Below are 57,671 nucleotides of genomic sequence, written 5' to 3'. Positions count from 1 at the left end.
CAGGTGAACCTATTTCTTGAACGGGAAACCAAAGGCGTCCAGAAGGGCCTTGGCCTCCTCATCGGTGTTGGCGGTGGTCACGAAAGTGATGTCCATACCACGCTGGTGATCGACGGAGTCAAAGTCGATCTCGGGGAAGATGAGCTGCTCGGTGACGCCCATGGAGAAGTTACCACGGCCGTCGAAGCTCTTGGCGGAGATGCCGCGGAAGTCGCGGATACGGGGGATAGCGACGGAGGTCAGACGATCGAAGAACTCCCACATACGGTCGCCACGCAGGGTAACCTTGCAGCCGATCGGCATACCAGCGCGCAGGCGGAAGGTAGCGATGGACTTGCGGGCACGGGTGATCATCGGCTGCTGGCCGGTGATGGCGCGCAGGTCGCGCACGGCACCGTCGATGGCCTTGGAATCGGTAGCGGCCTCGCCGACACCCATGTTCACGACGATCTTCTCAAACTTGGGGATCATCATGACGTTCTCGTACTGGAACTTGTCCTGAAGCTGCTGCTTGACCTCGTTGTTGTACTTGGCCTTCAGACGCGGCACATACTTCTCTTCTGCCATTGTTCACTCCTTCTTGGGGTTTTAAGCACGGGGCGTGGCCACGGTGGGTTGTCCTCGTGCCTCCTGACTGCATCCGCGCCGCTCATGGCATTTCGCGGTTTGGACTCGACGCAGCAGGAGCCGACAAAACAATCGGTACTATACGCGCATTGGGTGCGTATTTCCAGAAAAACATCGTCTGCCTGCACAACTCCACAACTCCCTCGCACAAATGGGTCCCAAAAAACAGTTGCGGTGAAATAGGGACTGTTTGACGGCTTAACCGGCTTAAACAATCCGTATTTCACCGCAACTCATCGGCTTCCTCTTGAGGCGTGAAGCCGCAGACCGACGCGATGATGATAGCGGGCGTGACGATACCCGCGAATGCCGCCAGTACATGCTGCAGTGCATGGGGCAATACCTGCACAAACGAAACTTTTCCCGTACGCTCGAACAGGGCGTCCCCTGCCACCGACTCTGCCATTTGCGCCTCCCATACCCTAGGCAGCGGCCCTATGCCGCCCAACGGGCGGACATTATAGGGCATATGGCACAGGTAGCATTTTGACCCGCATACGGCAGAGGGCTGGGGTAGCTAATTTGGGACGGGGCTCTTTTAGCTACCCAACAGTGAGCGAACGCCTCGAGATGATTTTTCTGGGACGGGGATTTAAAAATCATTGCGTACCTAATGATTTTTTAGTCCCCGTCCCAGAAAAATCATCGAGCAGGCAGGGTAGCTAAAAGAGCCCCGTCCCAAATTAGCTACCCTGGCGGCACCCCCTGCTAGCGAGGCGCGTAGCAGGCCGCAACGTGTTCTGAGACGCGGCGCTGGCCCTTGGCGGTGTCGACATCCCACAGCTCGTAGGCACGTGCCTCGACCAACTGGATATCGGCACGGCCGCGCAGCAGCGACGATCCGCCGTCCTTGCCCTTAAGCCCCATAAGGTTAGGAAAGAAGCTCGCGGGGAACAGCACCGGAGAGGCCGGCTCGCCGTTCAGGGCAAGACGCACGGGCGCGACACCGCCGTTGGCCTTAAAAGCACCGGCGAGTGCCTCAAAGGAATCCGAACTCACGAGCGGCTGGTCGCCCGGCAAAAAGAGGCAACCTTTCCAGTTGTGATCGACTCCCCACGAAAGGCCCGCACGGACGCTTTCGCTGCGCAGCTCGCCCTCGTGCAGCGCGCACGGGCAATGCTTGTCCTCGCAAATCTGAGCAACCTCGGGCCAGCGCGTCGTAACAACAATGTCAAATCCCCCGGGCACCGATTCAATCGTCCGCTGAATCAGCGGCTCGCCATAGATATCGGCAAGCATCTTGTTAGAGCCAAACCGCTTGCCCTCGCCCGAAGCCATAATGACGCATCCAAGTTTCATGGCGATACCTCCCCTGAAGCCATCGTACCCATAACGCGCGCCGCGGGGCACCTACATCGAAAGCGCCTATCCCGCACGCCCACGATGCAAAAAGGGGGCACCCCGCCGGTTGGCAGAGCGCCCCCTTTACATGGCTTACCTCAACCCGGCTTTAGGCCTGAAACCAACGGACGGCGTTGCGCTCATAACGCAGCGACACTTTCGTTATTTGCGAACAAGTGGGGTTTATGGCAAAGTGTGCCCAAACTAATTTTTAGGAAGGCACCCATGACCCCCGCACAGATTGAGTTTTATAAGCGCCTTGCACACGGCCTGGCGCTCCAGTTTGGCCCCAACTGCGAAGTCGTCGTCCACGACCTGGAGACCGAGGACGTGGATCACTCTATCGTGGTGATCGAAAACGGCCATGTAAGCGGGCGCAAACTGGGTGACGGTCCCAGCCATATTGTGTTTGAGTCCATGCACGAGGACACCACCGACGTGCACGACCGCGAGCCATACCTCACCAAAACCGCCGATGGCAAGCTGCTTAAGTCCTCGACCATCTTTATCCGCAACGACGAGGGCAAGCCTGTCGGCATTTTGGGCATTAACTTTGACATTACGCTCATGAAAGCTTTTGAGCGCTCGCTCGATGCCTTTACCGGCACCGACGGCACGGGCTACACCGAGCCCGAGCCCATTACCAAAACCATCGGCGACTTGCTCGAAGATCTGCTGCGCGAGTGCGAGCAATACGTGGGCAAGCCCGCAGCCCTTATGACCAAGGATGAGCGCATTCGCGCCATTGGCTACCTCGACCGTCGCGGCGCCTTCCTCATTTCCAAGTCGAGCGAGCGTGCCTGCGAGTTCTTTGGCATCTCTAAGTACAGCTTCTATAGCTACCTCAACGAGGCAAAGGCTGCCGCCGGCGACAAATAGTCAGTGCGCCTGCGCCCCTCCCCTTTTGGGCGTGAGTTCTGGAATGCACGAATCCAAGACTCGGCCGCAAGGCAAGTTCCATATAATCGAAGGACGAGACAGTTCGAAAGGATGGAACAAGATGGGGTCGAGCAACGCATCGCGCAACGGCCACGGAGGCTTCGCTTCTGCCGCCAGGCATGCGAAACGCGCGTTTGACGAGGGCGAAGACGATCTGTTTGCGTTGAGCCTCGACGACGTGATGAGCGACCGCCCCTGGACCGCCGACGAGCTCATGGGCGACGGAACCCATTCGGCAGGCGATCCTTCCGAGACGGCATCGTTTATCGCCGCGGCGCAGCATCTTGCGCCCGAACCGCCCATTGCAGATCTCGACGACTTTGCGACCCGTCAGTTTGCCTTCGATTCCTGGGCTGATGCCGATCTGGACGAAACATCTGCCGGCGCGCCGACACTCGGCGAGCCGGTAAATCCACTTGTCGCCGCGTCCACTTCCGAATACGAGCCGGACGACCATGCGCAAGCTATACCCACATCCTCATACACCGATAGCCACACTGACAACGACGATTATTATGGCGACTACTACGCCGCGGAAGAGGCGCCGCGCTTTTTGGATTTCAATCCGGTAGCAAAGATTATCTTTATAGCGATCGTCGTGGTGCTGCTTGGGGTCATTGCGTTTGAGGGATTCCAGCTGTTCCGCAGCCCTGTCGAGTCCGAATCGGCAACGCAGCAAAAAGAGAACGAGAGCAACGACTACCTCGACGTCAACAACCTCAAGGGCGACCCCAACGACGGGGACGAGTAGCGAGGGTTGGGGGCGACCACATAGTCAGCGGTGCGCTACGGCTCCAAAAGCCCTGCCATAAAGATGGGCAGATACAGCACGTCACCATCGCGGTGAAGATTACATTCCGCAAGCACCAGGGCGCGATCGATTCCGTAGCCCTTCGTTGCCAGTGCGTTATCGAGCGCCGCATGGGACTTAAAGCTCTTGCCCGACTTGACCTCGATGGCGAGCACTTCCCCATCGAGCGTCTCTTCCACAAAATCGAGCTCGCCGACCTTTTTGGACGTAAAGTAGCGCAATCTAAATCCATGAGCTTTGAGCTCTTGCGCGACAAAGCCCTCAAACGCCGCCCCCATATTCATGCCAAAGGGGCCTTCTGCCTCTCCATCAAATACCCCTTGGGCAACCTTCTTGGAATACGACGACATGAGCATTCCGGTGTCCAAGTAAAACAGCTTAAACAGATTTCGTTGCTCCCCCAATAAAAGGGGTGCCACGGGCGCCGTTACGTTATACACAGGAAGCGCAACGCCTGCCTCCGACAACCAGAGAAAATGATCTGTCACCTGCGAAAAACGTTTGACGCCGTTAATCGACGACAGCTTGAATCGCTTGTTTTTGGAGCCAGCCTCGCTGGGAATCAGATCGTAGATATCGCGAATAACCAAGCGTAGCTCGGGCGGAGCGTACTTTGCGATGTCATCGCGATACAGGGCGTGAAGATCGCGGTGGATGTTTCGAACCTCGTCGACATTGCGCGTCGCCAAGAAGGAATTGACCGCGTCGGGCATGCCTCCCACCACCACATACTGATGGAACAGATCGAGCAAGCGGTCATACAGGTAGCCGGGGAGCTCCTCCTCATCCTTAAGACAGCCCCTGAGCATGTCAAACACGCTGGCACCAACGCCATTTGCCCAGCAAAACTCCTCAAAGTCGAGGGGATACATCTGGACCTGCTCGACATAGCCCACCGGCAGGGAATCGATGCCCTCGAGCTCAACGCCAAGGAGCGATCCGGTAAGGATGTATCGAAAGTCGCCGCGCTGGACCAGGTATTTGATAAACATCACTACGTTGGGGCATCGCTGCACCTCGTCGATAACCACGACGGTCTTGTTCGCAACCATCGGCTGCGTCGCAGCGATAGACATGCGCATAAGCAGGTCGTCCGCACTTTTCGCCGCCAAAAACGAATCGCGCACGGACGCGTCGGCGATAAGGTCGAACGTCACGACATTTTCGAACGATTCGTTTGCAAAGACGTTGACCAGATATGACTTTCCTACCTGTCGGGCGCCCTTGACCAAAAGAGCCTTGTTAGGCGACGAGGCAAGCCAAGATTCAAACTGTGCTTTCGCTTTTCTCTGCAGCATAAGCGCACCCCTTATTACGTGCTGTTTTAGCACTAGGATACACTTTTCCGTAGTTGAATGACGGTCGAATCGACACTTTTCCGTAATTTGGGCGGCTCGAATTTGACACTTTTCCGTACTATTATAAGGCCGATTTCGACACTTTTCCGAATGTTGGCTGAATAATTGCCGCGTAATCAAGCGCCGTCTGCACATCATTTCGCAGGCGGCGCTTGATTTCTGTCCGCGCGTGCTGATAGACTCCATCGTGCCCGCAAGGAGCGGGCGCGTTTTATCCAGAGTCGGGGTAGAGAGTTGGCTCCACGATCCCGACGCCAACCGGCCAAGAGGCACGGTGGCCCTGCCAACATCGATGAAAGGAGTCCGTATGGACAATTTCTCCGTGCGCAGCGAGCGCAATTTCCACAACCTGGCAGCCAAGCCAAAACGAATGCATCTTCTAGACGAGCCGAACGGCTATGCCTCGGCCATGGTCAAGAACAGCCTCTCCCACCAGATGCGCTTTACGGTACAGAAGCTCGAGGAAGAGCTCTGCGCCGCCGGCAATCCGCACGTGCTGCAGATCAAGCTGCTCGGAGACGACTCGCGCGAGCCGTCGAGTTGGAAGCTGTTTGCCGACGGCGCGTGCGTTGCGGACGGATCCGGCGCCTTTGCCCGCGAGTGTTTCTGCGAGGGAGCCGAGGTGTTTTTGGACCTGTGTCGCGATGCCGTGCGCGCGGCCGAACTGCACCAGTGGAGCCAGAGGGAGTACGAGCTGCTGAGTGCCGCGCGCGGGATCGCGGGGATGTAGACAGGCGGAAATAGACTTGCGCACCCCAATGTCGCCAAAACGACAATACCGTAGCCCTTAGCCACCGTCGCGCGCGGCCACATAGGCCACACGGTGTCAAAAAACTGACACTTGTGTATGCCTTTTGACATACACAAGTGTCAGTAATCTAAACTGGGCAACCACAACGGCATATGCAACGGCCGATAGCTCGCCAATCACGACATGCCCGCCTTCCGCGACCTGATTGCCGAAGTACCGGCACCCAGCAACGATTGCGTCGACATTTCGAGCGACATGCGGCTTGGAAGGGCTGATGAGAGATGGTTGAATGCTTGGTACGAGAGAGTGTAGTTCAGCAAAATCAGCCTAGACAGTGTGCCCCTCTGGTTCGAAGAACCTTGTCGAGATACTCGATAACCATACGCGCGGTTTCTTCGTTCACCTCATCCGCCGCGATGCAAAGTTTCGCATGGACCAGATTCCTCTTCTTGCGAATCTGGTGAGCCATGTCCGCCTCCTTCATCCAACGAGGCCTCTCCAGATACTTAATCTCGTTGATGTAGTCGATAAGGGCCGCGGGTTTCATCCTGCCGCTCTTCCTGTCCCGCACCATATACTTTTCCGCAAAGTAGTTAACGTGCTTGATTTCGGAAATCCAGTCGATAAGAACCGCCTCAAGAATGGAACCGGCAAGAATGATTGCCGCCTTATAAGCGCCGTGCGAAAAACAAGTATTTAGCTCACGGATGTCCGAGGAAAGGAAAGTGCGTAACTGTTCCTCGTTATATGCCTGAATCCTATCGGCGATTTCGGCGTTAAGGATCTCTTCCGCCGCAGACGGTTCCGCACCCTTTAGGCCTTCGAGGTCTTGGTAGTTCCTCGGAGCACGTCCGGACAGGATGGCATATTCGGTGAGATAGTACTGCTCGTCCATCGATGGTTCGACAACGGGAAAAACACTGAGGTCGCGAAGCGCTAGACGCTTCATGATGACGCCACCTGCCAACGATGACAGGGCCTGCTTTGCGATATCGCTGGAAAGGTAGAAGCAGAGGTACTCCGGAGATATCCCGTTGGCACGAATAACAGCCATGCTCGTGCCCGCATAAACGGGCTCTTGCCCATCGCGGTCAAAGACGATGGCGTGATTCTCCTCGCCAATGAGGCACATGACAATATCACCCTTGCGCAGGGGCACCGTTGTTGCCTCGCCCCGCTCCAATGAGTCAAGATCAACTGGGAATCTAATATTTCTTGGCCTGAGAACCAAGACATTTCTGGCGGCGTCAGTAACCTTTCGCGGCATAAGAATGTTGGCGACTTCCGAAAGCTCTACGGTCTTTGAACTCGCAAGCGTGCTACGTATCTTACGATTTCGAGGAGAATAGAACGCGGGGGTAAATCTTCCTTCTATAAGTTCGCTTGGAGGCATACCGAAAAAAGCTCCACACTTGGATGGACAGTCAGGAGCCCCTCCATTTGCATAGTCTTCGACCGCCCGAAGATATGCGAGGAAATCGTCGCTGAAGCGATCGACCGGAATCTTGCAGAGACCGTCAGTCTTACGCGAGCCACGTGCCTTGGCGACAAGCGGTTTCTTGAGCTTGAGCGTCGAAAATCGACACTCTCCGAAGCCGGGTCGTGCGAAAACATAAAGCATGAGGAAAAGCGAAGTCCCAGACAGGATGTCCCCGAGCTCAAAGGCGCCGCGCAGGATGTAACCATCCGGAATAAGACTGCGCTTCTTACCGGTGTCAAAGAAACCGCGAGCGCCCACAAAAGCGTACTCATCCGACTCATCTGAGAATACGAGCTCGGCCAGTTCGTCATGAGTTCCCGTAACGAGAAAGCCTTCGCGGTTATCTAAACACTTTTGCAAGTCGATCGTCATTGCATCCTCCAACAACTATGCCGCGCGGTCCATGCCATAGAAGTAGTTGTATATCCCCTCGATGCACTTGCGTAATACTTCATCAGGGCAATTGAATTCGGGAAGTTTGCAGACCCCGTTACATACAGTAAGCCTTGTGGCGACGCAAGTCTCGGTGTTTTAGGCCAAAGAGTCTAGAAACTCTTGAGCCCTTCTTCGCCCCAAAACTTGTCGCAGTATAATGTTGCGAACGCATTTGTATTGCATTTCGAGCGATGGGAGCGCAGATGCCCGATAGCTACAAGCAGCTCATCAAGAGCAACCCCGACGAGACCGAGATCAGAAGCTTCCTGGTGGACGGTGACCAGGTCTCCGTGACCCTTCGCATCCCCGACACCCTGCGCGACGCTGCGAAGGAGGCGGCGGCCCTGCGGGGCATGAGCTTCTCCGCCTTCGTGCGCACGTGCATGATCGAAGAGCTCGCGAAGAAAGGGGCGTGAGCATGATCCGGGTCAAGACTCTCACCGTCCAGCTCATAGACGCGCAGCCGAACCGCATCCGCATCTGCCGCATCGACGGCGAGTCGCTTGTGACCGTCGTCGTTCCGAGGGAAGACCTCGCCGAGGCGAAGTCGCTGCCGAACATCCCGCAGTGCGGCATCTACTACCTGCTCGACGAGGACCACGGCAACGTGAGCCGCGTCTACGCCGGACAGACGACCCAGGGCATCGCCCGGCTCGACGCACACAAGGCAAAGAAGGAGTTCTGGAACAAGGCCATCATGTTCCTCGATGACGACCAGAACATCAGCAGGGATGCGCTGGACGTCCTCGAAGCGAAGGCCATCGACTACGTGCGCACCCACGGCTCGTACGAGACCGACAACTCGGCGACGCCCAAGCCCTACGTCGACCCGTACAAGGAAGAGGCCGTCGAGCGCCTGCACGAGAGGATCCTCTTCAGGATGGCGGCTCTGGGGTACGACCTCGACGGGGTCGACCAGGGTCCCGCGGGTGCGCCGGCAATCTTCCACACGAAGCAGAATGGCATACGCGGAGCGGGGCGCTACGACAAGGCCACCGGGCGCTTCACCGTGCTCGCCGGCTCGAAAGTTAATCTCTCGAGGCCCGTGCTGAAAAACGCGGGCGTCGCGGCCGTGCGCAGGGCAATCTTCGGCGATTCGGGCGGCATCGCAGAACTCGTCGAGGACCTCGAGTTCCCGACGCCCAGCGCCGCAGCGGTGTTCGTGCTCGGCGGCAGCCAGAACGGCTGGATCGAATGGGTAAACGACGACGGAGAAACGCTCAACCAAGTCTATAGAAGTGAGGAAAACTAGATGAACAAGCAGCAGCTGGCCTCCAAGATATGGGAGTCCGCCAACAAGATGCGATCCAAGATCGAGGCTAACGAGTACAAGGACTACATTCTGGGATTCATCTTCTACAAGTTCCTGTCCGAGACCGAGGTTGCCCGCCTGAAGGCGCGCGACTTCGCCGAGGAGAACCTGCCCAGCCTGGTGGAAGACGACGAGGAGACAGTCGAGTTCGTCAAGGGCGAGTGCGGCTACTTCATCGCCTACGACAACCTCTTCTCCACCTGGGTGGCAAAGGGCGGCGACTTCGAGATTTCGAACGTTCGCAACGCGCTTTCCGCTTTCAGCCGCAATATCGATCCTGCACGCCGCGCACGGACGCGTCGGCGATAAGGTCGAACGTCACGACATTTTCGAACGATTCGTTTGCAAAGACGTTGACCAGATATGACTTTCCTACCTGTCGGGCGCCCTTGACCAAAAGAGCCTTGTTAGGCGACGAGGCAAGCCAAGATTCAAACTGCGCTTTCGCTTTTCTCTGCAGCATAAGCGCACCCCTTATTACATGCTGTTTTAGCACTAGGATACACTTTTCCGTAGTTGAATGACGGTCGATTCGACACTTTTCCGTAATTTGGGCGGCTCGAATTTGACACTTTTCCGTACTATTATAAGGCTGATTTCGACACTTTTCCGAATGTTGGCCGAATAATTGCCGCGTAATCAAGCGCCGTCTGCACATCATTTCGCAGGCGCGCTTGATTTGTGTCCGCGCGCGCTGATAGACTCCATCGTGCCCGCAAGGAGCGGGCGCGTTTTATCCAGAGTCGGGGTAGAGAGTTGGCTCCACGATCCCGACGCCAACCGGCCAAGAGGCACGGTGGCCCTGCCAACATCGATGAAAGGAGTCCGTATGGACAATTTCTCCGTGCGCAGCGAGCGCAATTTCCACAACCTGGCAGCCAAGCCAAAACGAATGCATCTTCTGGACGCACCGAGCGGCTATGCCTCGGCCATGGTCAAGAGCAGCCTCTCCCACCAGATGCGCTTTACGGTACAGAAGCTCGAGGAAGAGCTCTGCGCCGCCGGCGACCCGCACGTACTACAGATCAAGCTGCTCGGAGATGACTCGTGCGAGCCGTCGAGTTGGAAGTTGTTTGCAGACGGCATGTGCGTTGCGGACGGATCTGGCGCCTTTGCCCGCGAGTGCTTCTACGAGGAAGCCGAGGTATTCCTGGACCTGTGCCGCGACGCCGTGCGCGCGGCCGGGCTGCACCAGTGGAGCCAGAGGGAGTACGAGCTGCTGAGTGCCGCGCGCGGGATCGCGGGGGTTTAGAGACAGAGCGGTGGCGTTATCGAACTGTCGGCGCCGCCGCCTCACCAATTAAGCTGAAAGCAATCCACTCCACGTGAGCTCTGCAAGTATATCCAAACCGCCGAACACTCACCGATCGCCATCGATCGCCCCCAATGAGCCGGCAACTGAGTCAGTGGCACAGGGTTCAAGGTAAAATGTGTAAACGGATTCAGTCATTGCCAGGGAGCGAGTCGATGGGATCATTTTTCAATAAAGCACTCCAGTTCCTGAGCAAGAACTGGAAGAGGATCGTCACACCACTTGGCACCCTTGCTGCGGGCCTCTTCCTCGGAAAAAGCCTAGAGAAGCACGAAGCAGAGAAAGAGTTTTCGAAGCTTCAAAAAATAATCAGGAAGCAAGAAGCCAAACTCATAGCGCTTGAGTCAATACAGAAGAAAAGTTTCAGAGATAAAAGAAAGATACGAGAACTCGAAACAAAAATCAGAAAGCTCGAGATACAGAAGGAATCGCTTTCGAAAAACGCCGAGGAACTAGATTGAGAGATCTCCCATGTTTAGGAAAAAGAAGGGCCCGCATAGGGAAATCGAAGAGATCCTCCTAGATCATGAGAATCGCATCGCTACACTCGTGGCAAATGCTGAGCTTCTCGAAGAGACAAATGTGGAAGATAGCCTCACTCCCGAGGATGAAACTGGGGCCGAGGAATACACATCGTCACTCATTGTCGTTCCAACCTGGAATGATATGGCAACACAAGCGAACAAATCCGTTTCGGAAGACGATAGACTCGACAGCCTCCTGACACAGTCAGACTGTGACGAAGTTGACAGCAAACTCGCCGCTCTAAATGAGGAATTCGCCGCACAGCATCGCCTTGACAAGTTTGACATCGGCATTGCAGTGATGTCGGGAATTCTAGCTGCCGCAGTGGACATGTTCCTAGTCGGCGTTCCCGCTAGAACTCATGAACAGGGCTTACGAGCACAGCCCCTTGAGAACTACGTCCGCGACCAGTTTAAGAAATGGCTTCCCGAAGACGAAATGAAGAAGCTCTCCGCAACGCCCGTAGCAAAGGTCCCGTATGACGCACAATATAATGCCGGCTTTACCGAAACGTGGGTTGAAGGACTATACCCTACGATGCACAGGCTCTACTCGCTAGGCCATGACCCGCTGCTGGGTTTTGTAGTGGGCGTGGGAGACATCCTCAACGGAACCATTACCACCGTCGACAAGACCGGCAACGTAGTAGTTCAACAAATTGGCAGATACACAGATCGCAAGGCATCGACCGTTGCCGAAGCCCTCATCAGGCAGTTCATCCATCTCAAAACCGATGTGAACACCGCCATGGGTCTCCCGGCGCCCCTCATGGGGCTGTTCAATATTATGCAGTTTGGCGAACTTGGGACAGAGAAGCAAACAGTCGCTGAGATTGTCCAAGGCATGTACTACGAAGGCTACGACTTCGAACACTTCTGCGCACAGAGCATCCCCACCATGCTCGCCGAGATCGCGGTGCGAGCCTCATACTTCTCCAAACGAATCCATGAGGGGCATAGCGTGAAGGAGTCCATCCCGTTCTCCAAGAACAGGGAGAAACATCCTAAGCTCGCCACCATGCTGTTCCTGGCACATTCAGTTGCCGCGGGTATCGATGCTGGCAGGATATACTTCTCGAAGAATCCAATGGAGCTCAGCTACCCTGAGATGGCTACCTTCGCCGTTTACGCCATGGGGCAGCTGAAGTGGTCTTTGGTGAAGAAGCCCAATCTCAGACACAAGCACATCATGCAAGCACTTGATCTCGAGCTGCAGGAGATTGCGAAATCATCCGAAGAGAGGCTTGAGGATATGGAGGATTTTGAGTTCATCTTCGCTTAAAACTAGAAGTTGAACCCTCCCGTCCCATTCATGCCGAAAGCCCTTCCAGCCCATTAGCCGCATAAGACCGATGCCCCTCGCAGTCTAGCCTTCTTCCTGATACTACGCACACAAGATTGCAATGGTGCGAGCGAAACTTGAAATCACAACCGAACGTCCACGATAGGGGGGGGCGTTGAAGATGGTTCTTCAGCGCCCCCTCAATACTTACGAGCGATATGTCGTCTTTACGTTGTAGAAGAAGTCAGGTTCCCAAATGGCTTCGAAGTGCTTCTCGGCACAATTGATCTTACCCTGCTCGGTCGGGCGCGTATGGATATCGTTGTTTCCGCCGCCCTTAGTCTCGGTAACAAAATACACGCGATGTTCGCCCTCGATCTCTTGCACGTAGGCCCAATCGGGGTTGTAGGCTCCTAACGGCGTATCGATCTTAAAGCTGCTCGGCAGCTTGGCAAACACCTTGATCTCCTCGGCCTGATCAAGTTCAACGGCAAACGGCTTCTCAACCGACGACGAGTCGTAGACAACGTAGTTGTATAGACTCTTGTGGTGCGCGGACTCCCAAGCGTTCTGGCCAACATAGGCCTTAAGATCACCAGGGTCCAAATCTTTCATCGTGTACCAATCTTCCTCGGGCAGCTTGGTGTACTTAATGCCCTTGGCAATTGCCACGGCCTTAACCTTGTTCACCTTAGAAGCCACCTGGGCTAGGAACAACGCGGGATTGAGAGCAAACTCGTCATAGCGGCCACAACCCTCAAGAATGCGCTTGATGGTAGCACGGGTAAGACCGACGGCATCCTGCAGCTCCGCGATAGGATCGGGCAAGTCATACACTGCGCGACCCGCCGTTCGCACGAGCGCGGTCGAGCGCGCCTCGGCATTCACTCCAGCTGTATCTACGGTCAGATCCGCACGCGTGCTCAGGATTTCAGGCGCCTTCACCTCAGGCATCTTGGCAATCTCCTCGCACGCGTCCTCGACCAGCTTGTCGGAGTCCACATCGACCTCAAAGCGTGTGCGTTTGCGAATGCGCTCCCAAAGCTCCTGGAAAGCAGGGTTGGCAGTCACATCCTTGCAGAGCTTAACCTCAACCTCTTTGGCCTTGTCGCGAATCTGCAGCTTCTGAGCCTTCTTGAGGATAATGCGCTCAACCTCGGTCTTAACGTTTTCCAGACCCTCGGGAACAGGGACACTACCCTGCTCGGCCGCCTGCTTGAGCTCGGGTGTAATCTTGCCCTTATCATCGATGAGCCCCTGGTCCTTAAACGAGTCGAAGACGGCCTTAGACTTCTGGAAGCCCAAGAGCTCCTCGGTTCCGTCCTCGCGTTCCACCACGACATTCGAGAAAGACTCAGCGGTGAGAATGCCAAACTTGTAGCCATCCTCCTCAAACTCAGACTGCAAGCCATTGGCAAACGAGTCATAGCTCTCGTTTGCGATGACAGTCAGTACGTTCACGCCTTCGTCATAGCAGCGCTCACCATTCTGATCTACGCACAAACGAAGACCGCGACCGATCTTTTGGCGCTTAGTCAGCTTGTCCTTGGTCTCCACCAGCGTGCAGATCTGGAACACGTTAGGGTTATCCCAGCCCTCCTTAAGGGCGGAGTGGCTCCAGATAAACTGGATACGTTTCTTTGCGCGCGTCTCGTCGTCATCGCCGTCCGCAGGGAAGGAAAGTAGCGTCTCCTTATCACGCATGATAGTCTCGAAGGTCGAGATGTCAGCAGCCGAGGACGCCGCGTCGGACGTATTCTTAAGATGCCCCTTGCCGTCCTGCGAGAAGTAGCCCGAATGTACCGCAGTAGCATCCGTATCCAATTTCACGCCAGCTTCGGCATAGCGCTTGCGCCACTTGGGCGAATTCACCGCTGCGGTATATTCCTCCTCGAACATCTGCGCATACTCGCCGTTTCGCACCGGATCATACAGGCGGTACTTCTCAACCTTGTCGATAAAGAACAGCGAAAGTACCTTGATGCCGCGCGGGGCAAGCTCGAGCTGACGCTGCAGATGGTCCTCGATGGTGCTCTTGATTTGCGCGCGCTTGATAGCTTCGGCCGCAACATCACCAACGGCCTGACCAAGCTCGATGTGTTCGCCGTTCTGGAACTCGACCCATTCGTCGCCAGCAGCGGCGGAGATGTTATTCACAATCCAGCCGGCCTCATAGTCGGCATTCTCGCCGCTCTTGTTAAACAGGTTGTCACCCGTCTTGACGTTTACCTTTTTGCGCTTCTGAGAACCATCCTTCTGGCGCACATCAATTGTCAGCTTAGCCGTAATGGGCGAGGCAATCTTTGTAGACTCAAGCCTCACATACGAGCCATTCAGGTCCTCCTGCGAGAGCACCGAATCGACGGTGATGCCCTTGACCAGTCCGCGTTGAAAGGCGTCGACAGGCGTCAAGCGATAAACCTTGTTATATGCCTCCTTGTGGGTTGCCGAATAACGCAACACGAACAGCGGATTCAGGCTTCGGATAGCCTTTTTGCGTTTAGCTGTAGAGTCAACGCTCTGCGGCTCGTCGATTATGACGATAGGATTGCATGAGCTTACAAGCTCGCGCGGACTTTGTCCACCGATGAGCCTTTCGCTCGGACGGTGGAACAGGTTACGCTTATCCCGACCACCGGTGGGCCCGGCGATCTCATCGTCATCGAAGTCGTTATCTTTGTCGAAGGCACCGATATTAATGATCATCACTTGGATGGAGCTCGAGGTGGCAAAGCTACCCACCGGCCCCATGTCTTTGGAGTCATAGACGAAGCACTCGAGCGGTGCCTTGTCATAGAGCATGTCGAAGTGCTTCTTGGTGCTCTCGAAGCTCTTCTTAACGCCCTCGCGAATGGCGACACTCGGCACCACGATAATGAACTTGGTCAGCCCATAGCGACGATTGAGCTCGTAGATAGTGCGAATATAGACATAGGTCTTGCCCGTACCGGTTTCCATTTCGACGGTAAAATCGCGCAGATGCCCGTCAGTAGCAACGCTCGACGGAGCGAGCGCGTTACCTTCTTGGATCACATGCAGGTTACGCTCGAGCTGGGCCGCCGAGAGCCGAAGGCCGTTGGCATGGCCCACCTGAGTAACCTGTCCCTCCAGAATGCCGGTACCCATCTCCGCAACGAAGTCAGAGTCCATAAACTCCTGGCCTCGAAACAAATCACAGACGGCGTTGACGGCCTCGACCTGGTGCTCCTGATCAGCGGAATATTTTATTTCCAAAGCCATGCGTTACACCGTCCTCAGCTGTACCTCGTAACCGGCCCGTTCCTCCACACGCCTAAACGCCTGGACGGCATTGAGCTTGAGCGTATCGGTAAGGATCGAGTCGCGCATGAGCACACGGCGCGGCTCCATGTCGGCAATAGCATCGAGCGCTTCCATGGTAAGGCCGTCCGCCAGACAGCACACAAGCTCGCCACAAGCGACAGAATATACGGGATAGCCGGCAACTTCCTCCTTCTCGACGGGAAGCGTGAGTTCGAGTCCCCATTTGAGCATCATCTCAAAGACGATATCCATATCGGAACGGTCGGGCTTGACCACGTCAAGGACAAGCTGCCCGGGTTGGGGCTTTTCGATGCCAGAATTATCGAGCGAAAACACGCGGAAACCGATGTCAGGCAGCTTCTTAGACTCCTCGCCAAGTTTAAGCTGAACGTTGGCATCTTCAATCTCGGCCTTGATCTTATCGCCTGCACGACGGATGCGCTCTTCACCGATATCGCAAAGGGTGGCATAGCCGTCCTTGAAGGCATCGCGGCTTGAGCAATTTGGTTCAGGAAGCTGAACCATGATGTACTTACGATTACCGCCATCTTTAGTATTTAAATTCATAGCTGCATGTGCAGTAGTCGCAGAACCCGAGAAAAAGTCAACAACGATGCAATCTTGGGTCGTATACAGTTCAAGACATCTTTCTAGCAGCTTAACCGGCTTTGGGTAGTCAAAGTATTTCTTACCGTCAAACATCTTTGCTAGTTTTTGAGTGGCGGCCTGAGAATGATCGACTTCCTCGTATTTCCAAATCGTCATCGGAGTAACGCCGGTCTTGCGCAATTCAGAGAGAAAGCGTTTCATAGCGGGAACGTTATCCCCTTTTGGACCAAACCATATTCGATTGTCCTGGAGCCTTTCCCGAAACGCAGTTCGGGAAAGCCTCCAGCTGCGCCCAGCTGGAGGCTTTACAAGACGCCCAGAGGGCGTCTTAATCTCGTAAATGTTCTCTTCAACTGCGGGGCCAACTGACAAATCGCTCGCTTTCCAAACACCCCGCGGATCGTTGTCTGGGTTTGCATATCGATTATTCGCTTCATCGCTTCTTGCGATACCGTTGCAAATCGCAATTTCTACGTTCTTTGCATAGCAAAGAACGTAGTCATGAGACGGAGAAAAATGCTTCATTAAATTGATAGGAGAATAAGCTCTTTCCCATACAACCTGAGCTAGGAAATTAGTCTCCCCGAATACCTCATCGCAAATGATGCGTAAATTGCGGTCCTCATTGTCATCGATGCTAATAAAGATGACACCATCTTCGGTTAGAAGTTCACGGGCGAGTCTCAGCCGGGGATACATCATCGAGCACCAGTCGCTGTGGTAGCGACCGCTCGTATCGGCGTTGGACTGGTTGGCCAACCCTGCCTGCTTCTTGTAGTTTTCGATCGTGTCGCCGAACTTGTCTTTGTAGACGAAATCCTTACCAGTGTTATAGGGTGGATCGATATAGATCATCTTGACCTTGCCGTGATAGCCGCTCTGCAGCAGTTTCAGCACCTCAAGATTATCGCCTTCGATATAGATGTTGTCAGAGTCAAAGCTGCCGTCCTCGCCATCGCGGCCACGGCTCTTCTCAACGCAAGGGCGCAACGTGGCAGTGCTCGGCGTTTGCGACTGACGAATGGCGTCCATCTTGCCAGGCCAGGTAAAGGCGTAGCGCTCCTGGCCCTCGTCGACCTCGTCACCAAGCTCCAAGCGCAGCTTGTCAAAGTCGATACCGCTCTCAGTGAATACCTCGGGCATCAACTCCTTAAGACGCGCAAGGCGGTCTTCCACGAGGTCTTCGGACTCGAGACTCATCTTCTCGATCTTAGCCATTGCAGATCTCCTTTATCTCGTCGGTCGTCTGACCGAGCTCCTTTTCCAGCTTTTTGAGCTCCATACGCAGATGCGCAGATTCATTCAGGGTCAATTCCCGATCGCGGCGTCGTCGCTTGGTGTCCTCTACTTGGGAGGCAAGCGCATCTCTCCGCGCCACCAACCCCTCCAGACGCTCATAATCCTGTTCCGCGCACGTCGGAAAGAATCCTAGAGACGGAACCGCGCGTGAAAGTCGCACTGCCCAGGCAATGCTGCGCAGATAGACCAGAAGATTCACCTGTGGCAATTGCTCAAACGCGAGTGCATCCAAAAACGGTGCATACCGTGTGTCACCAGGATCGAATGCCCCCGTTGACTCAACGTCATCAATCACCATGGCACCCTGCTCAGCAAGGCTCTTACGCGTCGTTGCCAGCGAAATGCAAGCCTCGTCCTCGCCGCCAAACAGAATCACCGTCGGATTGGGGAAACACTTGTGGACGAGCCTTGCCACTTCGGCATAAGCCGCCCCACGAGACAGCTCGCACCGAAGGATGAGCACGCTTTGAATATCGTGTTCATCATCTTGAACGGGTGCGATGCGCGTCGTGGACTTTTGCACGGTGGCAAAGTGTGTAAGCACGGCTACACGATCAAGCACTTTCTGCTCGGTCTTTGTAAGCTGAGCTTGGCGCGTGAGTACCGTCTTGGGTATGCGTCTATCGCCCGCCAGAGCGGCATCGGGCAAACAGAACACGTCGTTCCAGTCAAAACCTCTCATCGCAACACCGCAAAACTGATCAGCGAGTAATCGTCGAAGCCAAGGCTCGTGCCCGTTCCCACTTCGCCCAGCGAGAACAGGCTCTCAATGCCCTTGTCCTGCTGCACGCCGCTAATGGTGGCAACCACTTTGTCCAAAAGCTCGGTATAAGCCCCCATACGCTCGCCGTCGCGCGTCTCACGGTTAAAGTCGCGACACAACTCCGCAATTGGCTCGGATTCACCCGCACAACAGGCGCGCATCATATCGAGTGCATGCTTGGGCTGTGTATGTTTGGTCAACACATCGCCGTCGGCCGATACGTACACCACGTAATACGGGAAGGTAGGATTCGTGTCCTTGGGGTTCGCATTCTCATCGTTTTGCGCCAAACAGAACACCACGCCCGGCGCCACGGATCCACGCAGTTCATCGGGAATGCGCGCCACCGCATGCATACCAGCCGGCGAGTTTTCTAAAAGACCCGGGTGCTCCTTTTCGTAGCGCTGCAATTCAACACGAAAATCATCAAAGGCGAAGTCAGTGATCGAGATGCCGCCTGAAATATCCTCTAGGTCCAGCACCTCGCTCTTGAGCTGCTGAAGTTGCTGGCGACGATACTTGAGGTCGTTCATCTCGCCCGTCGCTTTGGACTCCAGCACGTTCTCCTCGCCGGTGGCTGAGGCGTCGAGCAAGGCCATACGACCCTTTACGCGACTCTCGAGCTGAATGTACTCATCGAGCGCAATGTCGGGCCAAAAGTCCACCAGCTGAATTTGCGTGTTGGTGGAGCCCAAACGGTCGATACGACCAAAGCGCTGGATAATGCGCACCGGATTCCAATGAATGTCATAGTTAACGAGACAGTCGCAGTCCTGAAGATTTTGGCCCTCGGAGATGCAGTCCGTGGCAAAGACAACGTCGATTTCACCAGCGGCGAGAGACGCCTCGGGCAGCTCCTTGGAGCGCGGGCTAAAGTACGCCAGGATGTTCTCGAAGGTGGTGCGGCGCAACTTAAGCGAATAGGTGCGGTTTGCGCTGCCGGCAACCTCGGCGCACTCGAGGCCGAGTTCGTTCTTAAGACGAGGCGATAGCTGCTCAAATAGATAGTCCGCCGTGTCCCCAAACGCCGTGAATACGAGCACTTTGCGGTTGCCGGGGTTGTAGGGGTTATTGACCTTATCGACTATAAACTTGTAGAGCTCATCCAACTTAGCATCGCGCTCAGGCGTTACGGCATTGGCATAGTCGAGTAGGCGGCGCAGCACGGTAATATCAAAGTCCAGATCGCTGCCCAGACGCAAGGCATCGACATCGCGCAGGTCGACGCGCACCTTGCCACCGCGCTCGATTTCCTCGGCATCATCGTCGTCCATGCCATCCTCGATGCCCGCCGCATCATAGCTTCCCGCTCCCATGGCCGCAGGGTCATCGAGCCGCGCGCGAAGCTCCTCGCATCCCACCAGGATGCGCGAGAGCGTGATTCGGAAACTGTTAACCGAAGATTCCATTCGCTTGAGCACGTTTACGCGCATAAGGTTGGCAACAGCACCCGTACGGTGGACCTGGCTCTCAAAGTCCTTGCCCCAGGTGTCGCCGTAACGATCCTCGTACTTACGACGCTTATCGCTGCGTACATAAGAAAGCAACTGATACTGCGCAAACGTGAGCTGAGCGATCATGTCATTGAGCTCAGCGATAGGAGGAAGCTCCCCCGCCAAATCGATTGGCGTGGTAATAGAGAGGGGCTTGCGACGCTGCGGGAACGTACCCGAAGCGGCGCCATAGTACTTAGAGATATGCTTGCGGCTGCGCGCGATGGTAAGCACGTCGAGCAGCTTAAAGTAATCGGCGTTGACGGCGTTGACGAAGCTCTCGGTGGTGCGCTCGGCATCGTCGAGCTTGCTCCACTCGTTGAAGCGCGCTTGTGCTGTACGGCACACCTGAGTAATCGACTCAATACCATCAGTATCCGCCAGATACGCATCATCGCCCTCGGTGATGAGCTCAATCTGGTTGCGCAGATCCAGCAGGCGATTGTTCACAGGCGTAGCCGAGAGCATCAGCACCTTGGTGCGCCGTCCACTCTTAATCACATCCTCAATGAGGCGTGTGTAACGGTCCTTTTTCTCGGAATCCGTGCTCTTGTTACGGAAGTTATGGCTCTCATCGATCACCAGCAGGTCATAGTGGCCCCAGCGTAGGTGCTCCAGGTCGACATCGCCGCTCATGCCCGCATAACGGGACAGATCGGTGTGATTGAGTACGGTGTAGTTAAGACGATCGTCCGCCAACGGGTTGCGGTCATCGTTATCTTGCGTCCACAGCGTCCAGTTATCGCGCAAGCGTTTAGGTGCCAGTACCAGAATGCGGTCATTGCGTTCCTGGTAGTACTTAATAACGGCGAGTGCCTCATAGGTCTTACCCAAACCAACGCTGTCCGCAATGATGCAGCCCTTGTACTTCTCGAGCTTTCGGATGGCGCCCACCACGGCGTCCTTTTGGAAGTCGTAGAGCTTGTTCCAGACAACGGACTCCTCAAACTTAAGGCCGGGCCTCAAATCGTTATCTTCGTCGGAAAGGTAATCGCGGAACAAGTGGTAAAGCGTAAGGAAATAAACGAACTCGGGCGGATTCTCACGATAGAGCGTGCCTACCTGCGCCGCCACCTCATCGGTAACATCGGCGACCATCGCAGGCTTATCCCAGACGGACTCAAACATCGCCTTTAGGCCGGCAGTTTCCGTCGCGCCCTCGTAGTGGCTTACGCCCATTACGGTGTTGGGGCGGCGCTCGTAACCAAGTCCTTCCTGGGTAAAGTCAGCGGCGGCACCCATGAAAGCATGGTCGTCGCCATTGGGGTTCTCGACTATATAGGTGCCTCCGGGCTGAATTGCCCCGTTCATCTTGGCAGATTGAAACTCGCACTTAGCGCGCACCCATTCGGCGCACTCACGGGCAATGGCGCGTTGATTGAGATTGTTGCGCAGCGTGAGCTCGAGACCCAAGCCGCCCACGCCACGCTCGCGCGAGCATTGCGATATGGCAAACTGGCGTGGATCCTTATCGGTGGCCATGCGCTTAACGAACGTAGGTTCGCTAAAGAGAAAACGCACTGAGTCAAGCTTCTCCAGCTCTTCTTTGAGCTCAGAGAAAGCAAAGACCGTAAAGTAACTGCTGATGATTGAAAGCTTGGCTCCCTCATCGATGGATTTAGCGAGTGCGTCTCCCAGACGATTGCGTCCGACGTTATCGAGAAACTCCATCAGCACACCGTCCTTAAGACGGCGTGCCAAGCTATTTCATTATTGACCGAGAGGGAACGCCCGCTTCGGAGCGCCTCCCCCCGAAATTTATCCGCAGGCATATCCACGAAGTACACTCCAGGTTTAATTGCTATTGGTTCAGGACGCAGGGCCCTTTGCTAAAACTTTATCCATTGTCTCCCAACTATAGAAGAGCGTCAGGACATTTTCGGCAAGCGGGTTATCTCTACGACCTCAATTATTTGTTGTGCAATTAATAGACACCGTTCATGTACTTCGTGAATGCTTCGTTATTTTGTGTACCACGCAGGTCGGGACGATGTCGACCTTGACCCTTGTTTGCTGTATTTGAACCTCACTTTATATTTTGCCTCGATGCCGAGGCGCTTTTCCTTAAACACCGGATCGTCAATGACCCATAGCGCACCGTGTTTGCTTCGCTTATCAATACAGGTGAGGCCCAGAGAGTTCAGCTCAGCAAGCAAAGCATCCCCGCAACCGTTTCCTTTATGCCATTTAAGTGCTTCTGATTGCAGCGTAAGCGCTTCTGATTGCAGCGCATGTGCAATGCTAGCCCGCTTACCCTTAGGGTACAAAATCCATCCGGAAAGACCAGTGTTCGCGCCGGTGTCCCCAAAGTTGTAAACGCAACTGTAATCAAACGAAGAACAGATGTCCTTTATTGACGCCCGCATTGATAAGTCCCCAAGCACCCAAAAGACGTCCGCCTGCTCGGTTTCATAGAACCGATGCCCTGCCCGTTCGAGTGCGAGCAGAAGCATCTCCTGACGCGAATCCTCAGTTATTGTCTGTCCACGTTGTTCATCCACCTGCTCGCACTGGCCGCTTGCGTCGTCATTCTCGATCACATCCGAGCAGCCAGCCGCAACAGCAAAGTCATCCGCCTTGGCATACGCTTCCTTAGCGCCATCATCTTTCGATAGCATATCCGGCTCGCGCGGCGGCTCCTGTTCTTGAAGAGCGGCTGCGATGGCCGAATCTCGAGCAAGCGTGGACTCGAGTGTGTTCTCGTCCACTTCGTCGTCGAAATTGTCACGAACCGCCTCGAGCACTCGCTCGAGAAGTACGCTGGTGTCACGGGCAACCGTGGGGAGCTGCTGGCCTGGCTTAATGTCGTAAATAGCGAGTTCGGCTACAACTCGATCCATCGTTGCATCCCGATCGCTGTAGAATTCACTACCTCGAATACGGATGAAATCCCATCCCACACGTTCCAGAATCGTCTGTCGCTCCATGTCCGCGATAATTTGCCCCTCGGTTGAATGCCAACGATCGCCGTCGCATTCGATAGCAACGTTGTGATGGTCGCTTTGCACGACAATATCAATGCGGTAGCTTCCGACTTCCTTTTGCTGCTCATATTGATAACCGCGCTTGGAAAGCTCAGTGCACACCTGCAACTCAAAATCAGACTCGGCTTTTTCTTGCGTCTCCTCAATCTGAGTGTCAAACGTATGCGGGTCGAGCATGTACTCAATTAGCTGCCTACGCAGGTCGCCACTCTTTAAATCACGAACTGGATCAAGCGAATATACAAGCCACATCTGGTCTTTCGCGCGGCTCGCAGCAACGTTGTAGCGCTTCTTGTATGCGTCATCCGAGCCCGTCCCCATAAAGCGCAAGGGAGTCTCGGATTCGTTGCTGTCAACCATGCTTAGAATCATGACATCGCGTTCATCGCCCTGGAAACCCGCAGCGTTGCCGCAAATAATCTCATGTTTTTCAAACTCAGCGGGATCCATCTCTTTAAGCAGTTCGTTTCGAATCAAGTCAGCCTGCTCTTCTCCCAGCAAGGACAAAACGCCAAATGTCTTGTTCTCATATTCTGGCTGCTCAAGACAGGCACGGATAATCGCAACTGCGGCTTTGGCCTCTTGCTGGTTAATCTTCGCCTTGCCCGAGCGCATGCCGCTTTTGACGCGAAAGGGAACCAACGCCGGCATCAATCCACCCGCATCGGCGTCTCTCAGCGCCTTGATTTTTCCACCGTACGATAGCCCATTGCTAAAGCCGATGATATCCGGCACGCACCTAAAGTGCTCGGTAAGCATGATGGGCGAAAAGCCCTGCTGGGCAATTTCGTAAAGCGAGTATCTTGCTCGATACAGATGGGCGTTGGGAATTCCCTTTCCCTCGATATATGAAGCAGCCAATCCTTCGGCAGTGGATTCCTTTGCACCGACAGAAAGAGGGCTTACCTGTTTGTCATCACCAACAACAATTACCTTTTTTGCAAGATATGTAATAGCCAGGGCGGTCATGTCGGCCTGGCTTGCCTCGTCGATGATTACGATATCAAACAGATTGTTGGCGGGGTCAAAAGAGTCAAGCGCTTGGCCAATCGGCATAATCCATGCCGGCACAGCCCGCTGACATTTCGCCATGAGAGCACGGGCCTTCGAGCGATGCCGCGATGCATTCTTGCCCGTTCCCTTGCCAATTCGCGCGACCGTCTGCTTCCAGCCGTTCAGCGCGACCTTGAGCTCTGTATTGCTCTCAAGGTCCTTGTGAATCTTGAGCCACGCCATCATGCCTGCCAATTTTGCCGTTATGTCACGATAGCGTTTGCCCAGCTCAGAAATTTCCTTCTGGGGATTGGAAGAGTTTGCACGATCGGCATACTCAACAATTGCCTGGCACTGCTTGTATTTCCATGCTCGTTCGATATCCCGCGGAACGCTCGTAGCCCCGTGAACGCCCTCGCGCTCACGAACGGCTTGTGCCCATCCCGGAGCAATTTGCGACAACTGATTCAGTTGCTCATGTCGGCGCTTAACTGCCGCCCTTATTTCGCACAGCCACTGTAGACGATTGTACTGATCGCGGTATGTTTGCACCAAGCCGAGTTCGGGGTCAACCGCTTCGCCGAAATCCCCAGCTGGGCGAAGCTGCACGATGCAGTCGCTCAATGCGACAGCGGTCTCACAGTGCTTGGCCGAAGCGTCTTCGATTCTCTTCAAAACGTCCTCTGCCCATGCCTTAATCGCCCTTATTTTTTTGAGTGCGACACACAACTTAAGGTAATCCGTGAGATCCGTTTCCAGTGCTTGCAAGGTTTTGGCCACGACCTCCTTTTCGGAAATCATGGAAGGGCAGTCAAAGAACGCTTCATGAGAGATACCGTTTGAGTCCAATGCGTCAAACAGCTTGTCAATGCACTCGGCTTTCCACGCAAGGGCCGCCTTAATACCCTCAACATATCGAAATGCCACGTGCTCGGGCTCACTGCTATCCAACTCTGCAAAGCAGCTCACGCCAACGGTTCCCATAAGCGCATCCCATTGAATGGCGCAAGCGTGTCGCTTGTCCATAAGCTCTATGTAATCCAGGATGGCATCGCAGTCCTCGGGCGAAGCCGCCTGTGCCCCGTTGACCGCCACACCATCGGGCAAGCTCTTGACCGAAGAAAGCAACTTTCGCAGGCCCGTTTTAGCTAGGTACTCTTTGTACCCGCTTACAAGCGCGCGCAGTTGTTGATAATCGCCGTTGTCACCAAGCGCAACCTGCCTCGGAAACCACTTGCTTCGATATGACGAAGCCTGCTGTTCAAGCAACTGAACCTCATCGCAGAGACGATACCAGATCGTTTTCTCGCCCTCGCCCCTCAAGGATCTCGCAGCGACCCCTCGCTGCCACTCCTCGCTCAGAGCTCCGTGCATTACGAGGTTCTTCACCGTGCCGAATGCTTCGGACTCATCGTCCAAAACGGGAAGAACAGCCGATCCAATCTCCACCGTTCCCCCATCGTCGCATAGTTCCCAACCGTGGCGACGAATCAGCTCGTCCGCCAAAGAACTGGCTTGGTTATATTTCTCAAACTCCTGTGCATAGACGTCTGGCTTGGGGAGCAAAGCCATCCAGTCGACATCCTGTAGACAGATCGCCTCTGCCTCATCTTCTGCAGAGGCAATGCCGTTGCTTTGGTAAAGCTCCTCGACAATCGAAATATCAAGCTGCGCTAACAGCTTCACCTGGCCGGGAATAATGTCGTCCAGCTCTTCCTTATTCTTCGCAACAAATTGCGCGGCATCATGCGGAGTGAGGGTTTCATTCCCCAGATCAAACTGTTTGTTCTCGGCCTCTCGTTCAACAAAGGCGGATTTGCGCGCCTTTGCAAGATCAACCAGTATCTCTTCTCGCTGACAAGATAATTCCTGCACGGATTTATTCAGTTCACTTATCGAATGCTCGCCGAGATGGTTGACGATTGCTTCTACCGAATCACGAGCGTCCTTGCCGTTAGATGCCAGCGAAGACACACAAAGGCTTCTGAGCTCAGGAGGCATCTTGTCGGCAAGAACCGTCAAAGCCTTTGAGGTATAGCTCGTTACAAGCACCCTTTTGCCTTGTGCCAAAAAGCTTCCCATCAGGTTTGCAATCGTATGGGTTTTACCGGTACCCGGAGGGCCCTGAACGAGAACGGCGTCATCTTGCTCGATTCGCTTGGCAATCTCTAACTGCGCACGGTTGGCAGGTTTCGCCAATAGAATCTCGTCGTCTTCTCCGTTTGCCTCCGCCAAGCGCCGAGAAACCGTAGGCCCGTCCGATAAATCCTCAAGGACCGGAGTGGTTTCATCGTGCGTAAACTCGCCAAGAAGGCCGTTTAAGAACGCAGGGACGCGCTGAGTCTCATCAATCGTTTTTACAATTCTGCCGATAGCGCCCGCGGTTCCATCAGGGCGCTGCCTAAAGATTAAATAGAAACCGGGTCGAACGTCTATATCGGCTTCTTGGTCTCGCGCAGCATCAGCGCGGTCAAAATAACGAGACTTGGGCGATAGCTGATTCACGAGCAGTTTGGCTTCACGGGCAATTGCATCACGATCAAGCGGATGCACTTCTTCCTCGTCGAGCCTCTGTTCCGCCTCACTAATCTTGCTCATCGTCAGATTCTGAGACTGAGACAGCAGGTCCTTTTGAATCAACGTGTCGGAATCGACGTCTTCAACGGAAATGATTCCCTTTTCCGCATCGAGCTGAATCCTCATGTTCCGCGTAAAGACTGGGTGATCCACCCTCTTGTCTTCGGAAAGCCGAACGTTCATCGATGCGGCAACAACCTCGAGTTTATCGGGGTCGCTCTTGAGTTTTTCTTTCATTTTAAACAGGCGCTCATACACCCCAGAGGCTTCTGTCGCCTTAGTTTGGTATGTGACCCATTTGTCTCGCTCGCCACCCCATTCCTCAAGCAGTTGAGCTCTAGCGGGATCGGACATAAATAGATCTTGAGGCGCTTCTTCATTTGCCTCCGCAAGCTCCTCGGGTGGAAACTTGAACCCTATCTGGTTCTTATAGCTTTCCCATCCGCTTGCAATCCACGGCGCGATCTCATCCGGAGGCTGCGGGCACGTTTTGAACTCCGGTTTAGCGACACTCAAAATCGGACCATCGTTATTAGCGGAATCGCGAAATCGCACCTCGATCCATCCGTTATCTGTTGGCAAGCTCTCCAAATCAATGCAGTCCGAAGCGTAATCGCTTACGTTGCGAACGATCTTCATCCTAATCTTGGAGAACTCTTCCAAGTATCCAAAAAGGGCCTCTGCCTTATCTACAACCGATAAGTTATTGAGATCAGAACCCATTTGACACCATCCGCGCAGTCATCTATCTCGGCCAGCACAATATGTTACTAGCTTACGCGGAAAACCTGGCGATATTGGCATTAAATCGACAAGCGTGCGTTTGCATGCCTAGTTATCAGTAGGGCCCTCTAACTCAACGGAATGCATCGCACGCATATGAATCGCTACAATCTCATATCAATATAAAATGAGCCCCGGTGACTTGAATCAGGGGTCATTCCCGGGGCCATTGACTTATAGCTTTTTCGCATGAGGACAATTTATCAAATGGGCTTCGGTTGCGAGGACCGACAACGCCCCTACCTCCCCTCCGCCTTCAGCTTCAGCAGCAGGTCGCCCAGCTCGGGGCACTTGCTGGAAAGGCGCGTCTCGGCTCGCTCGCCCATCCCCCACCGTTGGCGGACTTCCTGGGCGCGCGGGCTCACGTGGTAGTCCCCGTCCATCACCTGCTTGAGCAGCTTGGCGGTCACGCGTGCATCGGCCAGGGCGCTGTGGGCGTGACCCGTCGACTCGTCGAACTCGATGCCAAGCCACATTGCCGCGTCACCCAACGAGACGCGCCCGTGGCTGCCCACGTCCATAATCGAGGTGTAAAACGCCTGCAGGTCGGCCCAGTCCGTAGGAAATGCGGAAAGGTCGATGTGCTTTGCCTGGCACTCGGTCAAAAGCTGTCGACGGTCCGTCCCGCTCCAGCAAACCACCTGGGCGGAGTAGCGACCGATCCAATCACCGAGCCTTTTGATCACCATGTAGAGCGGATCGGCCATCGCGGTGTCCACGGCCGATATCCCTGTGAGCTCGCGGACGGGATACGCAACGCCTTCGGTTAATTCTGTCTGCACAAACTGCGAGAACTCGCCCATAACGTTGCCGTGGTAATCGAGCTTAACGGCGCCGACCTCGATAATCTCATTGCGCAGCCCACGGCGCTGGCGCTGCTTTGGCACCGGCGCAAACTCAAAGTCCAGCACGATCTGTCGCGCAAAGTTCGTCGTATCGATAGCCGAGATACCCGGCGTCTTTTCAGCTGACACGGTCATGGCCTTTCTCCGTTGCCTGCCGCTTGCTACATAGGCGGCTACATTGCCGTAAGGATAGGCGCCCGTGCGGACATGAAAGCGCCCAGCGCGGCCACCCGGCACCCTTGCGTAAAGCCGCGCTTTGAGATGGCCACGTCGCTGTTATGAGCGAACATATATTCGTATTTATGACTGCAGTTTGATAGACTGGTTATTGTTGACGGCAGTCCCATGTGCCGGGCAGCGCCCTCCATGCGATGGGAGGTGATGCCCATGACCGATCTGATTGATTTCGTGAAGCTTCTGACCTCTTTGGTCTCGCTCCTCACGGCGCTTATCGGACTTACCGAGGCACTCAAGCAGCGTACGAAGCAAAAGAAGAGGGGTCGACGCCGTTAAGGCATTGACCCCTTGAACTAAGTAACGGCGCTGCCCAGCTATCACCCTTGGGCTGCCGTCGACTTTATTCTACCCACGGTTGCCAGGTTTAACAAATGGAATTTTCAGTAATGGAGCCTCGGAGCCCGCTCCTGCGTTCGCTCAACTCGTCGCTCTACTCCAGCCACCACTCAACATCCACGGAGCACTCAACCGAAAATGCTAAAGACCACGCGATCGGGCAAAGCCCCGTCCCCAACAACACAGGACGGACCCTCAGCTTCCTTTACGTTATAGCTAGCTATATTATGTCTTCCTATAATATAGCTAGCTATAACGTAATTCGACAATCGCGCACGCAGAAGGGGCGGCACGCCACCGCACGTGAACCGTTCCGGAAGCTCCTGACCGCTCTGGTCTCGCTCCTCACGGCGCTCATCGGACTTTCCGAGGCACTCAAGCAGTGCTCGAAGCATAAAAAGAGGGGTCAACGCGGTTAAGGCATCGACCCCCTAATCTAAGCAACGGCGCTGCCCAGCTCTTCACCACTTGGGCTGCCGTCAGCCTTATTTTACCCACGGGGCAAACCCTTTGAAGTGCGGCTTGGCGCCGCATGGCGTCGGCGGACGAGGCGATGCGTCCGCCGACGAATAGCACCGAATTGGTTACTTCTTGCTCTCGGGCAAGACCAGATCCACGGCAGCGTCCTTGGCAGCATCGATGTGCTGAGCCACGACCAGCGTCTGCGGAAGGATCAGGTTAAGGACAATGGCCATGATGGCGGTGGGGGTTACGGCATTGGAGCCGATGACGGTGGACACCCAGGTAGGCATGCCCTCGCCGGCAAGGCAACCGCTGGCCATCCAGATACCCAGGCCAAAGACGACGGAGGTGCCGACGATGGTGGTGGTGCGCTGCGTAAGGCCCTCGCGGGTGAACATGCGCACGCCGTTCATGGTGATGGTGCCAAAGACGCCAACGGTCGCGCCGCCGATGACGGGCTGCGGGATAGCGGAGAGCACGGCAGAGAGCTGCGGGAACAGGCCGGCGATGGCAAAGACGGACGCGATGATCACAAAGACCCACTTGTTGACGACCTTGTTGGAGCAGATGATGCCCACGTTCTGGCCAAGGGCGCTGGTGGGAAGACCGCCCAGCAGGCCGCCGCCGATGCGGCGGAAGGGAGCGAAGGCCTGAAGGGCCGTGTCGATTGCCGAAAGAATGAGCGCCACCTGAATGATGTCGATGCTCTTTCTCATTCTCAATAATAATTTTTTGTTATCAGACTATTTTTCAGCTGAGACAACGCATTTCCGCAGGTCAGGAAAGTGTCTGGTCAAAATAACATCTAACTTTTCTTTTGGTCGACCGCTTACCGCCAAAATCCTACCGTTCGTCTGTATTACGCAATGTACCTGCGAATATACGAGTCAATAGACACCGTGTTACCATGAGAAAAAATTGTTATGAAACCTCCGATTTCATCCAAAGGAGTTGCCCGTGAACGAGACTGTACGTCGCTTTTTGCCGATGGTCGATTTCCTGGAGCAGATACTCGGCAAAAACAGCGAAATCGTGCTGCACGATTTCTCGGATCCCGACCACGCCATCGTCGATATCCGCAACGGCATCGTGAGCGGCCGCAAGGTCGGCGGTCCCGCCACCGATCTGGCACTCAAGATCATGCACGATCCCAAGTATCGCGACCTGCCGTTTATTACGGGCTACGAGGGGCGCGGTGCCGGTGGCAAGACGTTGGAATCCGCAACGTACTTTATTCGCGAGGATAACGAGATCGTCGGCATGCTCTGCGTCAACACCGATCTTTCCACGGTACGCTCCATCAACGCCATGGCTCAGCAGCTCATGGCCTGCTTCGACGCTGCGCCAAGGCAGGCGGAGCCCGCGTCTATCGAGGTCGAAATTCTTTCGGAGTCTACACAGGAGCTCATCGACCACAGCATTTCCGAATTGCTCGAAAGCCGCGGCCAGGATGTCGCCTCGCTTGGGCAGGCCGATCGCGTGGACGTTATTCGCCACCTTAACGGCAACGGCGTATTTATGCTCAAGGGCGCTGTTGCCTGCGCTGCCACCGCGCTGGGCATCTCGGAGCCCAGCGTCTACCGCTACCTGCAAAAAGTTCGCAAGGAGGGCTAACGAGCAAAATGGAGCGCGGGCAGTCTTTTTGGGACGGGGCTATTTTAGCTACCCTCCCTCTGCCCACGATTTCGATGAGCCGCAAGTAAAATCAATCCTGCATATAGGGGTAGCTAAAATGGCCCCGTCCCAAAAAGACTGCCCTTGGTGGCTCCGCAAGCGATCCGTCACGTGACAAAAGACCCTGCAGCTCACACGCGCTGCAGGGTCTTTTTGCATGTCATGTTTAGTTGTTGCCAACGCCTTAGAGAGCGGCGACGACCTCGATCTCGACCAGACCGCCAGCCGGAAGAGCGGCAACCTGGAAAGCGCTGCGCGCGGGGAACGGGGCCTCAAACTTGGAGGAATAAATCTCGTTCACGGCGGCAAAGTCGGCGATGTCAGCCAGGTAGACCGTGGTCTTGACGACATCGGCAAACGTAGCGCCGGCAGCGGTCAGTAGGGCTTCGACGTTGGCGAGGGACTGCTTGGCCTGGGCCTCGATGCCCTCGGGCAGCTTGCCGGTCGCGGGATCGATACCCAGCTGGCCGGACAGGAACACCATGTTGCCGGTCTGGATACCGGGGGAATACGGGCCGATGGCTGCGGGCGCGTTATCGGAAGACACGACGGTCTTGCTCATGTTTTTCTCCTTACGATCAAATAGAGAGCGTGAGCGCGGCGTTCGCACCGGGAGGCACAGTTCGGTCTGAACACCGCGCTTGATTGGGATAGTAGGGGATGATTACGCCCGCTGCAAGATAATTATCAGATTGCGATAATATTTTATCGCCCAACGGTTTCCCCGAACCGCTGAACGGTTCTCCACGGGGTCAGCCAGCCCAGGCTACTGAAGACTTTGTCCTGCTTAGGCTGCGGGCATCGTCCATCGCGACGGTGCCACTATACTTTTGAATATCTGAGCATTTTGAAAGGCAGGATATGACCGCAACCGCCAGCCGAACCACCAACCGCAGGCCCGAGCTTCTGGCCCCCGCCGGAGGCCCGGAGCCCTTTGCCGCCGCGCTCGCCGCCGGGGCAGACGCCATCTACTGCGGCATGGGCAGCTTCAACGCCCGCCGCAAGGCCACCAACTTTACCGATGAGGCCTTTGAGCAGGCCTGCCGCGCCGCGCACCTGGCCGGGTCGCGCGTCTACGTCACGGTCAACATCGTCATCAAGCAGTCCGAGATGAGCGATGCACTGCAGCTCATCCATCGCTGCTCCACGCTGGGCGCCGACGCTTTTATCATCCAGGACTGGGGCCTGTTCTTTGAGGTCAAGCGCACCATGCCCGGCATCGAGACCCATATCTCGACCCAGGCGAACATCCACGATGACCGTGGAACCATCTGGTGCCGCGAGCAGGGCGCCGACCGCGTGACCCTCTCGCGCGAGCTTTCCATCGACGAGATCGCCGCCATCCACGATGCCGCGCCCGACGTTGACCTGGAGGTCTTTAGCCACGGCGCCATCTGCTTTTGCTACTCGGGCCTGTGCCTGCTCTCGAGCTTTGCCATGGCGGGCCGCTCGGCCAACCGCGGCATGTGCGCTCAGCCCTGCCGTCTGCCCTACGAGCTGATCGACGAGAACGGCCGCACGCTCTCCCCTGCCGGTCGCGAGCGCGCGCTATGCCCGCGCGACACCAACACTTCACAGCTTGTTCGCCGCCTGTATGACGCCGGCGCCGCATCGCTCAAGCTCGAGGGCCGTATGAAGGCGCCCGATTACGTGTACTCCATCGTCGATGTGTATCGTCATCAGATCGATGACATGCTGGCCGGGGCCGTCGTAGATAAGGACGAGGACGCCGCTCGCCAGCGCCAACTCAAGCGCTGCTTTAACCGCGACTTTACGCACGCCTATCAGGACGGCACCTCGGGCGACGAGATGATGAGTTACGAGCGCTCCAACAACCGCGGCCAGATTGTGGGCACGGTGCTGGGCAGCCGTCTGGCCAACCGCGACGTGCGCGGGCTCAAACCCGACGACCGTCGTCGCCGCGCCGCCATCGCCCGCATTGAGCTGTTTGAGCCCGTGGGCAAGGGCGACCTGTTGGAGCTTCGTCACGACGACGAGTTCGACCAGTTCCTGACCACCATCGCCGCCGATGATGCCGCCGCCGGCGACATCATCGAGTGCCGCGTGCCCCGCAGCATGCCCGAGGGCTGCCGCGTGCGTGTGATTCGCAGCCAGCGCGCCATTGACGCTGCCGGCGCTGCGCTCAAGCGCGACGTGCTGCGCCGCCGCGCCGTAGACGTGTCCGTCGCGGCGCGTCTGGGCGAGCCGTTTACCGTCACGCTCACCTGCTGCGACGACCCCACGCTCACCGCCACCGCCACCGGCTTTACCGTCGAGGCCGCCAAGACCCGCGCCGTCGAGGCATCCGATCTGGTGGAGCACGTGGGCCGCATGGGCTCCTCTCCCTTTGAGGCCGCGAGCTTTGACGTGGTGCTCGATGAGGGCTGTGGCATGGGCTTCTCCGCTGTGCACAAGGTGCGCGCCGCCGCTTGCAAGGCGCTCGAGGAGGCCATTCTGGCGCCTTACGAGGAGCGCGCCCACACGCTCGAGCTGCCGGCGATTGTCACCAGTGATTCCCGCCCCGCGCCCGAGCACTACCGCGATGAGCCGCAGATCTGTGCCACCGTCACCTCGCTCGAGGCCGCCGAGGCAGCGCGCGCGGAGGGAGCCGCGCGCATCTACATGACCACCGACGCGCTCGATGCGGCCGAGCTCTCCCCCGCCGATGCGTTTGAGCAGGGTATTGTTCCCGTGCTCGATGAGGTCTGCCGCGCCGTCGACCACGCGCGCGTCGACCCGTGGGTTCTTGCCGGTGCCACGGTCGCTATTGGCAACATCTCTGAGCTTGCCCTGGCCGCCCAGGTTGGTGCCACGGCCGAGATTCGCTCTTGCCTGCCCGTGCACAACACGCCTTGCATGGAGGCACTCGCCGAGCGCGGAGCCGGGGCGTTTTGGCTCTCGCCCGAGATCACGCTCGACGAGATTATCTCGCTTGGCACCTCCGCGCCCGCAGCCCTGGGCATCACCGTTTTCGGCCGCCCGCGCGTTATGACGAGCGAGCACTGCATCCTGCAGGTGGCCAATGGCTGCATCCACGATTGTGCCCACTGCCGTCTGCGCGCCCGCAAGCTGTCGCTCAAGAATATCGACGGCAAGGTCATGCCGGTGCGTACCGATATCCACGGCCGCTCGCGCCTGTACGACGCCTACCCCATCGACCTCACACCGCAGGTTCCACAGCTGCTCGACGCCGGCGTGCGCCGTCTCATGGTCGACGGAACCCTGCTCGAGGCCGATGAGATTGGCCGCGCCGTCGCACGCGTCCGTCGCGCCGTCGAGACCGCGCAGGCCGGCCGTAAGCCCGCCGCCCGCCTGCGCGGCGCCACTTCGGGCTGCATGTTTGTGGGAATTAGCTAACCGAAAGGCTTACACGTGAACGAAGAACCTCAAGTCCTCTACTGCGACGCCTGGCTCATGGCCATCGATAAGCCCGCCGGCATGATCGTCCACGGCGACGGCACCGGCGAGCGCACGCTTACCGACTATGCCAGCGACCTTTTGCTGGCGATGGGCGACGGCTTTGCCGCGACCGACATGCAGCCGCTCAACCGCTTGGACCGCGACACTACCGGCGTGGTGTTGTTCTCGCTCGACAAGCAGACGCAGCCCGCCTTTGACCAGATGGTCATCGACCACGCCTTCGAAAAGCACTATCTGGCGCTCGCCGAGGGCAAGATCGATTGGAACGAAAAACTCATCGACAAGCCCATCGCCCGCGACCGCCACGATAGCCGCAAGATGCGCGTCGGCGCCAGCGGCAAGCCGTCGCAGACGCGCGTCAAGGTGCTCAAGCGCCTTAAGAGCCGCCGAGGCCTGCCCACCCGTTCGTATATCGATGTTGAGCTGCTCACGGGCCGCAAACACCAGATCCGCGTGCACCTGGCAAGCGAACATCATCCCCTGGTTGGCGACGACCTGTACGGAACGCCGCGCCCCTGTGGCCTCATGCTCCATGCCCACAGCGTGTCCTTTACCCATCCCGTAACCGGCGAGCACATCTACATCGAAGCCCCCTGCCCCTGGGAGCCCTAAAACCTGCCAAAAAGGGACAGGTTTATTCTGGCAGGTTTTATCTGGGCAAACGTCAAGCCGCCACGATGGCTCAGCCGCGGCCCCAAAAACATCTCGATCTGTAACAGTTAGAACCCATTTTCCGGTCTATCTGTTACAGATCGAGACATTCAAATCCCCCTCAAGGGAAAATCTCGATCTGTAACAATAACTCGGCAAAATCGGTCCCAGATGTTACAGATTGAGACAAAGGGATGGCGCGGTTCGGAAGTATCTCAATCTGTAACATCTAACCCACTTTTAACGGTCCAGTTGTTACAGACTTAGACAAACCTGCGGACAACGAAAGCGACAACGCCTGTGATGGACGTTGCCGCTTTTCTATTGAGAAAACTACTCGGTTTTCGTTACGAACCACCACAATGGGGACAGGCACCTTTGTGATGGTTTTGGCCTTGGCCTGCTCCTGCTTGCTAGACCGTGATGACGTTGTCCATTGCCCGATACTTGGCGGGCACCTCGCCCGCGGTAATAATCGTTGCGTCGCGAAAATCCGCGAACTTGACAGGCGCCACCATGCCAAATTTACTGGCATCCGAGATTACAAAGCGTTTGGCCGTATGGCGCATCGAGATGCGCTTTACTTGCGCCTCCTCGATATCGGGCGCCGTGAAGCCCTGCTCGGCGGCAATGCCGTTAGAACCCCAAAAGCCACAGTTGAAGTTGTAGCGGTCTAAGGTTGCCAAGGCATCGGGGCCAACGAGTGCTTCGGTCTCGGGCTTGAGCTCGCCGCCCAGCACCACGGTACGCATGCCGCGCAAAGCGAGGTGCTGAGCATGGAGCACGGAATCGGTCACATAGGTGACATCTTCTAGGTGTGGAAGATGCTCGATGAGCTTGAGCGTCGTCGAGCCCGAGTCGATGTATACAAAGCTCTCCGGCTCCACCAGCGCCGCGGCGCGGGCGCAGATACGCTCCTTATCGTCGTTATGGAGGTCGCTGCGCTCATTGAGCGTTAGGTCGCGCGTCACGTGTGCGCGCTCAAGACTCGTCGCTCCGCCGTGGACCTTGGCGATACGGTGCGCTCGATCGAGCGTCTGCAGGTCGCGCCGAATGGTAGACGCCGTTACGCCCAGGGTATCGGCAAGCTCTTGCACAGTAACCGAGCCAGCCTGCTGGACCATTGACACGATCGCGTTGAGCCTATCCTCCGCAAGCATCGCTTACTCCTCCTCGGGGTACACGACTCCCCAGTCGGCGCGGAGCTTGGTCATAAGCTCCATAACATCAGAAGCGTAATCCAGAAGCGCGCGCTTCGAATCATCGCCGGCAACGGCCTTCTCCAGGTCGGCCATCTCGTAGCACAGGGCGTATGCCTCGGTGCCGGTGTGGACCTCCTCACGGTGCCCGTCCGCAGTCCACACGATGGTCGCGTGATCGGCGCGGGGATACTCGTTGACCTCGATATAGCACTTGTCAAAGCTGATGACCGAGCGCTTGGGCTGCTTGGAGTGAAGTGTAAGGCTCACCACGCCCAACTGCTGCTCGGCATTACGGCAGACAATGCCGCTCGCAACGTCAACGCCGGTCTCACAGGTGTTGCCGAGCGAAACGACCTCAACAGGCTGGCTTGCCATAAAGAGGCGCATGACGGACAGGGCATACACGCCAATATCGAGCATGGCACCGCCAGCAAGGTTGCGATTGTAGAAACGGTTGGTCAGGTCGCCGTATTCCTTGTAGCTGCCAAAGTTGAGCTGAGCGAGGTTCATGCGGCCAAACTCGCCGGCATCCATGCGGCGGCGCAGCTCCCGATACAAGGGCATGTGGAGCACCGTGGTGGCGTCCATAAGGACCACGTTATGCTCGTCGGCAATGGCACGTGCTTCGTCGAGCTCGGCGGAGTTGAGGGTGATGGCCTTCTCGCAGAGCACGTGCTTGCCAGCTGCCAGAGCGGCGCGCAGGTAGGTGATATGCGTGTTATGCGGCGTGGTGATATAAACGGCGTCGATGTCGGGATCGGCGTAGAGGTCCTCAACCGTCTCGTACACCTTCTCGACGCCATACTGCTCGGCAAAAGCCTGGGCCTTGGACAGCGTGCGGTTGGCGACGCCCGCAAGCTTGCGGCCGGCAAGGGCGAGAGACTGGGCCATCTGATTGGCGATAACGCCGCATCCGATCACGGCCCAACGAAGCTCGGGAGCCGTAAAGATGTCGTTAGGGAACGGCTGATCCTGGACCGAGGCAAACGCCGCCTTAGCGGCTGCTTCGGCGTCGAGCGGAGCCTGTTTGGAATCCATCATCATGTGCCTCCTGAGTTATCGGAAGTTCTTCATTTCCAACAGCCTTATATTTGCACAGATTTGCGCGAGTTAGCTTGTATTTGCGTGTTTATTTGTTTATCGGTTATTATTAAACCATAATTAGCGGATATTTGCGCGGCTATGCGCATTATCGCGCAAGACTCTGTGCGTAAATACGCATGCATCGATCGTTATGATGCAGAAAAAGGCGGAACACCAAAACCCCTAAAGAAAAGCAGGCTGTCTTACTCTGCCCCCTAGGGGCATCAGACATCAAAAGACCATCCCTAACTGCCGGCACATAGGGACTGTCCCAGGCTGCCGAAACCTGGGGGCGTTTCCCGTACGACGCTTTGTGGCAAGACTGTCCCCATCAACTAACCGTTTAAGAACGTCCCCAACGACTAGTCATTTATGTCTGTCCCCAATGAGGAGTAGCCACTCATTTAAGTCTGTCCCCAATGAGTAGGGATAGAAAAAGGCCCGGGTGCCGTGGCATCCGGGCCTTTGCTAGCAACTTAGATGTTGCGGGCAGCTTAGAACTTGTGGCCGCACTTCTTGCAGACGCGCAGCTTGTTCTTGCCGTCCTTCTCGTGACCGACGCGGGTAACCTTACCGCACTCGGGGCAAACGAGATTGACGTTGGAGGCATCGATGGGAGCCTCCTGCGAAACGATGCCGCCCTGCTGGTTGGCAGCGTTGGGCTTGACGGCCTTCTTGACGACCGAAACGCCCTCGACAACGACCTTGTTCTCGGCGGGGAGAGCACGCAGGACAACGCCCTGCTTGCCGCGATCCTTACCAGAGAGAACCTGGACCTTATCGCCCTTCTTGATATACATATATCTCCCCTAACTACAGGGTCTCGGGAGCGAGCGAGACGATCTTCATGTACTTCTTGTCACGAAGCTCGCGAGCGACGGGCCCGAAGATACGGGTGCCGACGGGCGAACCATCGTTGTTGATGACAACGCAGGCGTTATCATCAAAGCGAATGTAGGAGCCATCCTTGCGGCGGATCTCCTTAACGGTGCGAACGACGACGCAACGGACAACGTCCTTCTTCTTGACGTTGGCGCCAGGGGTAGCCTCCTGGACAGCACCGATGAACACATCGCCGATGCCTGCATAACGACGCTTGGAACCGCCAAGCACCTTGATGCAGCGAATCTTGCGAGCGCCGGAGTTGTCGGCGACGTTCAGCATGGTTTGCATCTGAATCATGGTAGATGTTCCTCCGAACTAAGAACCGAAGAGAGGTGCGCAGCCTTTATGCGGCCCGTGGTATGCAAGCCAGGCATACGCACATCTTCGGAAACGTACAAGTCGTAAGAGCGACTGCTTATTTAGCGCGCTCGACGACCTCGATGAGGCGCCAACGCTTCATCTTGGACATAGGACGGGTCTCCATAACGCGGACGGTGTCGCCCACGCCAGCCGTGCACTCCTCGTCGTGAGCGTGCAGCTTCTTGGAGCTGGTCATCATCTTGCCGTACTTGGGGTGACGCTTGCGCTCGGTGATGGTGACAACGATGGTCTTGGCACCGGAGACGGAGGTAACGACACCCGTACGGACCTTACGCGAGTTACGCGAATCAGTCATATTCTCTCCTTAGGTCCTACTCGGCGACAGCGGACTTCTCCGCTGCGATCTCGCGGGCGCGCTGCTCCGTGAGGACGCGAGCGATGTCCTTCTTCACGGTGTTGACGCGAGCGGTGTTGTCCAGCTGGCTGGTGGCCATCTGGAAACGAAGGTTAAAGAGCTCGGCGCGCATTTCCTTCAGCTTCTCAACGAGCTGAGCGTCCGAGAGCTCACGAATCTCTGCGGGCTTCATTAGTTCTCCTCCTCGGCCGTCTCTGTAGCGGCAGGCTTAGCGACGATCTTGGTCTTGATGGGGAGCTTGTGCTGCGCCAGACGCAGAGCCTCGCGAGCGACCTCCTCGGGCACGCCCTTGACCTCGAACATGATGCGGCCGGGCTTGACGACGGCCACCCACTCCTCGGGGTTACCCTTACCAGAACCCATGCGAGTCTCGGCAGGCTTCTTAGTGATGGGCTTATCGGGGAAGATCGTGATGTAGACACGACCGCCACGCTTCATGTAGCGGGTCATGGCAGTACGAGCGGCCTCGATCTGACGGTTGGTGATCCAATGGGCCTCGAGAGCCTGGATACCAAAATCGCCGAAATGCAGCTCGGTATTACCCTTGGCCTGGCCCTTCATGGAGCCACGCTGCACCTTGCGGTGAAGAATACGCTTAGGGGCAAGCACTACTGACCCCTCCTCTCGGAGTTACGACGACGAGGACGGGAAGAGCCCTCGAGTGCAGGGTTGGGAACAGGCTGGCCCGGGAGCTTCTCGCCCAGGTAGATCCAGACCTTCACGCCGCAGGCACCCATGGTGGTGCTGGCGACAGCCGTGCCGTAGTCGATCTTGGCACGGAGGGTGTGCAGAGGCACGCGACCCTCACGGTACCACTCACGACGGCCCATCTCGGCACCGCCGAGACGACCGGAGCACTGGATACGGATGCCCTTGGCGCCGGCCTTGCGGGCGGACTGGACAGCCTTGCGCATGGCGCGACGGAAGGCAACGCGGCCCTCGAGCTGCTCAGCGATAGACTGAGCAACGAGGTTGGCGTCGAGCTCGGGGCGCTTGATCTCGACAACGTCGACGGAGAGCTGGCCCTTGGAGACGCCAGCGACCTTCTCGAGCTCGGTGCGGAGGGTATCGATCTCGGCACCCTTCTTACCGATGACAACGCCGGGGCGAGCGGTGAAGATGATGACCTTCACCTTGTCGCCAGCGCGCTCGATCTCGACGCGGGAGACAGCTGCGCGGGAGAGACGCTTCTCGAGGTACTTGCGGATCTCGAGATCGTTACCGAGGGTCTTAGCGTAATCCTTCTCTGCGAACCAGCGGGAGCGCCAGTTCTCGGTGATGCCAAGACGGAAGCCGGTGGGGTAGACTTTCTGACCCATACAGCTTTACGCCTCCTTTCGAGGAGCAACGACGACGGTGATGTGGGAAGTACGCTTCAGAATGCGGGAAGCGGAACCCTTGGCGCGGGGACGGATGCGCTTAAGCGTCGGACCCTCGTCAACATAGGCAGCAGCGACAACCAGGTTGTCGGCACGCAGACCGTTATTGTTCTCGGCGTTCGCAACGGCGGAACGGAGAACCTTCTCGACATCCACGGCGACGGCGCGGTCGCAGAAGTGGAGGATGTCGAAGGCCTGAGCGACAGGCTTGCGGCGGATCAGATCGACCACCAGGCGGGCCTTGCTGGGGGAAACACGCACGTACTTAGCGACGGCGCGAACCTCGGTGGCCTCAGTTTCAATAGACTTAGTTGCCATTTACGGTTAACCCCCTATTTGGCCTTGTGGCCACGGAACGTACGAGTCGGCGCAAACTCGCCGAGCTTGTGACCAACCATGGACTCGGTAACATACACGGGCACATGCTTGCGGCCGTCGTGGACGGCGATGGTGTGACCAACCATCTCGGGGAAGATGGTGGACGCGCGGGACCAGGTCTTCACGACGTCCTTCTTGCCAGCCTCGTTCATCGCGGTGATACGCGAGAGAAGGCGAGTCTCCACGAACGGGCCCTTTTTGAGACTTCTGCTCATAAGTGCTTTCTCCTAAAACTCGGTATCCGAAATTACTTCTTACGGCGACGAATGATGTGCTGGTTCGAGACCTTCTTCTTCTTGCGCGTACGAAGGCCCTTCGTCGGCTTACCCCAGGGGGTAACGGAGGGACGACCAGAGGTGTGGTTCTTGCCCTCGCCACCGCCGTGCGGATGGTCGACAGGGTTCATGACGGTACCGCGGACGGTCGGGCGCACGTTCATGTGACGCTTACGGCCGGCCTTGCCGATGACGATGTTGGCGTGATCGGCGTTGCCGACCTCACCGACGGTGGCGCGGCAGGTAACGAGGATGCGGCGCATCTCGGAGGAAGGCATACGGACGATGGCGTACTTGCCCTCCTTACCCATCAGCTGGCAGGAGTTACCGGCGGAACGGGCGATAGCGGCGCCCTTGCCCGGCTGGAACTCGACGGCGTGGATGAGCGTACCGACGGGGATGTCGGCGAGGGGCAGAGCGTTGCCCGGCTTGATGTCGGCGTCAGAACCGGACATGACGGTCTGACCGACCTCGAGGCCCTTGGGAGCCAGGATGTAGCGCTTCTCACCGTCAGCATAGTGCAGCAGAGCGATGCGAGCGGAACGGTTCGGATCGTACTCGATCGTGGCAACCTTGGCGGGCACGCCGTCCTTGTTGCGCTTGAAGTCGATCACGCGGTAACGACGCTTCACGCCTCCGCCCTGGTGGCGGGTGGTGACGCGGCCGTTGTTGTTACGACCGGCCTTCTTGGGCAGGGGCTCGAGAAGAGACTTCTCGGGCTTGGTGCAGGTGATCTCGGAGAAGTCGGAGATCGTCTGCCAACGCCTACCAGCGGAGGTCGGCTTAAGGTGCTTTACAGCCATTACAATCCCTTTCAATAGGTATCCGTTAGCCATCGCAGACAGGGATTCGAGGTTCTGCCTCGGGTGCGATGACACCGGACGTATACACGGTTCCGGGCGTGTCCATTTTATACGCCCAAAACCTTGAGCTCTCGCCTCCCCTATTTGGGAGGCATGAGCTCACTCAACAGCAGCGAGTCTTAGGCCTGGTTGCCAAAGACCTCGATGGTGTCGCCCTCGGCCAGCGTAACGATGGCCTTCTTCCAAGAACGGGTCTTGCCGGCGACATAGCGCACGCGCTTGGTCTTGGGCTTGACCGTCAGGGTGTTCACGCGAACGACCTTGACGCCGAAGATCTCCTCGACAGCGTCCTTGATCTGATACTTGTTAGCATCCTTGGCGACCTCGAACGTGTACTTGTTCTGCTCCATGCCGGAGAAGGAACGCTCGGACACGATCGGACGGATGATGATCTCGTGGGCGGTCATTTATGCAAGCACCTCCCCGAAGTGAGCGGCGATGTCGGCGGGCATCAGCACGGCGTTGTTGTTGACGAGATCATAGGTGTTGGCCTCGTCGGCAGTGATGATGAACGTCTTGGGAATGTTGCGGAACGACAGGTAGGCGTTGACGTCCTCATCGCGAACGATGATGGTCAGACGCTTGCCCTCAAGGCCAAGAGCCTTGAGCATGGCAACGGCAGCCTTGGTGGAAGGCTTCTCGAAGCCGTAGTCGTCGACGAGCACGAGCTCGCCATCGGCCAGCTTGGCGGACAGCGCAGAGCGCATAGCCAGCTTGACCTCCTTGTTGTTCATACGCTTAGCGTAGGAACGGGGCTTGGGGGCGAAGACAACGCCACCGTGACGCCACTGGGCAGCACGGATGGAACCCTGGCGGGCACGACCGGTGCCCTTCTGACGCCAAGGCTTCTTGCCGCCACCGGAAACCTCAGAGCGGCCCTTAGCGGACTGGGTGCCCTGACGCCAAGAGGCCATCTGGCACTTGACGATGTGGTGCATAACGTGGATGTTCGGCTCGATGCCGTACACCTCAGCGGCGAGCTCGGCCTCGGCGACCTTCTTGCCCTCGCTGTTCTTTACTTCAAACTTTGCCATTTAAGTGTTCTCCTTGGTATGACGCTGGGCTAAATGGGCTGGGCCCTTAGGCCATACGGATGGCGACGAGACCATTCTTGGCACCCGGGACAGCGCCCTTGACCAAGATGAGGTTCTGCTCGGCATCGATGCGGACAACGGAAAGGTTCTTGACGGTAACGCGCTCGTTACCCATGTGGCCGGCCATCTTGACGCCCTTGAGGACGCGCGCAGGATAGGCGCACTGACCGATAGAACCGGGGTGACGCTGGAAGTGAGAACCATGCGTCATAGGACCGCGGCGCTGACCCCAGCGCTTGATGCGACCCTGGAAGCCCTTACCCTTGGAGGTACCGATGACGTCGACCTTCTCGACATCAGCGAAATCAGCGACGGTGACGACCTCGCCGACCTTGTGCTCCTCGCCGTTCTCGACGCGGACCTCACGAAGGAAGCGGACAGGCTCGACGCCGGCCTTGGCGAAGTGACCAGCCATGGGCTTGTTCACGTTCTTGGCCTTGATGTCGCCGAAACCGATCTGGACGGCGTCATAGCCGTCGGTTGCCTGAGTTTTAACCTGCGAGACAGCGCAGGGGCCAGCCTGGATGACCGTGACGGGAACGACGTTGTCGTTCTCGTCCCAAACCTGGGTCATGCCAATCTTGCGGCCGAGAATCATGCTGATCAAGATATGATCCCAACTCTCGCGTGGTCTTGGGACAATGCGTACACCACCGAGCGTACGCCCCTAGAGGACCACTACTTACACGACGTGCTCCCCAGCCTTGTATTGCGTCCGGACTACCTGACAACCCTATTAAGCAGGCATTTTGTCCAGCCAGAATACTCCCCTGGTTTCACACAGTTGTTTAGTATACACGGCTGCGGGCGTATCCATCGAGATTCATATTTCACTCACATTGTTTACGCAGGTAAAGCGCGTGGCACGTTCCCAGTGTGCGGCGGAGGGGGCGGGCCTGAGACATATTAAGGTTGCTGCTCTACAGTCCTGCTCACGACGGAGAGCACATTAAGTGCTCTCCTGTTCGTGCGGAACTCGCGACAACCTTAATATGTCTCAGGCCCGCCCCCTCCGCCGCACACTGGGAACGACACGTTGATGTCTGCTAAACCTTGCTCGCTCAGGCTAATGACTTTGTTGGGGATCCACAATTTGCTGCAAGGTGAACTTGCATTGGGGCGTATCGTCCTCTTCTCGCGCATCGTCGAAATCGAAGATCATAATGGCGCAGTTGGGGAGTTTTGCTGGGAGCTCGAAACCCTCTGGGGCTGCAGCCTTGATGAATTGGCGGCTGGCGCTGCCGTGGCTTACTGCTAGAAGGGTTTCGATGCCCTCGGCGCCCATGAGATTGGTGAGGGTGTCTACCATGCGTTCTTGCAGCGCGCGGCTTCCTTCTCCTCCAAAGGGGACCAAATCCTCGCCCGGATCCCAAACGTCGGTAGGCAATGCGTCGTGCGGTCCTTCCTCGAAGGTTCCATAGCAGCGCTCGATAATGCCTTCGCAGGGCTCGACAGCCGCATCCGGACCGAGGATCTCGCATGCGACGAGACTTGCCGTGTCCATGGCTCGGCCTAAAGGCGATGAGACCACTTTGTCGGGGACGACGCCGCGGGCTTTGAGCCATTCGGCTGCCGCTTGGACCTGTTGACGGCCCAAATCGGTAAGCGGTGAATCACAGCGACCCTGTACGAGCTTTTTTACGTTGAATTCCGTCTGGCCGTGGCGGAGCAGATACAGCCTCTTCATATTCTCCCCTTCTGTATAACGTGCTTTGCCGGCGCAGACCTACTCGTGGGTATGCCCTACGTAGTCATCGTCGATCGTAATCTTGGCAATCGACTTGGGATATTCCGATTCGACCCTCTGGGCCAACGCGTGCTTGAGCTCATCGGCCCCCATGCCCAAATCCGAGGGACGCACGCAGTCAAAGATCACGTTGGTGTGCGTAGGACCCGGCACACAGCGCAGGTCATGAATCGAAAGGCGGCTATCGATCTGTTGGGCCATGGCGTGAATGCGCAAGCGCATGCTCGCCACCTTGGGGTCATCGGTCACGATGGGATCGTAGTGAAGCGTGACAATCATGTCGTCTTCGTCCCTAAATGCCTGCTCAATGTTATCGAGCGTGTCATGACTTTCCAGCGGGCTGGCCTCGGCCGCCATCTCGGCGTGAGCGCTTGCGAACTTCCTGCCCGGGCCGTAGTCGTGAACCATTAGATCATGAACGCCCAAAACGCCAGGGTAGCTCATGATCTTGCCGCGAATATGTTCGACCAGCTTGGGATCGGGCGCCTGACCCAAAAGCGGGCTCACCGTATCCTGGATGAGTTCAAAACCGCTCCAGCCAATATAGGCGCCAACGGCAAGGCCGACCCAAGCATCAAGATTGATATGCGTCACCTGCGAAACAATTGCGCACGCTAACACGGCGCCTGTGGCAAGGACATCGTTCTTGGAATCTTGCGCGGTCGCATGCAGCGTCTCAGACTCAATACGGTCACCGAGCTTTTGGTTGAGGGCCGCCATCCACAGTTTAACAACCATCGAAAGCGCCAAGACTGCCACCAGGGCAAGCGAGAACTCGACGGGTTCGGGGTGGACGATGCGCTCAAACGAGGACTTCACCAGTTCGAGGCCGATGAGCAGCACGAGCGCCGCCACGACCAGACCCGAGAGATACTCGTAGCGGCCATGGCCGTAAGGGTGCTCGGGGTCTGCCGGCTTGCCCGCCAGCTTAAAGCCAAGCACGCTCACGATGTTTGAGCTGGCGTCGGACAGGTTGTTCATGGCGTCCGCCACAATCGAAACCGATCCCGACAGCACGCCAATTGCACCCTTCGCAGCGCATAGTGCCACATTGGCGAGAATACACACCACGCCCGTCAACGTGCCCACGCGCGCACGGTCGCCCTGCGCACGACGAACGATCCACTCGACCATCTATATCTGCCCCCAACAGTTTTACTCATACACCCGTTTGTCGAATAGCTCAGTAGTGTAGACCCTTTACCCCACCGATACAAAAAAGGCCGCAACCCTTAGGGCTGCGGCCTTACAAATCGCACTATCGAGCAAAAAGCCTAGAGCTTGATGTCGATGTCGACGCCAGCGGGAAGGTCGAGACGCATGAGCGAATCAACGGTGCCCGAGGTGGGGTCGAGAATGTCGATGAGGCGCTTGTGGGTGCGCATCTCGAACTGCTCGCGGGAGTCCTTGTCCTTGTGCGGGGAGCGGATGACCGTGTAGAGGTTGCGCTCGGTGGGCAGGGGGACAGGACCGGAAACGCGAGCGCCGGTCTTCTGAGCGGTCTCGACAATGAGCTTCGCGGACTGATCGACGACCTCGTGATCGTAGCCCTTGAGGCGAATGCGGATCTTCTGGGTAGCCAACTTAAACCTCCAAAGAGTGCGAGAGATGTTCTCGCGGATTACGTAACAGGGAGCTCGAACTTAGGCGTTCTTGCTCATGACCTCGTCCACGATGGACTTGGGCGCAGGCTCATAAGAGTCGAACTGCATCGTGTAGGATGCACGGCCCTGGGTCTGGGAGCGAAGGTCGGTAGCGTAACCGAACATCTCGCCCAGCGGCACCTTGGCACGGATGAGCTTGGTGTTCTTGCGATCCTCCATGCCCTCGATCTTGCCGCGGCGACCGGAGAGGTTGCCCATAACGTCGCCCATGTACTGCTCGGGGGTCTCGACCTCGACAGCCATGATCGGCTCGAGCAGCTGCGGATCGGACTTCTTGAGGGCGTCCTTGATAGCCATGGAACCGGCGATCTTGAAGGCGGCCTCGGAGGAGTCGACCTCGTGGTAAGAACCGTCGAACAGGGTGACCTTAACGTCGAGGACCGGGAAGCCGGCGATAACACCGGTGTTCAGGGCCTCCTGGATGCCCTTGTCGATGGACGGGATGTACTCCTTGGGCACGACGCCGCCGACGATAGCGTTGACGAACTCGTAGCCGAAGCCCTCCTCCATCTTCTCGAGCTTGATGACGGCGTGGCCGTACTGACCGCGACCGCCGGACTGACGGACGAACTTGCCCTCAGCCCTCTCGACGTCGTGACCAGCGGTCTCGCGGTAGGCAACCTGGGGCTTACCGACGTTAGCGTCAACCTTGAACTCACGGAGCAGACGGTCAACGATGATCTCGAGGTGCAGCTCGCCCATGCCGGCGATGATGGTCTGGCCGGTCTCGTGGTTGGTGGACACCGTGAAGGTCGGGTCCTCCTCGGCGAGCTTGGTCAGAGCCAGGGACATCTTGTCCTGCTCGGCCTTGGTCTTGGGCTCGATGGCAACGTCGATAACGGGCTTAGCGAACTCGATCTTCTCGAGGACGATCTCCTTGCCCTCGGCGCACAGGGTGTCACCGGTGGTGGAGTTCTTGAAGCCAACGCAAGCGACGATGTCGCCGGCGCAAGCGTCATCACGGTCGATACGCTCGGCGGCGTTCATCTCGAGGATGCGGCCGAGGCGCTCGCGCTGACCGTTGGAGGCGTTGACCACGTAGGAGCCGGACTCGGCGCGACCGGAATAAACGCGGACGTAGGTGAGCTTACCGACGAACGGGTCGGTCATGATCTTGAAGACCAGGCCAGAGAAGGGCTCGTCGAAGGAGGGATGACGCACGATCTCCTCGCCGGTTTCCGGATCGGTACCGGTGACGGCCTCAACGTCGAGCGGGCTGGGCAGGTAGTCGACGACAGCATCGAGCAGCTCCTGAACGCCCTTGTTCTTGTAGGCGGAGCCCACAAAGACGAGGTTGAGCTCGTTGGCCAGAACGCCCTTGCGCAGAGCAGCCTTGAGCTCCTCGACGGTGAAGTCCTCCTCCATGAGGATCTTCTCCATGAGCTCGTCGTCAAAGCTGGCAGCGGCGTCGAGGAGCTCCTCGCGCTTGGTGGCAGCGATGTCGGCGAACTCAGCCGGGATCTCGTCCATCGGCTCGGGGTAGGTCATGCCCTTCTCGTCGGCCTTGAAGTCCCATGCAGTCATGGTGACCAGGTCGATGACGCCCCAGAAGTTGTCCTCGGCGCCCATCGGGACCTGAGCGGCCACGGCGTTGGCGTCGAGACGATCCTTCATGGTCTCGATAGCGTTGAAGAAGTCAGCGCCCACGCGGTCATACTTGTTGATGAAGGCGATGCGGGGAACGTTGAAGGTAGAAGCCTGACGCCAAACGGTCTCAGACTGGGGCTGGACGCCGGCAACGGCGTCGAAGACGGCGACAGCGCCATCGAGGACGCGCAGGCAGCGCTCGACCTCGGCGGTGAAGTCAACGTGGCCCGGGGTGTCGATGATCTGGATGCGGTAGTCCTTACCGTCCTTGTTCCAGAAGCACGTGGTAGCAGCGGAGGTAATGGTTACGCCGCGCTCCTGCTCCTGAACCATCCAGTCCATGGTGGCAGCGCCCTCATGGACCTCACCGATCTTGTGGGTCTTACCGGTGTAGTAAAGAATACGCTCGGTCGTGGTGGTCTTACCGGCATCGATGTGGGCCATGATGCCGATGTTACGGGTATCGGAAAGCTTGTGCTTAGCCTTAGCCATGTTAGTTCCTTACCTTAACTTACCAACGATAGTGAGAGAACGCGCGGTTGGCCTCGGCCATCTTGAAGACGTCCTCACGCTTCTTGACGGAAGCGCCCAGGCCGTTGGAAGCGTCCAGAATCTCGTTTGCGAGACGCTCAGCCATGGTCTTCTCCTTGCGGGCGCGGGAGAAGTTGACGATCCAGCGGATGCCCAGAGCGGTGGAACGACGGGAGTTGACCTCCATCGGGACCTGATAGGTAGCGCCACCGACACGCTTGGGCTTAACCTCGAGCGTGGGCTTGACGTTGTCCATAGCCTTCTTGAAGGTAGCGAGAGCGTCGCCACCCTCGGACTTCTCGGCAACGATCTCGAAAGCGGTGTAAACGATGCGCTCAGCGGTGGCCTTCTTGCCGTCAAGAAGGACCTTGTTGATGAGCTGAGTCACCAGGCGGTTGTTGTAAACGGCGTCAGGCTGAACCTCACGACGATTAGCTGCTGCACGACGCGGCATGTGAAATCTCCTTAAGTGTCTACCGTGCGGCGCTTAGGCGGCACACGGCGAAAGTATCAAAACGTTATCTGGCTTATTTGGCCTTGGGGCGCTTAGCACCGTACTTGGAACGGGCCTGCATACGGTTCTGGACCGGAGCAGCATCGTAGGCGCCACGGATGACGTGATAACGGACACCAGGGAGGTCACGAACACGACCGCCGCGGACGAGCACGATGGAGTGCTCCTGCAGGTTGTGGCCCTCACCCGGAATGTAAGCAGTAACTTCGATGCCGTTGACGAGGCGAACACGGGCAACCTTACGAAGAGCCGAGTTCGGCTTCTTGGGGCTCGTGGTGAAGACGCGGGTGCACACGCCGCGCTTCTGGGAGTTGTGCTGCAGAGCAGCGTTCTTGGACTTCTTGGGCGCGGAACGACGGCCCTGGCGAACCAGCTGGTTAATAGTAGGCAAAGCGTACTCCTTCTCGAATGATTCCAGCTTTCTGTAAAGTGCAACGGCTTGAATCGAGGGGTCAGCATCCCCCTACGAAACACGCAGTTCGATAGGATACGTGCCGTTAGCTGTGTCGTCAACAGACCACGCCGCCGGGCGTATCCTAAAATAGCCACATTTCCGCAAAGCCTACACAAAAGGAATCCCCTCCTGTGCGCGAGGGCGGATTTCCGGTCCGGGCGGCCCTGGGGTTAAGTTTGCTGCTCTACAGTCCTGGCTCGCACGGAGGCCACATTAAGTAGCCTCCGGCTCGTGCGGAACTCGCGACAAACTTAACCCCTGGGCCGCCCGTCCCGGGAATCCTACGTACTCGTCAGGGCAACGTTCCTCAACAAAAAAGACCCGCTTCCCTGTTGGGGAGCGGGTCTTTGGAAGGGCGGTTAACGTACTGGGAAATTACTCCCCGTCGTTGTCCTTGGCCTCTTCGGCGTCGTCGGTGTCCACGAGCTGGTTGAGCAGCTCGTCGAGGGAAGCCATGTCCTCGTTGATGGCACCGTTGGCGGAAGCCTTCTTGTCGTCGATCGGGGCGCCCAGGAGCTCCTCGTCGGCATCGGCGTGATGCGTCGGAGCGGAGGTGCCCAGCAGGATGTCGTCCGGACCGTCGGGGCTAAAGACCATCTGCAGCAGCTGCGAGAGGTCTTCCTCGTCGGCAACGTCGTCGTTGTTCTCGAGGATGTAGAGCAGGTCGTGGGCCTCGAGGCCGTCGCGGAGCTCCTCGATCGCCTTGGCACCGATGCCATCGATGCGCAGCAGATCCTCCTCGGACTTGCCAACCAGGTCGCCGACCGTCTCGATGCCGACCTCGCTGAACTTGTTGGTCCAGCGCTGCGACACGCCCAGGTCGTCGAACAGGTACAGGCGAGCCTTCTCGGCGGAGATGGTGTGGCCGTTGCGGGTGAACGAACCGTCGGCACCGCCAAACTCGTCGTAGCCGGCCCAGTCGAGCTGCTGTGGGAGCCGCTCGTCCAGGTCCTTGAGCTCCACGGGAGCCCACTCGGGCAGTGACTTGGCGTTGGGCGAAGCCGGACCATCGATGTCCACGTAGCCGTCGGCCGTGCGATACGTCAGCTTGGCGTTAGCGTACGGCTTGAGGCCGGTACCAGCCGGGATCTTCTTACCGACGATGACGTTGGACTTAAGGTCGAGCAGGTGGTCGACCTTGCCCTCAATAGCGGCCTCGGTAAGGACGCCGGCGGTACGGATGAACGAAGCGCTCGACAGCCAGGAGTCGATGTTGGACGCAACCTTGAGCGTACCCAAGATGACGGGCTCAGCCACAGGAGCCTGACCGCCCAGACGGGCAACGCGCTCGACCTCGTCGGCGAACTCGTAGCGGTCGACGTACTGACCAAGCAGGTACTTGGAGTCGCCGGGGTTGGTGATCTGAACGCGACGCAGCATCTGACGTGCGAGCACCTCGATGTGCTTGTCGTTCAGGTCGACGCCCTGGCTGGTGTAGACGTCCTTGACGCTCTCGACGAAGGTGTGCATCGTCGACTCGATGTCGGTCAGCTTGCGCAGGTTGCGGAAGTTGACGAAGCCCTTGGTGATCTGGTCGCCGGCGCGAACCTCGCAGCCGTCCTCGATCTCGGGCATAAAGCGCACCGAAGCGGGGACGCGACGCTCGTCGAGGACACGGGTGTGATCCTCGGAGTCGGTGAGCGTCAGCACGTACTCGGACTTCTCGGGCTTAATCGAGAGGTGGCCGGAGTACGGAGCCAGCTCGGCCTCGCGACCCAGGATCTTCTCGTTGACGTTGCCGACGATATCGAACATACGGCTGACCGTAGGCAGACCCTGCGTAATATCGTCGACGCCAGCGACGCCGCCGGAGTGAATGGTACGCATCGTAAGCTGCGTACCGGGCTCGCCGATGGACTGGGCGGCAATAATGCCGACTGCGGTACCGATGGCGACCGGACGACGGGTGGAAAGATCCCAGCCGTAGCACTTCTGGCACACGCCGTACTTGGAGCGGCAGGTGAGCAGCGCGCGAAGCTTGACCTTCTTAAGGCCCGCATCGACCATCTTTTGGATGTCGGCGACCTTCTCGATATAGCCGTCCTGCTCAAAGAGCACGGTGCCATCGGGAGCCACGACGTCCTCAATAAAGCAACGGCCGACAAGATCGGTGTTGAGGTCGGTGGTGCCGGGAATGATGAGGTTGTAGGTGACGCCCTCGTGCGTACCGCAGTCCTCCTCGCGGACGATGACGTCCTGGGCCACGTCGACCAGACGACGGGTCAGGTAGCCAGAGTCCGAGGTGTGGGATGCGGTATCGACCAGGCCCTTACGGGCGCCGTAGGTCGAAATGAAGTACTCGAGCGGCAGCAGGCCCTCGCGGAAGTTCGCCTTAATGGGAAGGTCGATCGTCTCGCCGGACATATCTGCCATCAGGCCACGCATGCCGCCGAGCTGACGCAGCTGGGTCTTAGAACCACGGGCGCCGGAGTCGGCCATCATGTACAGCGGGTTCTCCTCGTCGAACATGTCGAGCATGAGCGCTGCGACCTTGTCGGTACAAGCGGTCCACTCGTTAACGACTTCGATGTGGCGCTCCGTCTCGTTGATGAAGCCCTCCTCGAAGTACTCGTTGATCTGGTCGACGTTGGCCTGGGCGCGGTCGAGCAGCTCCTGCTTCTCGGCAGGGATGAGAGCGTCCCACACCGAGATGGTGAGGCCGGCGCGGGTAGCGTAGTGGAAGCCGGAGTACTTGATAGAGTCGAGGATCGGGCCGACCTTGGCCTCGGGGTAACGATCGCAGCAGTCGGCAACCAGCTTGGCCACATCGCCCTTGACCATCTTGTAGTTCATAAACTCGTAGTCTTCGGGCAGGCACTGGCGGTTGAAGATGATGCGGCCGATAGAAGTCTCGAAACGTGCGGTCTTGTTACCGGTGACATCGTAGTCGACGAACTCGTTCTTGCCGTTCTTGACGCGGAAGATACGGGTGCCGTCCTCGTTGATGACGTTGGCGTTCTCGGCGGACACACGGACCTGAATCTTGGCCTGCATGTCGACCTCGGAGCGGCAGTCATAGGCGTGCAGCGCGTCGTCGAAGCTCGAGAACACGTGGTTCTCGCCCGGCAGACCGTCGCGGACCTGGGTCAGGTAGTACACACCAATGATCATGTCCTGCGAGGGGATGTTGACCGGCTTGCCGGATGCCGGCGAGCGCAGGTTGTTCGCAGAGAGCATGAGCACGCGGGCCTCGGCCTGAGCCTGGCTGGACAGCGGCACGTGGACAGACATCTGGTCGCCGTCGAAGTCGGCGTTGAAGGGCGCGCAGACCAGCGGGTGCAGGTGGATAGCCTTGCCCTCGACCAGCACCGGCTCAAAGGCCTGGATGGACAGACGGTGCAGGGTCGGTGCACGGTTGAGCAGCACGACACGGCCGTCGATGACCTCTTCGAGGATGTCCCACACAAAGGTGGCACCGCGGTCGATAGCGCGCTTGGCGCCCTTGATGTTCTCGACCTTGCCAAGCTCGACCAGGCGCTTCATGACGAAGGGCTTGAAGAGCTCCAGCGCCATGGTCTTGGGCAGACCGCACTGGTGCAGCAGCAGCTTGGGGTCGGTAACGATTACCGAACGTCCGGAGTAGTCGACACGCTTGCCCAGCAGGTTCTGGCGGAAACGGCCCTGCTTGCCCTTGAGGGCCTCGGCGAGCGACTTGAGCGGGCGACCACCACGGCCAGAGACCGGGCGCCCACGGCGGCCGTTGTCGAACAGGGCGTCCACGGACTCCTGGAGCATGCGCTTCTCGTTGTTCACGATGATCGCAGGGGCGTCCAGGTCGAGCAGGCGCTTGAGTCGGTTGTTACGGTTGATCACGCGACGATACAGGTCGTTGAGGTCGGACGCGGCGAAGCGGCCGCCGTCGAGCTGGACCATCGGGCGCAGATCGGGCGGAATGACCGGGATGACATCCAGAATCATGTTCGCGGGGCTGTTGCCGCCCTTCAGGAAGGCGTCAACGACCTCGAGGCGCTTGACGGCCTTCTCGCGCTTCTGCTTCTGAGAGTCCTCGTCGGCGATGATGGCCTTGAGCTTCTCGGCCTCGGAGGGGAGGTCGATGGCAGCGAGCAGGTCGCGGACGGCCTCGGCACCCATGCCACCCTTGAAGTACATGGAGTAGTAACGGGTCATCTCGCGGAACAGCGGCTCATCGGAGATGAGATCGCGCTCGGTGAGCTTCATGAAGGCGTTGAAGGCGTCCGTGCGGAGCTGCTTCTCGTCCTTGCACTCTTCCTCGATGTCGACGATGCCGGAGGCGATCTCCTCGGGGGTCAGCGGCTCCTCGTCGGAGAACTCGTCAAAGTTCTCGGGGTTGCCCTGCTCCTTGAGGGACTCGATCTGGCGGGCGCACTCGGCATCGATCTCTTCCAGATCGGCGGCGAGCTCCTCGCGCAGGTCGTCAGCGTCGGCCTCGCGAGCCTCGTAGTCGACCTCGGTGATGATGTAGCTGGCAAAGTACAGAACCTTCTCGAGGTCCTTGGACTTGATGTCGAGCATACGGCTCATCGGGAAGCTCGTGGGGCTCTTGAAGTACCAGATGTGGGACACGGGAGCGGCGAGCTCGATATGGCCCATGCGGTCGCGACGCACCTTGGCCGAGGTGACCTCGACGCCGCAGCGCTCGCAGACGATGCCCTTAAAGCGGATGCCCTTGTACTTGCCGCAGGAGCACTCCCAGTCCTTGGCGGGACCGAAGATCTTCTCGCAGAACAGGCCGTCCTTCTCGGGCTTGAGGGTACGGTAATTGATGGTCTCCGGCTTCTTGACCTCACCGTGCGACCAGGAACGGATCTGGTCGGCGGAGGCAAGGGAGATCTTTACCGAGTCAAATTCAGTAGCTTCGAAATCTGCCACAGTCAACTACTCCTTATCAGTGGTCGTGGCGGCGACAGCCTCGGGTGCCTCGGCGGTCTCGGCATCCTGGGCCTCGACGTCGGCGTCAACGCCGGCGAGCGCAGCCAGGTCATCGAGGGCAGAGGTCTCCTCGGCGGTCACGGGGGCGGAGGCGTCCTCGTCGGCATCGCGCATGGGCTCGATGTCCAGTGCGAGGGAACGGATCTCCTTGACGAGAACCTTGAAGGACTCGGGGATACCCGGAACCGGGACGTTCTCGCCCTTGACGATGGACTCGTAGGTCTTGACGCGGCCCACGGTATCGTCGGACTTGACGGTCAGGATCTCCTGCAGGACGTTGGAAGCACCGTATGCGTACAGTGCCCAAACTTCCATCTCGCCGAAGCGCTGGCCGCCGAACTGGGCCTTGCCGCCCAGCGGCTGCTGGGTAACCAGGCTGTAAGGGCCAGTCGAACGGGCGTGGATCTTGTCGTCGACCATGTGACCGAGCTTGAGGATGTAGGACGTACCCACGGTAATGGGCTCGCGGAACTCCTCGCCGGTGCGGCCGTCAAACAGGCGGGTCTTTCCGCGCTCGTCAAGCTGGGTGACAAACTCGGGGCGCATGTGATCGCCAAAGGCAGCGGTGGCCTTGTTGAGCATATTCTTGTTGGCACGACGGATGACCTCGGCGATCTCGTCCTCCTTGGCGCCGTCGAAAACGGGCGTCGCGGTAAAGAACGGACCGGGGACGTACTTGTCGGAATCGGCATCCTCGGTATCCCAACCGCAGGCAGCAGCCCAGCCAAGGTGGCACTCGAGCAGCTGGCCGACGTTCATACGCGAAGGAACGCCCAGCGGGTTGAGGATAACGTCGATCGGGGTACCGTCAGCCATGTAGGGCATGTCCTCGACCGGCAGAACGTTACAGATAACACCCTTGTTGCCGTGGCGGCCGGCAATCTTATCGCCCTGCTGGATCTTACGACGCTGGGCGACGTAGACGCGCACCTGCTCGTTGACGCCGGGGGCCAGGTCGTCGCCGTTCTCGCGGCTAAAGCGGACGACGTCGATGACGCGGCCGTAAGCGCCGTGAGGCATCTTAAGGGAAGTGTCGCGAACGTCGTGAGCCTTGGCACCGAAGATGGCGCGCAGCAGGCGCTCCTCGGCAGTCAGAGCGCTCTCGCCCTTAGGGGTAACCTTGCCGACCAGGATGTCGCCAGGGCCGACCTCAGCGCCGATGCGGATAATGCCGTCCTCATCGAGGTTGGCAAGCATGTCCTCGGAGAGGTTCGGGATCTCGCGAGTGATCTCCTCGGGGCCGAGCTTGGTATCGCGGGCGTCGATCTCGTGACGGGTGATGTTGATGGTCGTCAGCAGGTCCTCGGCCACCAGGCGCTCGGACACGACGATACCGTCCTCGTAGTTGAAGCCTTCCCACGGCATGTAGGCCACGGTGAGGTTCTGGCCCAGTGCGAGCTCGCCGTGATCGGTCGAAGGACCGTCGGCCAGAGGCTCACCCTGCTCAACGGTGTCGCCGACGCGCACGAGCGGGCGGTGGTTGATGCAGGTGGACTGGTTGGAGCGCTGGTACTTGGCCAGGTGATACTCGTCCATGCCGCCAGCATGCTTGACGACAATCTTGGAGGCGTCGGCAAAGATGACCTCGCCGGCGTTCTTGGCCAGGGTGACCTCGCCAGAGTCCAGGGCGGCGCGACGCTCCATGCCGGTACCGACATAGGGAGCGGCGGGGTGAACCAGCGGCACGGCCTGACGCTGCATGTTGGCGCCCATGAGCGTACGCTTAGCGTCGTCGTGCTCGAGGAACGGGATCAGCGTGGCTGCGACGGAGAGCATCTGGCGCGGCGAGACGTCCATGTAGTCGACGTCCTCGACGGGCACGTCGGCGGGAGCGCCGAAGGAGCCGTCGAAGTCGCGGGTACGGGCGATCACGGAATGCGGACGGACGATCTTGCCCTCGGCATCGGTCGTGATGAACTCGTTGGTCTTGGGATCGAGCGGCGTGTTGGCCGGCGCGATAACGTGCTTCTCCTCCTCGTCAGCGGTCATCCAGTCGATCTGGTCGGTGGCAACGCCGTTCTCGACGCGGCGGAACGGGGCCTCGATGAAGCCATACTCGTTGACGCGGGCGTAGAGGGCAAGCGAGCCGATCAGGCCGATGTTGGGGCCTTCGGGGGTCTCGATCGGGCACATACGGCTGTAGTGCGAGTTGTGAACGTCGCGGACGGCCGTCGGCACGTTGGTGCGGCGGCTGGAGCCCGACTTGTGGCCGGCAAGACCGCCAGGGCCGAGTGCGGACAGACGGCGCTTGTGGGTCAGACCGGTCAGAGGGTTCGCCTGGTCCATGAACTGCGAGAGCTGCGAGGAACCGAAGAACTCCTTGATGGAGGCCACGATCGGGCGGATGTTGATGAGCGACTGCGGGGTAATCTCGTCGATGTCCTGGGAGCTCATGCGCTCACGGACGACGCGCTCCATACGGCTCATGCCGATACGGAACTGGTTGGCGACGAGCTCGCCGACGGTGCGGATACGGCGGTTGCCAAAGTGGTCGATGTCGTCAACCTTGAAGCCCTGCTCGCCGGCAGCGAGGGACAGAAGGTAGCGCAGCGTAGCGACGATATCCTCGTCGGTGAGCACCGTGACCTCTTCCTCGGTAGTGAGGTTGAGCTTCTTGTTGACCTTGTAGCGACCGACGCGGGCCAGGTCGTAGCGCTGCGGGTTGAAGAGCAGGCCCTCGAGCAGGCTGCGGGAAGCATCCACGGTGGGAGGCTCGCCCGGGCGCAGGCGACGGTAGATCTCGATAAGAGCATCCTCGCGGGTAAGGGCGGTATCGCGCTCGAGGGTGCGCTTGATCACATCGGAGTTGCCGAGCAGCTCGATGATGTCGTCGTTGGTGACGGCGATGCCAAGGGCGCGCAGGAACATCGTGGCGCTCTGCTTGCGCTTACGGTCGATGGAGACCATGAGCTGGTCGCGCTTGTCAACCTCAAACTCAAGCCAGGCACCGCGGGACGGGATGATCTGAGCCTTGTAGATCTGCTTGCCCGAATCCATCTCGGAGCTGAAGTACACGCCCGGGGAACGGACGAGCTGCGAGACGACGATACGCTCGGTACCGTTGATGATGAAGGTGCCCTGATCGGTCATCATGGGGAAGTCGCCCATAAAGACGAGCTGCTCCTTGATCTCGCCGGTCTCCTTGTTAGTGAGACGGACGTCGGTCAAAAGCGGAGCCTGATAGGTCATATCCTTCTCGCGGCACTCCTCGACGGTGTGCGCGGGGTCGCCAAACTGATGCTCGCCGAAGGTAACCTCGAGAACATGGTTCTGGCTCTGGATGGGGCTGGATTCCTTAAACGCCTCACGAAGGCCCTCGTCCTTAAAACGCTCAAAGGATTCCCTTTGAACAGAGATAAGGTTGGGGAGCTCCATGGCCTCCGGGATTTTCCCGAAGCTGACGCGCTTGCGCTCAGTGGCAGTGTATGCGTAGGTCACCAGGTTTTTCCTCCTTCACGGAAATGCTCGGTGGGTTGGCGAGGCATAGCTTCGCCAGTTATCGCAACCTAATAGTTTATCAGGTACCGACCGTTGGGCAAGAAAAGCCTTGACGCGATTGAGTTTTTGGAGTAGCAAAGTTTTTTGACAGAAAATGCCGAGGTAGATGTGCGTATATCGAACATATGTTCATATATTTTCTGTGAACAGAGTTACTGATGCGCGTCGCTGAATGGCGGAATGGCAGCGAAGGCTGATCGGGCGGAAATTGTGTCCCGTTTTGAGGCCTCAAACTGGGTCGTAGTTTCCGATTGAGCCCCGTTTGGGAAACTGTATCCCGTTCTGAGCCG

48 protein-coding genes and 2 riboswitches are annotated in these 57,671 nt (G+C 57.8%); of the genes, 13 read left to right on the top strand and 35 right to left on the bottom strand.

The window, feature by feature from the left end:
* Positions 1-9: 9 nt before the first annotated feature.
* The 3 genes from rplE to ACQRCA_RS01090 form a co-directional block, all read right to left on the bottom strand.
* A complete protein-coding gene (rplE, locus tag ACQRCA_RS01100) occupies positions 10-567 on the bottom strand; it encodes a 50S ribosomal protein L5 (RefSeq protein ID WP_154516073.1) in 558 nt (185 codons plus the stop codon).
* A gap of 283 nt (positions 568-850) precedes the next feature.
* Positions 851-1,033 (bottom strand): hypothetical protein, encoded by a 183-nt coding sequence (locus ACQRCA_RS01095; RefSeq protein ID WP_427717692.1) that lies wholly within the window; start codon positions 1,031-1,033, stop codon positions 851-853.
* Between the two features lie 302 nt (positions 1,034-1,335).
* Positions 1,336-1,926 carry a nucleotidyltransferase family protein gene (locus tag ACQRCA_RS01090; RefSeq protein WP_427717689.1) on the bottom strand — a complete coding sequence of 197 codons (591 nt, stop codon included), beginning with the start codon at positions 1,924-1,926 and terminating at the stop codon, positions 1,336-1,338.
* A 267-nt stretch (positions 1,927-2,193) separates the two neighbouring features.
* On the opposite strand from ACQRCA_RS01090, the gene ACQRCA_RS01085 reads away from it, so the two are divergent.
* Together ACQRCA_RS01085 and ACQRCA_RS01080 are read left to right on the top strand one after the other, a co-directional pair.
* Positions 2,194-2,847: a helix-turn-helix transcriptional regulator gene (locus tag ACQRCA_RS01085; protein WP_427717686.1), complete on the top strand. Its 654-nt coding sequence runs from the start codon at positions 2,194-2,196 to the stop codon at positions 2,845-2,847.
* Positions 2,848-2,968: 121 nt separating this feature from the next.
* Positions 2,969-3,658 (top strand): hypothetical protein, encoded by a 690-nt coding sequence (locus tag ACQRCA_RS01080; protein WP_427717684.1) that lies wholly within the window; start codon positions 2,969-2,971, stop codon positions 3,656-3,658.
* A gap of 35 nt (positions 3,659-3,693) precedes the next feature.
* On the opposite strand, the gene ACQRCA_RS01075 is transcribed toward ACQRCA_RS01080, so the two are convergent.
* A complete protein-coding gene (locus ACQRCA_RS01075; protein WP_427717682.1) occupies positions 3,694-5,016 on the bottom strand; it encodes an ATP-binding protein in 1,323 nt (440 codons plus the stop codon).
* Between the two features lie 268 nt (positions 5,017-5,284).
* Positions 5,285-5,375: riboswitch (SAM riboswitch) on the top strand.
* A gap of 8 nt (positions 5,376-5,383) precedes the next feature.
* On the opposite strand from ACQRCA_RS01075, the gene ACQRCA_RS01070 reads away from it, so the two are divergent.
* A complete protein-coding gene (locus ACQRCA_RS01070) occupies positions 5,384-5,806 on the top strand; it encodes a hypothetical protein (RefSeq protein WP_427717680.1) in 423 nt (140 codons plus the stop codon).
* A 343-nt stretch (positions 5,807-6,149) separates the two neighbouring features.
* On the opposite strand, the gene ACQRCA_RS01065 is transcribed toward ACQRCA_RS01070, so the two are convergent.
* Complete coding sequence (locus ACQRCA_RS01065) at positions 6,150-7,679, bottom strand: hypothetical protein (protein WP_427717678.1); 1,530 nt, start codon at positions 7,677-7,679, stop codon at positions 6,150-6,152.
* Positions 7,680-7,945: 266 nt separating this feature from the next.
* Between ACQRCA_RS01065 and ACQRCA_RS01060 the strand changes: the two genes are divergently transcribed.
* The 6 genes from ACQRCA_RS01060 (at position 7,946) to ACQRCA_RS01035 (ending at position 12,172) form a co-directional block, all read left to right on the top strand.
* Positions 7,946-8,158, top strand: a complete 213-nt coding sequence (locus tag ACQRCA_RS01060; RefSeq protein WP_427717675.1) for a YlcI/YnfO family protein — start codon at positions 7,946-7,948, stop codon at positions 8,156-8,158.
* Positions 8,159-8,160: 2 nt separating this feature from the next.
* The gene (locus ACQRCA_RS01055) at positions 8,161-8,994 is read left to right on the top strand and encodes a GIY-YIG nuclease family protein (protein WP_427717673.1); all 834 of its coding nucleotides are present in this window, start codon (positions 8,161-8,163) and stop codon (positions 8,992-8,994) included.
* Positions 8,995-9,363, top strand: coding sequence for a type I restriction-modification system subunit M N-terminal domain-containing protein (locus tag ACQRCA_RS01050; RefSeq protein ID WP_427717671.1), 369 nt, complete (start codon positions 8,995-8,997; stop codon positions 9,361-9,363).
* A 421-nt stretch (positions 9,364-9,784) separates the two neighbouring features.
* Positions 9,785-9,875, top strand: a riboswitch (SAM riboswitch).
* Positions 9,876-9,883: 8 nt separating this feature from the next.
* Entirely contained in the window at positions 9,884-10,306 is a 423-nt protein-coding gene (locus tag ACQRCA_RS01045) for a hypothetical protein (RefSeq protein WP_427717669.1), read from the top strand.
* Positions 10,307-10,521: 215 nt separating this feature from the next.
* Positions 10,522-10,827 (top strand): hypothetical protein, encoded by a 306-nt coding sequence (locus ACQRCA_RS01040; RefSeq protein WP_427717667.1) that lies wholly within the window; start codon positions 10,522-10,524, stop codon positions 10,825-10,827.
* A gap of 10 nt (positions 10,828-10,837) precedes the next feature.
* Positions 10,838-12,172 (top strand): hypothetical protein, encoded by a 1,335-nt coding sequence (locus tag ACQRCA_RS01035; RefSeq protein WP_427717665.1) that lies wholly within the window; start codon positions 10,838-10,840, stop codon positions 12,170-12,172.
* A 207-nt stretch (positions 12,173-12,379) separates the two neighbouring features.
* Here ACQRCA_RS01035 and ACQRCA_RS01030 read toward each other — a convergent pair whose 3' ends face one another.
* From ACQRCA_RS01030 to ACQRCA_RS01005, 6 genes are all read right to left on the bottom strand, one after another.
* Positions 12,380-15,412 (bottom strand): DEAD/DEAH box helicase family protein, encoded by a 3,033-nt coding sequence (locus ACQRCA_RS01030; RefSeq protein WP_427717663.1) that lies wholly within the window; start codon positions 15,410-15,412, stop codon positions 12,380-12,382.
* 3 nt (positions 15,413-15,415) lie between these two features.
* Complete coding sequence (locus ACQRCA_RS01025) at positions 15,416-17,281, bottom strand: site-specific DNA-methyltransferase (protein WP_427717661.1); 1,866 nt, start codon at positions 17,279-17,281, stop codon at positions 15,416-15,418.
* On the bottom strand, positions 17,274-18,044 hold the full coding sequence (locus ACQRCA_RS01020) for a DUF4391 domain-containing protein (protein ID WP_427717659.1): 771 nt from the start codon (positions 18,042-18,044) through the stop codon (positions 17,274-17,276). The genes ACQRCA_RS01025 and ACQRCA_RS01020 overlap by 8 nt, the downstream gene beginning before the upstream one ends.
* The gene (locus tag ACQRCA_RS01015) at positions 18,041-21,319 is read right to left on the bottom strand and encodes a helicase-related protein (RefSeq protein ID WP_427717656.1); all 3,279 of its coding nucleotides are present in this window, start codon (positions 21,317-21,319) and stop codon (positions 18,041-18,043) included. Before ACQRCA_RS01015 ends, ACQRCA_RS01020 begins: the two co-directional genes overlap by 4 nt.
* A gap of 260 nt (positions 21,320-21,579) precedes the next feature.
* Positions 21,580-26,895 carry an AAA domain-containing protein gene (locus ACQRCA_RS01010; protein WP_427717654.1) on the bottom strand — a complete coding sequence of 1,772 codons (5,316 nt, stop codon included), beginning with the start codon at positions 26,893-26,895 and terminating at the stop codon, positions 21,580-21,582.
* A gap of 299 nt (positions 26,896-27,194) precedes the next feature.
* Entirely contained in the window at positions 27,195-27,935 is a 741-nt protein-coding gene (locus ACQRCA_RS01005) for an exonuclease domain-containing protein (RefSeq protein ID WP_427717651.1), read from the bottom strand.
* 252 nt (positions 27,936-28,187) lie between these two features.
* Here ACQRCA_RS01005 and ACQRCA_RS01000 point away from each other — a divergent pair, with 252 nt between their 5' ends.
* The gene (locus ACQRCA_RS01000) at positions 28,188-28,313 is read left to right on the top strand and encodes a hypothetical protein (RefSeq protein WP_427717649.1); all 126 of its coding nucleotides are present in this window, start codon (positions 28,188-28,190) and stop codon (positions 28,311-28,313) included.
* A 644-nt stretch (positions 28,314-28,957) separates the two neighbouring features.
* Here the strand turns inward: ACQRCA_RS01000 and ACQRCA_RS00995 are convergent.
* Entirely contained in the window at positions 28,958-29,551 is a 594-nt protein-coding gene (locus ACQRCA_RS00995; RefSeq protein WP_427717645.1) for a solute carrier family 23 protein, read from the bottom strand.
* A gap of 241 nt (positions 29,552-29,792) precedes the next feature.
* On the opposite strand from ACQRCA_RS00995, the gene ACQRCA_RS00990 reads away from it, so the two are divergent.
* A complete protein-coding gene (locus ACQRCA_RS00990; RefSeq protein ID WP_427717642.1) occupies positions 29,793-30,449 on the top strand; it encodes a helix-turn-helix transcriptional regulator in 657 nt (218 codons plus the stop codon).
* 244 nt (positions 30,450-30,693) lie between these two features.
* Here ACQRCA_RS00990 and ACQRCA_RS00985 read toward each other — a convergent pair whose 3' ends face one another.
* Positions 30,694-31,071, bottom strand: coding sequence for a RidA family protein (locus ACQRCA_RS00985; RefSeq protein ID WP_427717640.1), 378 nt, complete (start codon positions 31,069-31,071; stop codon positions 30,694-30,696).
* A 299-nt stretch (positions 31,072-31,370) separates the two neighbouring features.
* Here ACQRCA_RS00985 and ACQRCA_RS00980 point away from each other — a divergent pair, with 299 nt between their 5' ends.
* Both ACQRCA_RS00980 and ACQRCA_RS00975 read left to right on the top strand, forming a co-directional pair.
* Positions 31,371-33,866, top strand: coding sequence for a DUF3656 domain-containing U32 family peptidase (locus ACQRCA_RS00980; RefSeq protein WP_427717638.1), 2,496 nt, complete (start codon positions 31,371-31,373; stop codon positions 33,864-33,866).
* A 15-nt stretch (positions 33,867-33,881) separates the two neighbouring features.
* Positions 33,882-34,541 carry an RluA family pseudouridine synthase gene (locus ACQRCA_RS00975; RefSeq protein WP_427717635.1) on the top strand — a complete coding sequence of 220 codons (660 nt, stop codon included), beginning with the start codon at positions 33,882-33,884 and terminating at the stop codon, positions 34,539-34,541.
* Between the two features lie 452 nt (positions 34,542-34,993).
* Here ACQRCA_RS00975 and ACQRCA_RS00970 read toward each other — a convergent pair whose 3' ends face one another.
* The 22 genes from ACQRCA_RS00970 to ACQRCA_RS00865 all read right to left on the bottom strand — a co-directional run bounded on the left by ACQRCA_RS00970 (position 34,994) and on the right by ACQRCA_RS00865 (position 57,258).
* On the bottom strand, positions 34,994-35,740 hold the full coding sequence (locus ACQRCA_RS00970) for a DeoR/GlpR family DNA-binding transcription regulator (protein WP_427717633.1): 747 nt from the start codon (positions 35,738-35,740) through the stop codon (positions 34,994-34,996).
* 3 nt (positions 35,741-35,743) lie between these two features.
* Positions 35,744-36,823 (bottom strand): Gfo/Idh/MocA family protein, encoded by a 1,080-nt coding sequence (locus ACQRCA_RS00965; protein ID WP_427717630.1) that lies wholly within the window; start codon positions 36,821-36,823, stop codon positions 35,744-35,746.
* A gap of 536 nt (positions 36,824-37,359) precedes the next feature.
* Entirely contained in the window at positions 37,360-37,665 is a 306-nt protein-coding gene (rplX, locus tag ACQRCA_RS00960; RefSeq protein WP_006235043.1) for a 50S ribosomal protein L24, read from the bottom strand.
* A 13-nt stretch (positions 37,666-37,678) separates the two neighbouring features.
* Positions 37,679-38,047 (bottom strand): 50S ribosomal protein L14, encoded by a 369-nt coding sequence (gene rplN, locus ACQRCA_RS00955; protein WP_117734331.1) that lies wholly within the window; start codon positions 38,045-38,047, stop codon positions 37,679-37,681.
* Between the two features lie 118 nt (positions 38,048-38,165).
* Positions 38,166-38,426, bottom strand: a complete 261-nt coding sequence (rpsQ, locus tag ACQRCA_RS00950) for a 30S ribosomal protein S17 (protein WP_006235040.1) — start codon at positions 38,424-38,426, stop codon at positions 38,166-38,168.
* A gap of 16 nt (positions 38,427-38,442) precedes the next feature.
* Complete coding sequence (gene rpmC, locus ACQRCA_RS00945; RefSeq protein ID WP_006235039.1) at positions 38,443-38,658, bottom strand: 50S ribosomal protein L29; 216 nt, start codon at positions 38,656-38,658, stop codon at positions 38,443-38,445.
* Entirely contained in the window at positions 38,658-39,095 is a 438-nt protein-coding gene (gene rplP / locus ACQRCA_RS00940; RefSeq protein WP_427717625.1) for a 50S ribosomal protein L16, read from the bottom strand. The genes rpmC and rplP overlap by 1 nt, the downstream gene beginning before the upstream one ends.
* Entirely contained in the window at positions 39,095-39,805 is a 711-nt protein-coding gene (rpsC, locus tag ACQRCA_RS00935) for a 30S ribosomal protein S3 (RefSeq protein WP_154514689.1), read from the bottom strand. Before rpsC ends, rplP begins: the two co-directional genes overlap by 1 nt.
* A 6-nt stretch (positions 39,806-39,811) precedes the next feature.
* Entirely contained in the window at positions 39,812-40,183 is a 372-nt protein-coding gene (gene rplV, locus ACQRCA_RS00930) for a 50S ribosomal protein L22 (RefSeq protein ID WP_006235036.1), read from the bottom strand.
* A 14-nt stretch (positions 40,184-40,197) separates the two neighbouring features.
* Positions 40,198-40,458, bottom strand: a complete 261-nt coding sequence (gene rpsS / locus ACQRCA_RS00925; protein ID WP_006235035.1) for a 30S ribosomal protein S19 — start codon at positions 40,456-40,458, stop codon at positions 40,198-40,200.
* A gap of 32 nt (positions 40,459-40,490) precedes the next feature.
* On the bottom strand, positions 40,491-41,321 hold the full coding sequence (gene rplB / locus ACQRCA_RS00920) for a 50S ribosomal protein L2 (RefSeq protein ID WP_427717620.1): 831 nt from the start codon (positions 41,319-41,321) through the stop codon (positions 40,491-40,493).
* 179 nt (positions 41,322-41,500) lie between these two features.
* Positions 41,501-41,788, bottom strand: coding sequence for a 50S ribosomal protein L23 (rplW, locus tag ACQRCA_RS00915; protein ID WP_006235033.1), 288 nt, complete (start codon positions 41,786-41,788; stop codon positions 41,501-41,503).
* Positions 41,789-42,415, bottom strand: a complete 627-nt coding sequence (rplD, locus tag ACQRCA_RS00910; protein WP_006235032.1) for a 50S ribosomal protein L4 — start codon at positions 42,413-42,415, stop codon at positions 41,789-41,791.
* 46 nt (positions 42,416-42,461) lie between these two features.
* Entirely contained in the window at positions 42,462-43,082 is a 621-nt protein-coding gene (gene rplC, locus ACQRCA_RS00905; protein WP_089572481.1) for a 50S ribosomal protein L3, read from the bottom strand.
* 459 nt (positions 43,083-43,541) lie between these two features.
* Entirely contained in the window at positions 43,542-44,162 is a 621-nt protein-coding gene (locus ACQRCA_RS00900) for a histidine phosphatase family protein (RefSeq protein WP_427717617.1), read from the bottom strand.
* 39 nt (positions 44,163-44,201) lie between these two features.
* Positions 44,202-45,356: a cation diffusion facilitator family transporter gene (locus tag ACQRCA_RS00895; RefSeq protein ID WP_427717615.1), complete on the bottom strand. Its 1,155-nt coding sequence runs from the start codon at positions 45,354-45,356 to the stop codon at positions 44,202-44,204.
* Positions 45,357-45,496: 140 nt separating this feature from the next.
* Positions 45,497-45,805, bottom strand: a complete 309-nt coding sequence (rpsJ, locus tag ACQRCA_RS00890) for a 30S ribosomal protein S10 (RefSeq protein ID WP_427717612.1) — start codon at positions 45,803-45,805, stop codon at positions 45,497-45,499.
* Positions 45,806-45,865: 60 nt separating this feature from the next.
* Positions 45,866-47,965, bottom strand: coding sequence for an elongation factor G (fusA, locus tag ACQRCA_RS00885; RefSeq protein ID WP_154514697.1), 2,100 nt, complete (start codon positions 47,963-47,965; stop codon positions 45,866-45,868).
* A gap of 19 nt (positions 47,966-47,984) precedes the next feature.
* Entirely contained in the window at positions 47,985-48,458 is a 474-nt protein-coding gene (rpsG, locus tag ACQRCA_RS00880; protein ID WP_006235013.1) for a 30S ribosomal protein S7, read from the bottom strand.
* Positions 48,459-48,531: 73 nt separating this feature from the next.
* Positions 48,532-48,909 (bottom strand): 30S ribosomal protein S12, encoded by a 378-nt coding sequence (gene rpsL, locus ACQRCA_RS00875; protein ID WP_154514699.1) that lies wholly within the window; start codon positions 48,907-48,909, stop codon positions 48,532-48,534.
* Between the two features lie 438 nt (positions 48,910-49,347).
* Entirely contained in the window at positions 49,348-53,823 is a 4,476-nt protein-coding gene (locus ACQRCA_RS00870; protein WP_370450532.1) for a DNA-directed RNA polymerase subunit beta', read from the bottom strand.
* A 6-nt stretch (positions 53,824-53,829) separates the two neighbouring features.
* The gene (locus tag ACQRCA_RS00865) at positions 53,830-57,258 is read right to left on the bottom strand and encodes a DNA-directed RNA polymerase subunit beta (protein WP_427717857.1); all 3,429 of its coding nucleotides are present in this window, start codon (positions 57,256-57,258) and stop codon (positions 53,830-53,832) included.
* Positions 57,259-57,671: the final 413 nt, after the last annotated feature.

Source organism: Collinsella sp. SGI.095, assembly GCF_050314535.1.
Classification (GTDB): Bacteria; Actinomycetota; Coriobacteriia; order Coriobacteriales; family Coriobacteriaceae; genus Collinsella.
The sequence above is the reverse complement of the archived record's forward strand: the minus strand, read 5'-3'. Positions and strand labels throughout refer to the sequence as shown.

Bases quoted from the DNA above. Each gene is read 5' to 3' on its own strand.
- ACQRCA_RS01075 (WP_427717682.1), bottom strand. From the start codon at position 5,016: ATGCTGCAGAGAAAAGCGAAAGCACAGTTTGAATCTTGGCTTGCCTCG.
- rplN (WP_117734331.1), bottom strand. From the start codon at position 38,047: ATGATTCAGATGCAAACCATGCTGAACGTCGCCGACAACTCCGGCGCT.
- ACQRCA_RS01060 (WP_427717675.1), top strand. From the start codon at position 7,946: ATGCCCGATAGCTACAAGCAGCTCATCAAGAGCAACCCCGACGAGACC.
- rpmC (WP_006235039.1), bottom strand. From the start codon at position 38,658: ATGAAGCCCGCAGAGATTCGTGAGCTCTCGGACGCTCAGCTCGTTGAG.
- rpsQ (WP_006235040.1), bottom strand. From the start codon at position 38,426: ATGACTGATTCGCGTAACTCGCGTAAGGTCCGTACGGGTGTCGTTACC.
- ACQRCA_RS01080 (WP_427717684.1), top strand. From the start codon at position 2,969: ATGGGGTCGAGCAACGCATCGCGCAACGGCCACGGAGGCTTCGCTTCT.
- ACQRCA_RS01095 (WP_427717692.1), bottom strand. From the start codon at position 1,033: ATGGCAGAGTCGGTGGCAGGGGACGCCCTGTTCGAGCGTACGGGAAAA.
- ACQRCA_RS01025 (WP_427717661.1), bottom strand. From the start codon at position 17,281: ATGGCTAAGATCGAGAAGATGAGTCTCGAGTCCGAAGACCTCGTGGAA.
- rplX (WP_006235043.1), bottom strand. From the start codon at position 37,665: ATGTATATCAAGAAGGGCGATAAGGTCCAGGTTCTCTCTGGTAAGGAT.
- ACQRCA_RS00895 (WP_427717615.1), bottom strand. From the start codon at position 45,356: ATGGTCGAGTGGATCGTTCGTCGTGCGCAGGGCGACCGTGCGCGCGTG.
- rpsG (WP_006235013.1), bottom strand. From the start codon at position 48,458: ATGCCGCGTCGTGCAGCAGCTAATCGTCGTGAGGTTCAGCCTGACGCC.
- ACQRCA_RS01010 (WP_427717654.1), bottom strand. From the start codon at position 26,895: ATGGGTTCTGATCTCAATAACTTATCGGTTGTAGATAAGGCAGAGGCC.
- ACQRCA_RS00995 (WP_427717645.1), bottom strand. From the start codon at position 29,551: ATGAGAAAGAGCATCGACATCATTCAGGTGGCGCTCATTCTTTCGGCA.
- ACQRCA_RS01005 (WP_427717651.1), bottom strand. From the start codon at position 27,935: ATGACCGTGTCAGCTGAAAAGACGCCGGGTATCTCGGCTATCGATACG.
- ACQRCA_RS01040 (WP_427717667.1), top strand. From the start codon at position 10,522: ATGGGATCATTTTTCAATAAAGCACTCCAGTTCCTGAGCAAGAACTGG.
- ACQRCA_RS01070 (WP_427717680.1), top strand. From the start codon at position 5,384: ATGGACAATTTCTCCGTGCGCAGCGAGCGCAATTTCCACAACCTGGCA.
- rplW (WP_006235033.1), bottom strand. From the start codon at position 41,788: ATGACCGCCCACGAGATCATCATCCGTCCGATCGTGTCCGAGCGTTCC.
- ACQRCA_RS00970 (WP_427717633.1), bottom strand. From the start codon at position 35,740: ATGCTTGCGGAGGATAGGCTCAACGCGATCGTGTCAATGGTCCAGCAG.
- ACQRCA_RS01030 (WP_427717663.1), bottom strand. From the start codon at position 15,412: ATGGCTTTGGAAATAAAATATTCCGCTGATCAGGAGCACCAGGTCGAG.
- rplB (WP_427717620.1), bottom strand. From the start codon at position 41,321: ATGGCTGTAAAGCACCTTAAGCCGACCTCCGCTGGTAGGCGTTGGCAG.
- ACQRCA_RS01000 (WP_427717649.1), top strand. From the start codon at position 28,188: ATGACCGATCTGATTGATTTCGTGAAGCTTCTGACCTCTTTGGTCTCG.
- ACQRCA_RS01055 (WP_427717673.1), top strand. From the start codon at position 8,161: ATGATCCGGGTCAAGACTCTCACCGTCCAGCTCATAGACGCGCAGCCG.
- ACQRCA_RS01020 (WP_427717659.1), bottom strand. From the start codon at position 18,044: ATGAGAGGTTTTGACTGGAACGACGTGTTCTGTTTGCCCGATGCCGCT.
- rplD (WP_006235032.1), bottom strand. From the start codon at position 42,415: ATGGCAAAGTTTGAAGTAAAGAACAGCGAGGGCAAGAAGGTCGCCGAG.
- ACQRCA_RS01050 (WP_427717671.1), top strand. From the start codon at position 8,995: ATGAACAAGCAGCAGCTGGCCTCCAAGATATGGGAGTCCGCCAACAAG.
- ACQRCA_RS00980 (WP_427717638.1), top strand. From the start codon at position 31,371: ATGACCGCAACCGCCAGCCGAACCACCAACCGCAGGCCCGAGCTTCTG.
- ACQRCA_RS00985 (WP_427717640.1), bottom strand. From the start codon at position 31,071: ATGAGCAAGACCGTCGTGTCTTCCGATAACGCGCCCGCAGCCATCGGC.
- ACQRCA_RS01035 (WP_427717665.1), top strand. From the start codon at position 10,838: ATGTTTAGGAAAAAGAAGGGCCCGCATAGGGAAATCGAAGAGATCCTC.
- ACQRCA_RS01065 (WP_427717678.1), bottom strand. From the start codon at position 7,679: ATGACGATCGACTTGCAAAAGTGTTTAGATAACCGCGAAGGCTTTCTC.
- fusA (WP_154514697.1), bottom strand. From the start codon at position 47,965: ATGGCTAAGGCTAAGCACAAGCTTTCCGATACCCGTAACATCGGCATC.
- rpsS (WP_006235035.1), bottom strand. From the start codon at position 40,458: ATGAGCAGAAGTCTCAAAAAGGGCCCGTTCGTGGAGACTCGCCTTCTC.
- ACQRCA_RS00965 (WP_427717630.1), bottom strand. From the start codon at position 36,823: ATGATGGATTCCAAACAGGCTCCGCTCGACGCCGAAGCAGCCGCTAAG.
- rplE (WP_154516073.1), bottom strand. From the start codon at position 567: ATGGCAGAAGAGAAGTATGTGCCGCGTCTGAAGGCCAAGTACAACAAC.
- ACQRCA_RS00865 (WP_427717857.1), bottom strand. From the start codon at position 57,258: ATGGAGCTCCCCAACCTTATCTCTGTTCAAAGGGAATCCTTTGAGCGT.
- ACQRCA_RS01045 (WP_427717669.1), top strand. From the start codon at position 9,884: ATGGACAATTTCTCCGTGCGCAGCGAGCGCAATTTCCACAACCTGGCA.
- ACQRCA_RS01090 (WP_427717689.1), bottom strand. From the start codon at position 1,926: ATGAAACTTGGATGCGTCATTATGGCTTCGGGCGAGGGCAAGCGGTTT.
- ACQRCA_RS01085 (WP_427717686.1), top strand. From the start codon at position 2,194: ATGACCCCCGCACAGATTGAGTTTTATAAGCGCCTTGCACACGGCCTG.
- rpsC (WP_154514689.1), bottom strand. From the start codon at position 39,805: ATGGGTCAGAAAGTCTACCCCACCGGCTTCCGTCTTGGCATCACCGAG.
- ACQRCA_RS00900 (WP_427717617.1), bottom strand. From the start codon at position 44,162: ATGAAGAGGCTGTATCTGCTCCGCCACGGCCAGACGGAATTCAACGTA.
- rplV (WP_006235036.1), bottom strand. From the start codon at position 40,183: ATGGCAACTAAGTCTATTGAAACTGAGGCCACCGAGGTTCGCGCCGTC.